This is a genomic window from Micromonospora sp. DT44 (assembly GCF_049841635.1).
In the GTDB taxonomy this organism is placed as follows: domain Bacteria; phylum Actinomycetota; class Actinomycetes; order Mycobacteriales; family Micromonosporaceae; genus Micromonospora.
Map to the genome: position 1 here is coordinate 1 of NZ_JBNCKS010000008.1, position 55,608 is coordinate 55,608.

Consider the following 55,608-nt stretch of genomic DNA (forward strand, 5'->3'; position numbering starts at 1 on the left):
ATAGGCGATCACGTGGAGCCCTCTCGAAGACTGGATTCTGTCGCAAGAACCTGTCTATCGATGGCTCCACGTCCATATCCAACGCCGTCCGGTATGGACGTTACGCCCGTGTCATCCCCACTCGGCCGCCGAATCTTGCTGAGATCACCTCATTCGACCCCAGCCGGTAGCCAGAGTCGTAGCCTCCCCCGCCTAGCAGGCGGGCAAAGGTGTTGATGTCGAAGTCGCCGGCAACCCGCCCCGCACCGACACAGCAGCCAAGCGATTCAGTCACGCCGTCAGGCGAGGATCTGCTCGCCGAGGCCGTGGAACGCGAATCCGCACGAAAGAACGTCGCTTCCTTCCTGAGTACGATGACCAGGAAGACCGAGGATCTTCAGGACAACACCCAGAAGTCCGTGACTGTGGTCAGGGAAGCATTTGAGATTGTTCGCGGTCCACAAGGGCCGGCAGGGGCTCAGCAAGCCGGCACCACAACGCCAGCGGTCGGGCCTACCGTTAGTCAGCGCCTGCTCAACGAGGCACCCGACGCGGCGGGGCATCTCGTCGTGGTGGGGCTGGTGGCGAGCGTCGCCCTCCACGACTCTGTTCACTCGATCCGCAAGGGGATAGCGAGGTTACGAGATCGTGAGCGTACGGACCGAGTTCGGCGACCTGATCCGCGCGATGGCACGGCGTAACTGGGGCACGGTGGACCAACTCCTGGACGGGCTGGAGACGTCCGGCTGGCAGGGCGGTAACCAGGTGATCGGCGCGGCGTTCGCCATCGCGGTCAACGACCGCTTCGCCGCCGGCCACTCCTCCACCGCCGTCGCCCGGTTCGTGGCCGAGACTCGCTACCAGTTCCCCGGCGCGGAGTCGCTGCCCACGCTGGAGATGGAAGGTCTCGTCCGCGCGGCCCTCGGCGAGGTCAGCCTCATCGACAACCTCAGCCCGGAGACGGCCCTCCAGATGCAGATCGTCTTCCTCGGCAAGTTGCTGCAGGACCGCGATCCCACCGAGGCGCAGTTGGAGGAGTTCATCCGCGACGTGGAGCGGACGGCCGCCGAATACCTCTAGCCGGGGCTGCATGCCAGCTCCCCTGTCCGATAGTGTCCGTCCGACCACGCAAACGTGAACTCGTTGGCGCGATCGGCAGACGGAGGCGGCATGGCCAGCATCGAGGAAGTCAAGGCGGCGCTGATGCAGGCCGCCGAGCAGGGCAACGTCACGGTCAACCAAGTCCGGGCCGCCGCCGAGAACACCGAGCAGATGCTGGCCCGGCTACGCGCCATCGCCGCCGGCACCGGACACCCGACAATCGCCGAAGCCATCGCCCGGGGCGAGCAGAGCAAACAGCGTCTGGCCGAGGCCATGACCCTGGTGCAGGGCAGCGCGGAAGCGGCACGCCGCTACATCGGCGTGCTCGGCTGAACACCCAACCGCCACGATGAGCGTCGGCGAGGTCAAGGTAGGCCTACGTGCGGCCACCGAAGCGGCCCTCCACGGGAGGGACACTTTAGATCGGGCATCCGCCGGGGCGAAGGCAGCGAGCGCGGCGGCAGAGGCCATCCTGAACGACAGCCAAAACGAGGACGTGAAAACCGTCCAGCAGGCACTCCTCGCTGCGGATGCCGAGGTTGAGCCGACCCGCCGCCGATTTGTCACCATTGCGGAACGCGCAACTCGATACCTCAATCAACTCGGATGAGCGGCAGCATCGGCGAACTCGTCGCGCAGCTTCTCGCCGTACGAGGACAGCTCGACGCCGCCACCGTCAGGGCCTTACGCGCTCGCGCGGACGCGGAGCATGCCCTGGCCCTTCTGAAAGATGTCCGTCGGGGTAGCAGCGACCCACAGTTGCGGGAGGCCACCGCCGACGCCGAGGTGGCCCGTGACAAATCCGAGCGCTATGCCCGCCTCCTGGCCAAAGCCGCTCGACACATCACCCTTTACATCAACACCATCGCCCCCGGCGCCGCGTCTTCCGGGCCAGACGATGCCGCATCGCCGTCGGGCGATCGACTGGTGGAGGAAGCCGAGGGCCGCAGCAGCAAAGCAGAGGCGTTCCTCCGCCGTCACGTCAAGAAGGCGGACGACTCCGAGGACACTCTCAAGCAGACCGAGCAGTCGGTCACCGCTGGCCTTCGCGCGCTACAGAAGAGTCTGAAGGGCTCGGGGTCGACTGGCAGCACGACGTCGACTCCCGCCAACCCCGGCACGCCGGCTGATCGTCCCCAGTTGGAGCACCCTGTCACATCAGTCATCATAGCTGCTGGCGCGGTCGTCGTAGGACTTCGGGGTGTCTGGACCATGGCAAAGAAGCGCCGCGAAAGGAAGCGATCTGATGAGCAGCCCTGAGATGGTCGACTACATCCGGACGATGATCAGAGGTGACCACGAGGCCAACGATCGGGTCGAGGCCCGCCTTGATGAGCTTGGATGGGATGGTTTTCCGACCCTGCTAGGTGCTGTCTTCTACTTCGCGGTCAACCGGCGCTTCGACGAGCAGACCAGCCCGGGTGAGATCGTTCGGTTCGTGGCCGACATGCGAGCGAGCACACCGGCCGGCACACCAGAGATCGACGCTAACGCGGCCGAGCGGTTGATCCGCGCCGCAGTGAACCCGGACATCGAGACGGACATCGACCCTGAGATGGCCGGAAGGGTCCAGGGTCTGGTGATCTTGCGGATTCTGGGGCATGGTGCCACTTCAGACGAAGATCTGGACGCTCTCCTCGCCGCGGCGGCAGACCTTGCCAGCCAAGTGTGAACTGGCACCGTACTCATAGAGGTTGGATTGTCCCGCTGGCCGGGCTCGTCGCGATCATGACAGTCGGCAAGGGCTGACGGAGTGGCAGTTGGCCCGACAGAATGATCCCCATGAAGGCCTATGTCGGGGTGACCGACGGGGACTGGTCGCGGTTCCTGGCGGCTCGCCCGCACCTCACCGAGGTCAACTTCTGGCGGCCCGCCGGTTCACGTGTCTTCCGCGCGTTGTCACCCGGCGAGCCCTTCTTCTTCAAGAGCCACCACCCGCACAACAGCGTGGTGGGCGGCGGCTTCTTCAGCGGTTTCGCGCAACTGAAAATCTCCGAGGCGTGGGATTTCTTCCGGGAGGGGAACGGGGTCCCGGACCTCGCCGCGATGCGGCGGATCGTCGGACGCTACCGGTCTGAGCCAATCGCCGCCTCCGAGGACCCGCTGATCGGCTGCGTCCTTATCCGTGACACCGTCTTCTTCCCCGCTGCGGAGCCATCCGAGCCGCCGCCCTTGTTTGCCCCGAACGTCGTGCAGGGCAAGGGCTACGACGTCGCCGACAACGCGACGTCCGGATACTTCGAGATATTGATGGGACGACTGCTCGGTGCCTCCGTAGAGATCGACCTCAGTCAGCCCTGGCACCGACCCGGGCCGGTGTTCGGAGATCCCCGCCTGACGCCGAACCGGTTGGGGCAACAGTCGTTCAAGGCTGTGGTGCTCGACGCGTACGGCCGGCGGTGCGCGATCACGGGTGACCGGGTTCAGCCGGTGCTCCAGGCAGCGCACATCAAACCGCTCCCGGCGGGAGGCGAGCACAGGTTGGACAACGGACTGCTGCTCCGGTCCGATGTGCACACTCTCTTTGACCATGGCTACCTGGGCGTCGACCCCAAGTACCGATTGATGGTCAGTCCGCGCCTACGGGCCGAGTTCGGCAACGGAGAACAGTTCTATGCCCGCGCCGGCACCTCGATCGCCGTTCCGGCCGCCGCTCGCGACCGCCCGCATCGCCAGTACCTGGAATGGCACCTCGACGAGGTGTACCAGGCGACCTGACCGACGGCGTCTGAAGCCTGAGCGTCGGTGAAAGCGCGGATAATCGTGTCGAACCTGGAAGTAGTGGCCTGCCTGCGCTGCGAAGGCCACTACTTCCAGGTTCGAGGGTGATCATGGAGGTGGGGCCGCCTCCGACCGAGGTGATTGAGGGTGGCGGCCGCAGAGCAGGCGACCAAGCGCTCAGCGGAGGGTGAGGTCGTTCACGCAGCGCAGCACCGGCCGGGCCGTCAGCGCGTCGGCGTCCAGCAGGCCCTTGGACCGCATCATGAACGTGGCCGACTCTCCCGGCAACAGTGTGACCAGGGCCTTGTCGACGGACGCCGACCCGTCCAGACGGTCCGGGTACAGCGTCAGGTCGCGCAGCACCGTTCGCGCCGTCACCCGGACCCGCTGACCGCCGTCGACCGGCTCGACCGTCGCGTCCCAGGCCGCCGCCGGCCAGTCGACGTCCCGGTCCTCGGCGAAGAACCACAGCGCACGCTCCGCCGTGTCGCCGGTATCCGCGACCAGCAGTTCACGACGGCTCTCGTCCGGCCGCGCCAGCTCCGCCGGCAGCGCCAGCGTCTTCGAGGAGTACGCCGGAACGTCCGCCTGAACCGTCGTCTTCGCCCGAGGTTCGCCGCTCAGAGTCAGCCGGGTCACCGAGACAGACGGCCGCCACGGCTCGCCGGTCTCGTTGACGGCGACAAGAGCCAGCCCGCCGTCGCGGGGTTGCACGGTCAGCAGCCGGTCGGCGTACGCGTGGCGTAGCGCGTACCACAGGGGTTTGCGGCGGCCGTCGCCGTCGACGGCCGACCAGGAGGTCACCGGCCAGCAGTCGTTGAGCTGCCAGACGATCGTGCCGGCGCAGACGTCGCGGTGGGAGCGGAAGTGCTCCACCCCGAGCTGGATGGCCCGCGCCTGGTTGAGCTGCGTGAGGTAGTGCCAGTCGTCGAAGTCGGCCGGAGCGGGCAGGTGGGCGTCCAGGCCCCGCTGGAGCTTGGCGTCACCGCCGGCCGCCTTCTGGTGGTGGGCCATGCCCGGCGAGTCGGGGGCGAGGGGTTCGTCGCTGAGCGCCCGCCGCAGCGTGGCGTACGTGGGTGGCGCCTGGTAGCCGAACTCGGCCACGAAGCGCGGCACGTACTCGCGGTACTTCGTGTAGTCGTCGGTGTTCCACACGTCCCAGATGTGGGTGGTGCCGTGCGCCGGGTCGTTGGGGTGGATGGTCTCGCTTCCCGACCAGGGGCTGCCCGGCCAGTACGGGCGGGTCGGGTCCAGCTCGCCGACGATGCGCGGCAGTACGTCGAGGTAGTAGCCGCGTCCCCAGGTGCGCCCGGCCAGGGCTTCCTGCCAGTCCCAGTCGTGCCAGCCCCAGATGTTCTCGTTGTTGCCGGTCCAGAGCACCAGCGACGGGTGCGGCGTCAGGCGGGTCACCTGCTCGGCGGCCTCGGCGGCCACTTCGCTGGCGAAGGGTTCCTCCTCGGGGTACGCGGCGCAGGCGAAGAGGAAGTCCTGTTGAACGAGCAGGCCGCGTTCGTCGGCGAGGTCGTAGAAGTCCTCCGACTCGTACCGGCCGCCGCCCCAGACGCGCAGCAGGTTGACGTTGGCGGCGGCGGCCTGGTCGAACCGCTCGGCGAGCCGGTCGCGGGTGATCCGGGTGGGGAACGCGTCGTCGGGGATCCAGTTGACGCCCCGGACGAAGACGGGCACGTCGTTGACCGAGAGCGCGAACGGGGTGCCGTGCTCGTCGGGCGTGGTGTCCAGGCGGACGGAGCGGAAGCCGATCCGCCGGGACCAGGTGTCCAGGGTGTCGCCGTCCGGCGCGTGCAGGGTCACGTCCAGCAGGTGGCGGGCCTGTTCGCCGTACCCCCGGGGCCACCAGAGCGTGGGCTCGCGGACGGCGAGGGTCATCACGGCCGTGCGCTGGCCGGCCTCGACGACGGCCTCGGCGTGGACGCCGCCGACGGCGGCCCGGACGGTCAGCGGGACGTCCGCGACCTGCTCGACCTCGACGTGCACCTCGACGCGACCGTCGCGGCCGTCGAGGGTGACCAGCGGACGGACGGTGTCCAGCCGGGCGGTGGACCAGGCGTGCAGGCCGATGTCCTGCCAGATGCCGGCGGTGACAAGTGTCGGCCCCCAGTCCCAGCCGAAGTTGCAGGCCATCTTGCGGACGAACTGGAAGGGCTCCGGGTACGCGTTGGGTCGGTCGCCGAGTCGGTCGCGCTGCGCCTCGGCGTAGCGGTACGCGGAGTCGAACGCGACGGTCAGCTCGTTGTCGCCGGCGCGCAGCAGCGCGCGGACGTCGAACCGGTAACCGCGGTGCATGTTCTCGGTGCGGCCGACCTCGACGCCGTTGACGCTGACGGTGGCGACGGTGTCCAGGCCACCGCACACCAGGTCGACCCGGTCGTGGTCGCCGGCCGGCGGACGGAAGGTCGTCCGGTAGCGCCAGTCGGCGCGGCCGATCCAGGCCAGCGACGACTCGTTGTCGTCGAGGTACGGGTCGGGGATCAGCCCGGCGTCGAGCAGGTCGGTGTGGACACACCCGGGCACGGTCGCCGGTACGGTCCGGTCGGCGATCTCCGCGGGCACGTCCACGTCGGACATCGCCCGCAGCGTCCAGCCGTCGTGCAGGGCCTGTCGGCTCACGATTCACCGCACCTTCGTGATCGAGACGTTAGCTGAACCGGATAAGCTCAGCCACCGTACGGTCCGACCTCCGGGCTGTCAACGAGCGGTTGACGGGCCCCTCAGCGGCTAAGGAGCACGCGGTGAAGCGGCCGACAATCGCGGACGTCGCCCGACGGGCGGGGGTGTCCAAGGGCGCCGTGTCGTACGCGTTGAACGGGCAGCCCGGCGTCTCCGAGGCCACCCGGCAGCGCATCCTCGCCATCGCCACCGAGATCGGGTTCAGTCCGAGCAGCGCCGCGCGGGCACTCTCCGCCGCCACCGCACGGGCCGTCGGCCTGGCCCTGTGCCGCCCCGCGCGCACGCTGGGCGTCGAACCGTTCTTCATGGCGCTGATCAGTGGCGTGGAGGCCGAACTGTCGGCCCGCGCGTACGCGCTGACGTTGCAGGTGGTGGCCGATCACGACGCCGAGATCGCCGTCTACCGGCGGTGGTGGGGCGAGCGCCGGGTGGACGGTGTCCTCGTCTGCGACCTGCGCACCGACGACGAGCGCATCCCCGCCCTGGAACAGCTGCGCCTGCCGGCCGTGGTCATCGGCGGGCCGGGCGGCACCGGGGAGTTGGCCAGCCTCTTCTCGGACGACGCGGCGGCGCTGACCGAGGCCGTGGAGTACCTGGTCGCGCTCGGGCACCGCCGGATCGCCCGGGTCGGTGGCCTGCCCGACCTGCGGCACACCGAGATCCGTACCGACGCCTTCGCGGCGGTGTGCCGGCGTCTCGGCCTCTCTGACACGGTCACCGTCTTCTCCGACTACACCGGCGAGGAGGGCGGCCGGGCCACGCGACGACTGCTCAGCGCCACCTCCCGGCCCACCGCGGTCATCTACGACAACGACGTGATGGCCATCGCGGGACTCTCGGTGGCCCAGGAGATGGGCCTGACCGTGCCGGCCGACCTGTCCATCGTGGCCTGGGACGACTCGCCGCTGTGCCGGCTGGTGCACCCGCCGTTGACGGCCCTGGGCCGCGACATCTCCGCGTACGGCGCGCACGCGGCCCGCCACCTGCTCGGCGTCATCGCGGGCGAGCCGGCGACCCGGTTGCGGGACGAGACACCGCAGTTGACCCCGCGTGGCAGTACGGCGCCGCCCCGGGAGAGGTGAACCGGTTCATCACCGGTACGCCGAGGGAAACTCCTCGAAGTACGCCTCGACGCGTTCGGCGGTCGCCGGACGGGACAGGGCGAAACCCTGCCCGTAACGGCAGCCGGCCCGATGGGCGCCCTCGACCTGGGTGGGCGACTCCAACCCCTCCGCGACGATTTCCACACCCAACCGTTCACCGACGTTGACCACCACGTCGATCAGCGGCGGCTGTCCCGTGGGCTCGGCCCCGACCAGGTCGGGCCCCACCTTCAGCAGGTCGATCGGCAGCCGGCGCAGGTGGGCCAGCGAGGCGTGTTCGGGCCGGAAGTCGTCGAGCGCGGTGCGCACGCCCAACGACCGGAGACCCGCGAGCCGGGCCACCACCGTCGACAGGTCGGCGGCGACCCTCGGCTCGGCCACCTCCACCACCAGACGCTCGGGCGGCACTCCGTACGCGGCCAGGACCGCCGCGGCGCGCTGCACGAAGTCGGGCGTGGTCAGTTCGCGGGTGGTCACGTTGACGGCCATCCACAGCTCCCGGGGGCCCGCCGACCAGGCCGCCAACTGCCGACAGGCCCGGTCCAGCACCCACCACTCCAGTTCGCCGACCAGATCCAGGTCCTCGGCGACCGGCAGCAGCTCGGCCGGGAGCACCGTGCCGAGGACCGGGCTACGCCACCGCAGCAGCGCCTCGGCGCCCACCGGCTGACGGTCGGTCAGGTCGAGCACCGGTTGGTAGACCAGGTCCAGTTCGCCCCGGGCGACCGCGCCCGGCAGCTCGCGTTCCAGGTCGAGCCGACGAACCAGCTGCTCCTCCAGGAACGCGTCGTACCACTCGACCCGGTCCCGGCCCAGCTGCACCGCCCGCCGCCGGGCCAGCTCGGCCTGACGGAGCACGTCGGCCGGCCCCGCGCCACTGACCTCGGCCAGCCCGATGCTCGCCTGGACGCGCAACACCGACCCGGCCAACCGGTAGGGCGACGTGAGCGTACTCAGCAGCCGGGTGCCCAGCGCGTACGCCAGCACGGGCCCCGCGCCGGTGACCACCGCGAAACCGTGGCCGGCGCAGGCGGTTACCAGATCGCCGGGCGCGACGACCGCCCGTGCCCGCAGGGCGGCCTCGGCAAGCGCGTCCTCGCGGGCCACCGGGCCGAGCCCTTCGATGCCGTGCAGCTCCACCAGCAGCAGCGCACCGGCCGGGGCGGGCACGTCGCCGATCGAGGCGAGGGCGGCGAGCAGGGCCGCCCGGTCCCCCGATCCCTCGCCGGCCGGGCCGAACCCATGGCGCGACCAGGAGACACCCGTGTCGGGCCACGTCGCGTCGACGTCGGCCGCCGGAGTCCACGAATCGGCTGTCGGGGCCTGCCACGGCGGTTGCGGCTCCCGGCGGCGGACCGTGTGGTCGGCGTCCCGGCGGTGCGCGGCGGGCCGCTCGGGGACGCCCCCGTCACCGCCGCGCAGCAGCTCCCGCAGGACCAGGGGTGGCACCGCCGCCAGGGCGAGCAACAGACTCGTCCGGTCCGGAGTGCGACCGGAACCGAGGTGCAGGCCCGCCGCGAGCAGCAGGACCGACGCCGGGAGGACCGCCCGTGGCCAGGTCGTGACCGGTGAACCGGACGGCGGCGTCGAGCTGGCCGACGCTAGCGCCGAGGTCGCGCCCAGGGCCGTCAGCAGCATGCCGAGCACCAGCGGCGGCACCGCGAGGAGTGGCGCGCGCCCCGACGACGCGGGCGGCAGGATCGTCAAGAGCGCCAGACCGACCAGGGTGAGCAGGAGGCCTCCCCGGCAGATCGCGTGGCCCGAGCGTCGCCCGGCGCCCGTGAACGCGCTGAGTGCGGCGATGCCCAACCCGGCCAGCACCAGCGCCGCGACCAGCCGGGCCGGTGCGGGGAGAGCGTCCACGGGTAGGAGCAACCACCCGGCAAGGGTCAGACCGACCGTCGGTCCCGTCGCCTCGACCACCTCCCGCAGTCGGGTCGGCGAGGGTGTCCGTGCCGGGAGCCCGCGCAGCCCGGCCACGGACAGGGCCGCGACGGTGAGCCACCCGAGCAGCGCGACCGCGCGTTGCTCGGTGTCGACCAGCGGCAGGGCGGCCGCGACCCAGCCGGCCGCCACCACCGCCGCGTCGAGCAGGACCAGCCCCACCCGCCCCGGGGAGTCGCTCGACGGCGGTGCGGGCCGACCGGCGGCCAGCCGGGAGAGTCGTACGCCAGCCAGGGTGGCGCCCGCGCCACCGGCCAACGCGATCACCATCGGGGTCGGGACCATACCCGCCACCCCGGCGAGGACCAGCAGCGCCACGGCCGTGGACACGGCGGCCTCCGGGGCCGCCCGGCGGGGGACGAGGAGACGGAACGGGTACGCGAGGAGCACGGCGGTCGCCTTCGTGAGGGGGCACGGGGCGGTGCGGCGGTGCGGGTGGTGCGGGTGGTGCGGGTGGTGCGGTGGTGCTGCGGTGACACGGGCGGCGGATGTTGCGAGTCCGCTGCCCAACACTGGGAAACGACCGGCGACCGGATTGGTTACGCGTCGGTCATCGGCACGAAGCAGTGACCCGTGTCACTGTACGCGTGCGGGCAACCGTGACACCGCCCGCCGCGACCCCGGCCGACCAGGGGTGGGATCATCGCGGGGTGAGTACGCCCGACACGGTCCGCTTCCGTTTCAACCAAGCCATCCTGGTCGCCTCGGTCATCGCCTTCATCGGCGCCCTGCCCCTGGCGAACGCCCGGGCGTACCTGCTGCCGGTGCTGCTCGTCCCGCTGGGCGTCGGGGTGTGGGCCTGGCGGGCCGGCACCGACGCCGACTCCCGGGAGCTGCGCCTGCGGGCGCTGTTCGGGCAACGCCGGATCGGCTGGGACCATGTCGTCGAGTTCGCCACCGACGCACGCGGACGGGCCGTCGCCCGACTCGACGACGGCCAGCAGGTCGTCCTGCCGGCGGTACGCGGCACCGACCTGCCCCGCCTGGTCTCGGCCACCGGCCAGAGGATGCCGGACGAATCCGCCGAGACGCCCGGCGCGTAAGCGGCCGCTCCCGCCCGCCGGCTCTCAGTAGCCGTCGACCACCCTGTTGACGAGCGGTTCACCGGCGGCGAACCGCCGTACCTGCTCGCCGACCAGCCGGTACGCACGCGGCAGCAGCCCCCGCACCGACCCCGCCACGTGCGGTGTGAGCAGCACGTTCGGCATCGTCCACAGAGGAGATTCGGCGGGCAACGGCTCCGGGTCGGTGACGTCCAGCGCGGCCGAGATCCGGCCGGTGGCCAGTTCGGCGACGAGCGCGTCGGTACGGGCCACCGGACCTCGGGCCGCGTTGACCAGCAGCGCCCCGTCGGGCATCGCGGCCAGGAAGTCCTTGTCGATCAGACCTCGGGTCTGGTCGGTGAGCGGCACCAGCACCACCACCACGTCGGCGTCGGGCAGCAGTCGCGGCAGCTCCGCGACGGCGTGCACCGACTGCTCCGGCCGGGCGCTGCGCGCGACCAGGGTGAAGCTCACCCCGAACGGCGCGAGCCGGTCGCGCACCGCAGTGCCGATCGAGCCGGCCCCGACGATCAGCACCCGCTTGCCGGTCAGCTCGTCGGTCGGCGCGTTGCCGTCGTACGCCCACCGCCGCTGCCCCTGCGCGCGGGCAAAGGCGGGAAACGCCCGAAGCTGGGCCAGGATCGCGGTGACCACCCACTCGGCGGTGGACGGATCGTGCACCCCCCGGGCGTCGCAGAGCGTGACCCCGTTGGGCATCCGGCCGACCCAGGCGTCCGCCCCGGCGGAGAGCAGTTGCACCACCTCCAGGTCGGGCAACCCGCCCAGCGGAGCGGTGGCGTCCGAGCCGCTCAGGAACGGCGGCACCCAGAAGCGGACGTCGGCCACGGCGGACGGCAGGCGGTCGGCGCGCTCGGCGACCTCCACCGTCACGCCCGGCGGCAGCTCGCCAACGAGGTCCAGGCCAGCCTGGTGCGGAATCCATACCTTCACGACCGCCGACGATAGCCGTCGCCACGGTGGCCGGCGCGGGCACGGCGGAAACCGCGCACCAGGCGAGACGCGACACACCGGTGTCCGGTCCGCCCGTGACAAGGTATAACCGAGAGTCGGAGGGCAGGTCCGCCTCCACCCCGGCAGACAGGCGCTCGATGACCGACGGCTCCCCCGCCCGCGCGCGACGTTCGAGCACCCCACCTCCGGCGCTCGCCGACGCGGCGCGGCTGCGCGCGCTCGCCGACACGGGGCTGGACGCGGCTCCGGACGAGGCGTTCGACCGGTTCGCCCGACTGGTCAGCGACCTGCTGGAGGTGCCGGTCGCGCTCGTCTCGCTGGTCTCCGCCGACCGGCAGTTCTTCCCGGGCGCGGTCGGTCTGCCGGAGCCGTGGTCGCAGCGGCGGCAGACCCCGTTGAGCCACTCGTTCTGCCAGCACGTGGTGGACATCGAGGTACCCATGGTGCTGCCGGACGCCCGGCTCTACCCCCGCGTACGGGACAACCTGGCCATCGACGATCTCGGCGTCGTCGCGTACGCCGGGATGCCGTTGACCGACCTCTCCGGCCGGGTGCTCGGGTCGCTGTGCGCCATCGACAACAAGCCCCGGGCGTGGAGCGCCCGACAACTGCGGACCCTGTCCGACCTCGCCGCCGCCTGCTCGTCGGAGTTGCGCCTGCGGATCGCGCTGGACGGGGCCCAGGAGGCGCGTCGTCGGGTCGTCCGCGCGCACGAACGGCTGGAGCTGCTGGCCGGCGTGAGCGAGACGCTCGCCGGCACGCTGGACGTGGGGACATCGCTGCGCCGGCTCGCCGCCGCCATGGTGCCGCTGCTCGCCGACTGGTGCCTGCTCACCCTCGTCGGGCCGACGGGCCAGCCCCGCGAGGTCGTCGCCGTGCACCGCGACCAGGCCCGGATGCCGGACATCGACCGCTTCGCGGAACTGCTGCGTACCGGCCTGAGCCAGGAGTCCATCATCCGGACGGTGCTGCGCACCGGTCAGCCCCGGCTCGGCGGCGCGGCGTCGCTGGGCGACGTGGCCCGGGGCACCACCGATCCGGAGATGTCGACGATCGCCGAGCGGCTGGGCATCGCCTCGTACCTCAGCGTGCCGGTACAGGCCGTCGGCGGCACCGTGCTGGGCGCCATCACCCTGGTCAACACCCCGGGCCGCCAACAGTTCGACGACCGCGACCTGCTCACCGCCGTGGACATCGGCCGCCGCGCGGGGCAGGCCATCGGCAACAGCTCGATGTACGGGGAGCAACGGCACGTCGCGGAGGTCCTGCAACACAGCATGCTGCCACGACTGCCGCTGGTGCCGGAGCTGGAGCTGGCGGCCCGCTACCAGCCGGCCGCCGACCGGGTGGAGGTGGGCGGCGACTGGTACGACGCCTTCGTGCAGCCCGACGGCGACCTGATCGCGGCGATCGGGGACGTGGCCGGGCACGACATCGAGGCCGCCGCGACCATGGGTCAGCTCCGCAACCTGGTACGCGGCAACGCGTTCGGCCGGCGCGACGAGGTCGGGGCGCTGGTGAGCCACCTGGACGACGCGATCCGCGGTCTGCGGCTACCCATCGCGGCCACCGCCACGCTGGTGCGGATCGGCCCCGAACGCTCCGGTGTCCGCGAACTGACGTGGTGCAACGCCGGGCACCCACCGGCCCTGATGGTCCGCGCCGGCGGTGCGGTGGAAGTCCTCGACGCGACGCCCGAGCCGTTGCTCGGCCTGGCCCGGCCCACGCCGCGTACCAGCCACTCGACCGGTCTGACCACCGGAGACACGCTGCTGCTCTACACCGACGGGCTGATCGAGCGTCGGGACCGGTCCATCGACGACGGGCTCGCCGAGCTGGTGGGCCGGCTGACCGGCACCGACACGATGCCCCTGGACGATCTGTGCGACCTGCTGCTCGCGTCGATCCACCGTCGCGAGGACGATACGGCACTGCTGGCGGTCCGAGCCCGCTGAGAGCGGTGGACCTCGGCCGGACCGTCCGGCGGGCTACCCTGGGCCGGGTGAGAGCCCGTCCCCCGTACCCTCGCGTCCGCCGCCTCCGGGCGGTCCTCGCGGCGTCCTGCGCGGCGCTGCTGTTCGCCTCGGGTTGCAGCCTCGGCGAGCCGGAACCCGATCCGGCGGGCGAGCCACCCAACCTGCCGACCCCGTCGGCGTCGGCGAACGCCGGCGGCGCGGGCCAGCAGGCGGTGACCACCGTGCTGGCCAAGGGACTGCGGGTGCCGTGGGCCATCGCGTTCCTGCCCGACGGCGGCGCGCTGGTCACCGAGCGGGACACCGGCCGGATTCTTCAGGTGGGCCCGGAGTCCGGTCCGGACGGGCTGCGGGTCCGGGTCGTGCAGACGATCAACGACGTGGCGGCGGCGGGTGAGGGCGGCCTGCTCGGCATCGCCGTGTCCCCCGGCTACGCCCAGGACCGGACGGTCTTCGTCTACTACACCGCCGAGCAGGACAACCGGGTCGCCCGCCTGCAGATCGGCGGGCAGCCCACCCCGATCCTCACCGGTATCCCGAAGGCGAACGTGCACAACGGCGGCGGGCTGGGGTTCGGGCCGGACGGGCAGCTCTACGTCAGCACCGGTGACGCGGGAGAGCGGCCCAACGCGCAGGACACCAAGAGCCTCGGCGGCAAGATCCTGCGGATCACCGCCGACGGCAAGCCCGCGCCGGGCAACCCGTTCCCCGGCTCGCCGGTGTGGTCGTTCGGCCACCGCAACGTGCAGGGTTTCGCCTGGGATGCGGCCAAGCGCATGTACGCCGTCGAGTTCGGCCAGAACACCTGGGACGAGATCAACCAGATCACCAAGGGCGGCAACTACGGCTGGCCGGAGGTCGAGGGGCGGGCCGGCGACAAGCGCTACACCGACCCGATCACGCAGTGGGCGACGTCCGACGCGTCCTGCTCCGGGTTGGCCGCGACGGACCGGCTGCTCGTCACCGGCTGCCTGCGCGGAAAGCGACTGTGGGTGATGGAGCTGACCGACACCGGCACACTGCTCGGGCAGCCGAGCGAACTGCTGACCAACCGGTACGGGCGGCTACGCGCCGTGGCCGCCGCGCCCGACGGCTCACTCTGGGTGAGCACCTCCAACCACGACGGGCGGGGTGACCCGGCCGCCGACGACGACCGCCTCCTGCGGGTGGTCTTCGCCGGCGGCGACGGCGGCCGCAGCTGACCTGCGTCACCTTCCGCCCAGGTTTGCCAAGATCCTTCGACGGGCAGGTCAGAATCTCAGCATGGACGGGCAACGCGACGAGCAGCACGGCGACGCCGAGGGCCGGGACGACCCGGCGACCGGCGGCGAGCCGTCGCGCCCGGCCCGCCGACGGATCGGCCGCCCCGGCGGGCCGGTGCGGCGCACGGGCATGATCCTCGCCGTGCTGGTGGTGGCCCTGGCCGGGGCGGTACTCGGCGTGCTGGCCGGCGGTCGGGTGAACACCGACATCGGGCCGTTCCGGGCCAACCTCACCCTCTCGCCGGCCAGCGACGGCGGGACGACCATCGACGTGCCGCCGCTGGGCGCGCTGCTGATCGACAGCCACAGCGGGCCGACGCACCTCACCGTACGACTCGGCGCGCTCGACCAGGGGCGCACCGAGGCGCTGCTCGACGACCCCGCGAGCATCAGTCGGGCGAGCCAGAGCGCCGTGGAGGACGTGCGCTCCGGGGTGATGCGGCTCGGTCTGCGTACCCTCGCCTCGGCGGTGCTGGTCACCCTCATCCTGGCCGCGTTGGTCTTCCGGGACGTGCGCCGTACGGCCTGGGCCGGCGGGTTGGCGCTGCTGGTCACCGCCGGCAGCCTCGGCACGGCCGCCGCGACGCTGCGCCCGCAGGCGATCGAGGAGCCGCGCTACGAGGGCCTGCTGGTCAACGCGCCGGCGATCGTCGGCGACGCCCGCCGCATCGCCAACGACTACACCAAGTACGCCGAGCAGTTGCAACGCATCGTCGGCAACGTCAGTCAGCTCTACACGACGGTGTCCGCGTTGCCGGTGCTGGATCCCGCGCCGGGCACCACCCGGGTCCTGCACGTCTCCGACATGCACCTCAACCCGACGGGCTGGCAGCTGATCCGGACGGTGGTGGAGCAGTTCGGCATCGACGTGGTCATCGACACCGGCGACATCACCGACTGGGGCAGCGAACCGGAGGCCTCGTTCGTCGGCTCGATCAGCCTGCTCAAGAAGCCGTACGTGTTCATCCGGGGCAACCACGACTCGGGCAAGACCGGCGCGGCGGTGGCACGTCAGCCGAACGCGATCGTGCTGAACAACTCGACGACCACGGTCGCGGGCCTGACCATCGCCGGCATCGGCGACCCGCGCTTCACCCCGGACAAGAACACCTCACCGGCCGGCAGCGGGCTGACCCAGGAGGTGGCCGACCAGGTGATCGGCGCGGGTGACCAACTCGCCGCGACGATCCGCAACTCGCCGCGGCCGGTCAACATCGCCCTCGTGCACGACCCGGCCTCGGCCGGGCCGCTCGCCGGCACCTGCCCGCTGGTGCTGGCCGGGCACACGCACGCCCGGCAGGTCTCCAAGTTGCCGCAGGCCCCCGGCCAGCAGCCGACCGCCCTGTTCGTGGAGGGCTCCACGGGCGGGGCCGGGCTGCGCGGCCTGGAGGGCGAGAAGCCCACCCCGCTGTCGATGACGGTGCTCTACTTCGACCAGCAGAAGATGCTCCAGGCGTACGACGACATCACCGTCGGCGGCACCGGTCAGGCCCAGGTCAACCTGGAACGCCACATCGTGCAGGACCCGAGCGCCGGCGCGCCCGCCTCGGTCACCCCCACGCCGACCCGCTGAGACCGGTCAGCGCAGGGCGAGGGCGGCCAGGGCGGCGTTGACGATGCTGCCGGGCAGCAGGTCGTGCAGCTCGTACAGGTCGGCCACGCTGCCGGACTGGCCGAACTCGTCCACCCCGAGCGGCACCGCCGGCGCGCCGAGCGCCGACCCGAGCCACGCCATGGCGTGCGAGGCCGCGTCGTGCACGGTCACCACCGGCACCTGGTCGGCGAACGCGGACCGCAGCGCGCCGGGCACGCTGGGCACGGTGGCGGTGCGCACGCCCTGCCGCAGGGTGCGCTGCCAGGCCCGGTAGAGCCGGTCCAGGCTGGTCACGTCCACCACGTGCGCGGCGATGCCCTCCTCGGCCAGTTCGGCGGCGGCGGCCAGCACCTCGGGCAGCACCGCGCCGGAGCCGGCGAGCTGCACCACCGGCGCGTCGGCCAGGTGTGGGTACGCCTGGTGCGCGTCGACGAGCCGGTACGCCCCGGCGACCACCTGCCGGCGCAGCACCGCGTCACCGAGCCGGGCCCGGGCCGCCTCGAACGGCGCCTGGTCCAGCGGACGGGTGCTGAGGCGAAAGTAGTACGCGCCGTCCTCGGCCGGGGCGGCGGTCGCGGCCGGGGTCGCCCCGCCGGCGATCTGCCCGAGCGCGTCGCAGAGCAGCCAGTCGAGGCTGCCCGCGTACGCCGGCTCGACGAACGTCACCCCGGGCAGCTCCAAGCCGACCGACGCGGTGATCGTGGACTGGTGGGCGCCGCCCTCGGGGGCCAGGGTGATACCCGACGGCGTGCCGGCCACCACGAACCGCGAACCGGAGTACGTGCCGTAGAGGAACGCGTCGAGGCCCCGCAGCACGAACGGGTCGTAGACCGTGCCCACCGGCAGCAGCGGCTGCCCGGACAGGTCCCAGGAGAGGCCGAGCTGACCGAGCAGCAGGAACAGGTTCATCTCCGAGATGCCCAGCTCGATGTGCTGCCCGGTGGGGCTCTCGGTCCAGCGCAGCATCCGGTCCTCGGTCCAGGAACGCTGCTCGGTCGGGGCGAACACGCCGGTCTTGTTGATGAATCCGGCGAGGTTGGTGGAGGTGGCCACGTCCGGGGCGGTGGTGACCAGGTAACGGCCGACCTCCCGGTCCCGCGCCAGGTCCACCAGCACCCGGCCGAACACCTCCTGGGTGGAGATGGGCTTGTTGGCGCGTACTCCCGTGCTCTCCGGAACGGTGACCCCCAGCGCGCGCTCGCGCGGCGCGCGGGACAGCGCCTCCCGGCGGGCGCCGGCCCGGACGCCGGCCGGGGACGCCGGGTCGAGGCGGTCCCACTCGGTCTCGGCGGTCAACCCGTGCGCGGCACGCAGCGTGTCGACCTGCTCGGTGCTGAGCAGCGCCGAATGGTTACGCGGATTGCCGGCGATGGGCAACCCCCAACCCTTGACGGTGTACGCGAAGACGACGCTGGGCCGGTCGGTCACCGCGTCGCACTGCGCGTAGGCGTCGAGCATCGCCTGGAGGTCGTGCCCGCCCAGGTCGGTGACGAGCGGGCCGAGGTCCTCGTCGGTGATGCCCTCGATCAGCTCGGCGATGCCGGCCGGCGCGCCGTCCAGGAACTGCTTGCGCAACGTGTCGCCGGCCAGCCCGAACAGCGACTGGTACTGCTCGTTGGGCATCGCGTCGATCCAGTCGCGCAGCGCCCCGCCGCCCGGCCGGGCGTACGCCTCGGCGAGCCGACGGCCGTACTTGACCTCCACGACGTGCCAGCCGGCGGCCTCGAACTGGCCGCGCCACTGGTTGATCCGGATGCCGGGCACCACCCGGTCCAGCGACTGCCGGTTGAAGTCGACGAGCCACATCACGTTGCCCAGGCCGGTGGTGGCGGGATCGGCCACCGCCTCCCAGATGTTGCCCTCGTCCAGCTCGGCGTCGCCGATCAGCGCCACGAACCGGGAGTGCGGCCGGGCACCGAAGTGCGCGTCGACGTACCGGCGGGTGGCGGCGGCGAAGAGCGGCGCCGCCGCGCCCAGACCGACCGACCCGGTGGAGAAGTCCACCTCGTCCGGGTCCTTGGTGCGCGACGGGTACGACTGGAGGCCACCCCGCGCCCGCAACCGGGGCAGGTAGGAGCGGTCCAGGTTGCCCAGCAGGTACTGAATGGCGTGGAACACCGGGGAGGCGTGCGGCTTGACGGCCACCCGGTCCTCGGCGTCCAGGTGCGCGAACCAGAGCGCGGTCATCGCCGTGACGAGCGAGGCGCTGGACGCCTGGTGACCACCGACCTTCACCCCGTCGCCGGTGGCCCGGTCGTGGTTGGCGGCATCCACGATCCGGGTGGCGAGCCAGAGCACCCGCCGCTGGATCTCGTCGAGGACGTCAAGGTCGTGCTGGGTCACGATGGCTCCATTCGGGCGTCGCCGTTGACGCCCTCGACGAGGGGTGCGGGGTGGCCGCGTGGTCGACAGGGGTGAGGAGAAGGCCGCCGCCGGGTCGCGGCGGCGGCCTGTCCGGACGGGGTCTCAGCCCTGGACGCCGAGGCGCTCCAGGATCAGCGTGCGGACGGCGGCGGCGTCGGCCTGACCACGGGTCGACTTCATCACCGCGCCGACCAGCGCACCGGCCGCCGCGACCTTGCCGCTGCGGATCTTGTCGGCGATACCCGGGTTGGCGGCGATGGCCTCGTCCACGGCGGCGGTGAGCGCGCCGGTGTCCGAGACGACCTCCAGGCCCCGGCTGGTCATGATCTCGGTGGGCGAGCCCTCACCGTCGACCACGCCCTCCAGCACCGTACGGGCCATCTTGTCGTTGAGCTTGCCGGCGTCGACCAGGCCCTGCAACTCGGCGACCTGCGCGGGGGTGGCGCCGATGTCGGTCAGCTCCACGCCGGTCTCGTTGGCGCGGCGGGACAGCTCACCCAGCCACCACTTGCGGGCCGCCGCCGGGGTGGCGCCGGCGGCCACGGTGGCCTCGATCAACTCGACCGCTCCGGCGTTGAGCACCGACTGCATGTCCAGGTCGGACAGGCCCCACTGCTGCTGAAGCCGACGCCGGTGCACCCGGGGCAGCTCCGGCAGGGCGGCCTTCAGCTCGGCGACCCAGGCCGGGTCCGGGGCGACCGGCACCAGGTCCGGCTCCGGGAAGTAGCGGTAGTCGGTGGCCGTCTCCTTCGAGCGCCCCGACGTGGTGTCGCCGCTGTCCTCGTGGAAGTGCCGGGTCTCCTGGGTGATCCGGCCGCCCGCGTCGAGCACCGCCGCCTGCCGCAGCATCTCCGAGCGGACCGCCCGCTCCACCGACCGCAGCGAGTTGACGTTCTTGGTCTCGGTGCGCGTGCCCCACTCCTGCCCCGGCAGGTTGAGCGAGGTGTTCACGTCGCAGCGCAGCGAACCCTCCTCCATCCGCACGTCCGAGACGCCGAGGGTACGGATCACGTCGCGCAGCTCGGCGACGTACGCCCGGGCCACGTCGGGGGCGAGCGCGGCGGTGCCCACGACGGGCTTCGTGACGATCTCGACCAGCGGGATGCCGGCACGGTTGTAGTCGACGAGCGACTCCGTCGCGCCGTGGATCCGCCCGGTGGCGCCGCCGACGTGCAGCGTCTTGCCGGTGTCCTCCTCCAGGTGCACCCGCTCGATCTCGATCCGGACCGTCTCGCCGTTCACCTCGACGTCCAGGTAACCGTCGACGCAGATCGGCTCGTCGTACTGGCTGATCTGGAAGTTCTTCGGCATGTCCGGATAGAAGTAGTTCTTCCGGGCGAACCGGCACCACTCGGCGATCGAGCAGTTCAACGCCAGGCCGATCCGGATGATCGCCTCGATGGCGGCCTTGTTGGCCACCGGCAGCGACCCGGGCAGGCCCAGGCACACCGGGCAGACCCGGGTGTTCGGCTCGCCACCGAAGTCGGTCGGGCAGCCGCACCACATCTTGGTGTTCGTGCCCAACTCGACGTGGGTCTCCAGGCCGATCACCGGTTCGTAGCGCGCGACGACCTCGTCGTACGCGGGAAGCGTCGTCGTCATCTGGGCTCCTGCCTCACAGTGCCGGTGGGGTGAACGTGCCGACCGCGGACTCCAACGCGGCGGCGACCCGGTACATCCGGTCGTCGGCCATCGTCGGGGCCATCACCTGCAGGCCCACGGGCAGCCCCTCGGAGAGACCGCAGGGCACCGAGATGCCCGGGCCGCCGTACAGGTTGGTCGGAATGGTGAACAGGTCGGCCAGGTACATCTGGTACGGGTCGGCGGTGCGCGCGCCGATCGGGAAGGCCGTGAACGGGGTGGTCGGCGAAATCAGCGCGTCGACCTGCTCGAACGCGGCGTTGAAGTCCCGCGTGATCAGCGTACGGACCTTCTGCGCCTGCCCGTAGTACGCGTCGTAGTAGCCCGACGACAGCGCGTACGTGCCGATCATGATCCGGCGCTTGACCTCGGGGCCGAAGCCGGCCTCGCGGGTCAGCGACATGACCTCCTCCAGCGACCGGTTGCCGTCGTCGCCGACCCGCAGGCCGAACCGGACGCCGTCGAACCGGGCCAGGTTGGAGGAGCACTCGCTCGGGGCGATCAGGTAGTACGCCGGCAGCGCGTACGCGAACGTCGGGCAGGACACCTCGACGATCTCGGCGCCCATCTTCGCGAGCGCGTCCACCGACTCGCGGAACGCCGTCATCACGCCCGGCTCGGTGCCCTCGCCGACGAACTCGCTGACGATGCCGAGCCGTACGCCGGTCAGGTCGCCGGTCGCGCCGAGCTTCGCCGCCGCCACCACGTCCGGTACGGGCTGCGGGATCGAGGTCGAGTCGCGCGGGTCGTGCCCGCCGATCACCTGGTGCAGCAGGGCGGCGTCGAGCACGTTACGGGCGCACGGGCCGGGGGTGTCCAGCGACGAGGAGAACGCCACCAGGCCGTACCGGGAGGTGCCGCCGTAGGTGGGCTTCGCCCCGACGGTGCCGGTGACCGCTCCGGGCTGGCGGATCGAGCCACCGGTGTCCGAGCCGATCGCCAGCGGCGCCTCGTACGCGGCCAGCGCGGCAGCGCTGCCACCACCCGAACCACCCGGGATGCGGCTCAGGTCCCACGGGTTGTGCGTCGGGCCGTACGCCGAGTACTCGGTGGAGGAGCCCATCGCGAACTCGTCCATGTTCGTCTTGCCCAGCATCACCGTGCCGGCGTCGCGCAGCCGCTGCACGATCGTCGCGTCGTACGGCGGGCGCCAGCCCTCGAGGATCTTCGAGCCGACGGTGGTCGGCACGCCACGGGTGGCGAGCACGTCCTTCACCGCGACCGGCACGCCCGCGAGCGGGCCCAACTCCTCACCGGCGGTCCGGCGCTCGTCCACGGCCCGGGCGGCGGCGAGCGCGCCCTCGCTGTCCACGTGCAGGAACGCGTGCACCCGGTCGTCGACCGCGGCGATCCGGTCCAGGTGCGCCTGGGTCACCTCGACGGCGGAGGTCTCCCCGCCGGCGACCAGGGCGGCGATCTCCGTCGCGGTCATTCTGGTCAAATCACTCATGACGCCACTCCGCTTCGCTCCGTGCCGCCACGAGGCACCACCGCACCGCACTGCTGATTCGCTCGCTGGCGCTCGCTCATGACGCCACGTCCTCGCTCAGAATCCGGGGTACGCGGAACCGCTGCTCCTCGGCATCGGGCGCACCGGACAGCACCTCCTCGGGGGTCAGGCACGGCGTGACGACGTCCTCGCGGAAGACGTTTGTCAGCGGCACCGAGTGTGAGGTCGGCGGGATGTCCGCGGCGGCGACCTCACCGACCTGGGCGACCGCCTGGAGGATCACGTCGAGCTGGCCGGCGAACGTGTCCAGCTCCTCCTCGGTGACGGCGAGCCGCGACAGGCGCGCCAGGTGCGCGACCTCCTCGCGGGAGATGGCGGCCATCCGTGCCCCCTTCTGATGTCCTGCTGATCGGGCGGTGTGCCGGCCGCGCGGCGGGTGCAGCGTGACGCGCGGTGACCGGAGCGAGTCTATTGCTCCGCGCCCCGCGCCGGCTGCTCGGGTGGGTCAGCGCGTCAGCCGGCGGCCGGCGTCCGTCTCCGGGCCGCCGCTGGGGCGCACCGGCCGGTAGCGGGCCAGCCAGGTGACCAGCTCCTCGGCGGGCATCGGACGCGCGTAGAACCACCCCTGGGCCGCGTCGCAGCCGGCCGCGTACAGCATCCGCCAGGTCCGCTCGTTCTCCACACCCTCCGCGACCACCCGCAGGCCCAACGCGCCCGCCAGCTCGATCGTCGAGCGGACGATCGCCGCGTCGTCGGCGTCCTCGGCCATTCCCAGCACGAACGAGCGATCCACCTTCACCTCGGACAGCGGCAGCCGGCGCAGATGCTGCAAGGACGAGTAGCCGGTGCCGAAGTCGTCAAGCGCGATGGCCACCCCGATCTTGTGCAACCGGGTGATCGTCGCCAGCACCCGACGCGGATCGGCCATCAGGGCGCCCTCGGTGATCTCCAGTTGCAGCCGCTCGGCCGGCACCCCGTAGCGGGCCAGCCGGTCGGCGATCTGGTCGGCGATCTCGCCGGTGTGCAGGTCGCGCACGCTCACGTTGAGCGCCGCGCGCAGCCCGATGCCGGCCGCCGACCACTTGGCGAGCTGCTCCACCACGTCGTCCACGACCCGGCGGGTGAGCAGCCGCATCACCGCGCTCTGCTCGGCGACCCGGATCAGCTCCTCCGGGTCGACCATGCCCCGGCGGGGATGCCGCCAGCGCAGCAGAGCCTCGACGCCGACCACCTCGCCCGTCGCGATGGCGATCTGCGGTTGGTAGTACATGGTGATCTCACCGGCGTCGTCGACCGGCTCACCGTCGCGTGCCCACCCGGTCGGCCCGATCGTCGACCCGATCGCCCGTCCGCCCGTAGCGGACCCGCCGTCGCGCACCGGACGGCGGTCGCCCGCCGTCGACAGCGCGCCACCGTTCGGCGAGCGCCGCCCGTGACCGCCGGCACGCCGATCCCGGCTCGGACCGGGCCGGGTACCGGGAATCGTCGCGCGGCTGTTGCGGCCCCGGATCGGATCTGCCCCGGTGGCGATCCGATTGATCAACTCATCGGCGTGCGCCACCTCGTCGCCGGCACGCCGACGGCGACCCCACCACCGCCCGCCGGCCACCGGCGGCGCGGCGATCACCGGCGCGGCCCCGGCCGGCAGCGCGGCGCCGTCACCGCCGCGAACCTCGGCCTCCACCGCGAGGGGTACGTCTACCGTCCGCTCCGACCCACCCCGCTCGGTGTGCCGGGCCGGCGCGGCCTCGCCCGCTGGTACGGCCCGCGCGGCGTCCACGGCGTGCCCCGCCTCGTCGGCGTGATCCGCCTCGACAGCGTGATCCGCCTCGACGGCGTGGTCCGCCCTGTCGGCGTGACCTGCTTCGGCCGCGTGATTCGCCCGGTCGGCGTGATCTGCCTCGGCCGCGTGGCCGGCCTCGACGGCGTGGCTCGCCCCTTCGGCGTGGCCCGCCTTGGCCACGTGGCTCGCCTCGGCCACGTGGTCTGCCTTGGCCACGTGGTCTGCTGCGACGGCGTCGCTCGCGTCGGCCGCGTGATATGCCTCGACGGCGGGTGAGCCGGATTCGAGCACCCGTCGGAGGTCGGCGAGGAGCCCGAGACGCTCGGCCGAGTTGTGGTCGGACTCCGGGGCGTACACGGCGACCGTGTCGTTGCGATGCTTGGCGTCGTACATCGCCACGTCGGCGTGCCGCATCAGGGTGGCGAAGTCCTCACCGTGCTCGGGGAAGAGGGCGATCCCGATGGAGCCGCCGACGTCGAGCGGCAACCCGTCCAAGGGCACCGGCTCGGCCAACGCCCCGACCACCCGGTCGGCCAGCTCACGCGCCTGACCTACGTCGGACAGCCCGGTCATCACGATGGCGAACTCGTCCCCACCCAGCCGGGCGATCATCTGCGGTCGGGGTTCCACGTCCGCGAGTCGGGCACTGACCTCGACCAGCAGCCGGTCCCCCACCGCGTGCCCGAGCGCGTCGTTGACGTTCTTGAAGCGGTCCAGGTCGATGAGCAGCAGCGCCAGATGTCCGCCGGGCTCGCCCCGGGCGGTCCGCTCGGCGTGCAGGTGGACCTGCTCCGCCACCTCGGCCAGCAGCGCCTTTCGGTTCGGCAGACCGGTCAGCGGGTCGGCGGCGGCGAGGTGCTGCTGCTCGACGGTCAACCGGGCCATCCGGTACACGGCGAACAGCGGCACCAACACCAGTGGGATCAGCGCCGCACTGAGCCGGGCGGCGGCGACGAGCACCGGTGCGAGCAGCAGCAGCGAGCCGGTGGAGAGCAGTTCGAAACCGACGCCCTGGCGGACGGTGGGCCACCAGCGGCCGCCGAAGCGCAGTCGTACGGCCCAGCTCACCAGCGCGTAGTTCACCGAGAACCAGGCGAGCGTCGCGCCGCCGACGGCGACCACGTCGGTCCAGTGCAGGCGTCCCCCGGAGAAGATGGTGCCTGGCCCAAGCTGGACGACCCCGTAAGCGGCGGCGAGCGCGCAGGCGTACTGGCCGACGTTGAACGCCGTCCGCCAGGCGGCGTTGCCCATCCGCCAGCCGGAGACGATCACCCCGAGGGCCTGCACCGCCACCGCCGGGCCGGGCCCCCAACCGAGCAGGATCGCGAAGGTGAAACAGGTGGACGGGAAGACCGCCGAGGTCTGCCGTCGCCCGGGCGGGACGAACGGGCGCGCGTCGCAGATCACCGCGAGCGCGGCCATCGTCCAGAACGCCACCGGCAGCCGGGACAGCTCCCCGGGAAGCGTCGTGAGTGGACCAGCGATGGTCAGCGCCGCCACCACCAGGATGCCGACGACGAAGGTGGCGAACGGCGCCACCCGCCCAGGTGGGAGGGAGTTGCGCGGGTCAGCGACCTCCATCACACCTCCCGAGGAACTGTCGACGTGTCGGTGAGAACGTCGTCACCCAATGAAACGCCCTCAGCCCCGAGTTTCCCGGTATGACAGTCACGAATCGGTAGTAGTCGTAATTAAGTTGGTATACGCGGCGGCCACCCCGGGAACGCGGCGGCGTCAGCCCTCGACGCGGGCGACCTCCCGCGCGGCGTCCGGCCCCGCGTCCAGCAGCAGCCGGAACCCGTCCTCGTCCAGCACCGGCACCTTGAGGCTGGCGGCCTTGTCGGCCTTGGACCCCGGGTTGTCCCCCACGACGACGAAGCTCGTCTTCTTGGAGACCGACCCGCTGACCTTGCCGCCCCGGGTCTGCACGGCCTCGGCGGCCTGGTCCCGGGAGAAGCCGGCGAGGGTGCCGGTCACCACGACGGTCAACCCCTCCAGCGGACGCGGGCCCTCGTCGACCGCCTCCTCGGCCATTCGTACGCCCGCGTCGGCCCACTTGCGGACCACCTCGCGGTGCCAGTCCACGGCGAACCACTCCCGGATGCTGGCCGCGATGGTCGGCCCGACGCCGTCTACCGAGGACAGCTCCTCCTCGCTGGCCGCGTCGATGGCCTCCATGGATCGGAAGTGCCGGGCCAGCGCCTGGGCGGCGGTGGGGCCGACGTGCCGGATGGAGAGGGCCACCAGCACCCGCCACAGGTCACGTTCCCGGGCGACGGCCAGGTTGTCGAGCAGCTTGACCGCGTTGGTGCCGAGGCTGCCGTCCTTGTTGACGAAGAACGGCGACCGGGACAGTTGGTCGGCGTCGAGCTGGAAGAGGTCACCCTCGTCGGCGACGATCTCCGCGTCCAGCAGCGCCCCCGCGCTCTTGTAGCCGAGCACCTCAATGTCGAACGCGCCGCGGCCGGCAAGGTGGAACACCCGCTCGCGGAGCTGGGCCGGGCAGCTGCGGGTGTTGGGGCAGCGGATGTCGATGTCGCCCTCCTTGGAGGGCGCGAGCGGGGTGCCGCAGGACGGACAGGTGGTCGGCATGACGAACGGGCGGGCGTCGGCGGGCCGCAGGTCGACCACCGGACCGAGCACCTCGGGGATCACGTCGCCGGCCTTGCGCAGCACCACCGTGTCGCCGATCAGCACGCCCTTGCGTTCCACCTCGCGGGCGTTGTGCAGGGTGGCGAGCGCGACCGTGGAGCCGGCCACCCGCACCGGCTCGAGCACGGCGAACGGGGTGACCCGACCGGTACGCCCCACGTTGACATCGATGTCGAGGAGCTTGGTGGTGACCTCCTCCGGCGGGTACTTGAAGGCGATCGCCCAGCGCGGGGCTCGACTGGTCGAGCCCAGACGGCCCTGGATGGAGACCGGGTCGACCTTGACCACGACACCGTCGATCTCGTGCTCGACGTCATGCCGGTGCTCGGCGTAGTAGGCGATGTATTCCGCGACACCGGACAGGTCCGGCACGACCCGCCACCGGTCACTGGTCGGCAGCCCCCACGCCTTCAGCGCCGCGTACGACTCGGACTGCGCGGCGGGCTGGAACCCCCGACGCGCGCCGATGCCGTGCACCACGAGACGCAGCGGCCGGGAGGCGGTGACCCGCGGATCCTTCTGCCGCAGGCTGCCGGCGGCGGCGTTGCGCGGGTTGGCGAACGGCGCGCGCCCCTGCTCGACCAGGCCCGCGTTGAGGTCGGCGAACGCGGCGACCGGGAAGTAGATCTCGCCCCGGACCTCCAGCAGCTCGGGGATCGTCGGGAACTCGGCGGACTGCGTGAGCTGGCCGGGCACGTCCCGGATGCTGCGCACGTTGGCGGTGACGTCCTCGCCGGTGCGGCCGTCGCCCCGGGTGGCCGCCTTGACCAGCCGACCGGCCTCGTAGGTCAGGTTGATCGCCAGACCGTCGACCTTCAACTCGCAGAGGTAGGGCACCGGCCCGCCGGCGTCCCGTTCGACCCGCTCGGCCCAGGCCGCTAGCTCCTCGTCGGCGAAGGCGTTGTCGAGCGAGAGCATCCGCTCGGCGTGCGTGACCGGGGTGAAGTCGGTGGAGAACGTGCCGCCCACCCGTTGGGTCGGCGAATCCGGCGTACGCAGCGCGGGAAACTCCTGCTCCAACGCCTCCAGCTCGCGCAGCTGCTTGTCGAACTCGGCGTCGGTGACGATCGGCGAATCCAGCACGTAGTAGCGGTACTGATGCTCGGTCAGCTCGCCACTCAGCGTGGCGTGCCGCTCCCGCGCCTGCGGCGTCGGCTCCGCGCCGGCCGCCGCCTCCTGAGCCGGGCTGACCTGCTGACCGATCTGCTCCTCGGACACCCCGCCACCTTCGGACACGCCTGCGACCTCCCTGATCACGCTACTAAGGCACGGTATCGGTCCGGGCTGACAATCCGCCGCCCACCCGCACCGACGGCGACGCCCCGCGCTCCCGGTCCCGGGGCCCCGCCGCGCGCAGCCACCGAACCCGCCGATCTTGATCAACTCCAGATCGCCGACGCCGGGGTGTCCTGATGCCCCGGATGCCCCAACATCCGCGACATGGAGTGGATCAAGGCCGCCGTACCCGCGCGGACCCAGCAGGACCGTCCGTGCGAGCCGGGCGGAGGTACCGCCAGCGGAGTGAACGCCGGCCTCGCGGCGACCTCGGCAACCCCGGCGGCGGTGCCCCGAAGGGCAGAGGCGGGCCCGTCGCCAACCTCCCGGCGATCTTGCAGTTTCGGTCGTCGATAGGGGTGGGATGCCCAAAATGTCGCAGCAGAAAGTGCAAGATCGGCGCGGGTGAGGGGTGGGCCGGCGCGGGTGCGGGTGGGCCGACGCGGGTGGGCCGACGTGGGATGGCTGCTGACCGTGGCGGTTCCGAACCGTCCTGGACCGCGGGGACGCTGACGGCACGAGCGGCGGTGGCGTCGACGGGCGGCGGGGGCGGTGGCGGTGGCGTGCGAGGATCGCCGCACGAAGCGGCCGGCGTGCCGCGTGGGCGCGGAGGTGGCGATGAACGAGACGCTGCTCTGGGCGGCGGCGATCCTGCTCGCGGTGGCAGCCGGTTGGGCGTGGAACAGTTGGCGGCACCGGGCGGCCACGCGACGACCGACCGACCGAACCGGTCCGGGTGCCACGACCCGCGCGGGTGGGCGTCGTCCCGCGCCTCCGAGGCCGCGCGGCACCGATCGGCCGGGCGCGACGCCCCACTCCCGTGACACTGATCGGGCGGCCGACGCTCCGGCGGCGGGCGAGATCTGGTGGGCCGACGTCCCGTACGCCGACGGCAGCGGCTCGAAGATCCGCCCCTGCCTGGTGCTACGCGCCGACTCGCGGGGCGCCGACGTCCTGAAGATCACGAGTCAGGACAAGAGCGACCGCGACGACCACGTCCGGATTCCCACCCGGGACTGGGATCCCGGCGCCGAGCACGACAGCTACCTCAGCCTGACCGAGCCGGTCCGGATCAGCTCGGCCGACTTCGCCGACCGCGCCGGCCGCTGCGATGCCGACCTGTGGCGCAAGGTCCGCAGCCTGCGTCACCTGCCCACCAGCTGAGGCCGGCGGAGCCGAAGGCACCCCCACCCCACGCCATGATCCACTCGACTTCCAGTAAACCGACCTGTCTACCTGTCAGTAACACCCCGACTTCCAGGAAATCGAGTCGATCTCGGCACTCCGGCCGCGCCAGGCCGGGCCAGGCCAGGCCAGGCCGCGCGGTCAGTCCCAGCTCTCGCCGAGGGTGGCGAGCTGATCGGCGTACTCGATGCGCTCGGCCCATTCGGACGGCCAGGCGGCCATGCCCGTCGCCGCGCCCACGAAGGCGCCGGCCAGGGCGGCGATCGAGTCGGAGTCACCGGCGGTCCTCGCGCCCCGGGCCAGCGCCGCGACCGGATCGTCGGCATGCCGTACGGCGCAGTACAGCGCGGTGGCCAGCGCCTCCTCGGCCACCCAACCCTGCCCGGTGGCCCGGCACGGGTCGCCGCCGTCGTCCGGCGCGCGCAGGGCGGTCGTCAGCCGGCGCAGCGCCGCCAGGCACTCGTCCCAACCGTGGGCGATGAACTCCTCCGGCGTGTCGACCCCCGGGCGTCGCCAGAGGTCGCCCAGCCAGTCCTGCCGGTAGACCTGGCGTTGGGAATGCGCCCGCTCGGTGAGGATCGCGGGCAGCTCGGGCAGCGTGAGGCCACCGCGCAGGGCGACGACCGCGTACGCGGTGAGTTCGCTGGCGGCCAGACCGGTCGCGTGGCCGTGGGTCAGCCCGGCCTGCAACTGGGCCAGACCGGCCATCGTGTCGAGGTCGACGTCCAACAGCCCCACCGGCGTGACGCGCATGTTCGCGCCGCAGCCCTTCGAACCGGCGACCGTCGCCTGCTGCCAGCGCAGCCCTCGATCCAGGTCGGCGCAGGCGCGTAGGCAGGTCATCCCGGGGGCACGGTTGTTGTCCGGGCTGACCGACCAGGCCACGAAGCGGCGTCGCAGCAGCGGCTCCACCGCGTCCGGTGTGAACGTCGGGGCCTCGTGCAGCGCCCAGCCCACCGCCAGCGCCATCTGCGTGTCGTCCGTGACCAGCGCCGGGTCGCCGGTCAACTCACGTGGGCCGGTCGGACCGTAGCGGCGTTGGATGTCGGCGACGGTCAGGAACTCGGTGGGCTTGCCCAGCGCGTCGCCGTAGGCGAGACCGAAGAGCGAACCGGAGGCGCGCAGCACGGCGGTGGAGGTCACGGCGGCCATCATGCCCGGCCGCCGCAACCGCCCTCAGGCGCGGTCAGTCCGAGCAGAGGCTAGAAGCGGTCAGTCCCAGCAGAGGCAGAACGGATGGCCGACCGGATCCGCGTAGACTCGGAAACCCTCGCCTTCGCCGGGCAGCCGCCGCGCGCCGAGCGCTAGCGCCGCCTTCTCCGCGCTCTCGATGTCGTCCACGGTCACGTCCAGATGGAACTGCTGCGGGCGGTCCGGGTCCGGCCAGGACGGCGTACGCAGGTTGAGCGCCCGCTGGAAGGCCAGTCGCGGCTGGTGACCGGGCAGGCCACCGAGCACCACCCAGTCGCCGTCCTCGGAGGCGGCCTCGGCGAAGGGGATGCCGAGCAGCTCGGAGTAGAACGCGGCCAGCGCCTGCGGGTCGGGGCAGTCGATCACCACTGAACGTAGCTGTCCAATCATGACGGTCATCCTGCCCAGCGGGTACGACAGAAAAACCTCACTCCTCGGCGAACCGGCGGCCGGCGTCCCGGCAGGCCGCGAGCACCGCCCGGGCGTACTGCGGGGTGGCGCCGGCCAGGCCACACGCCGGGGTGACGACCACCTGCTGGGCGAGCTGCCGGCGGGGGAAGCCGAGGCGGTCCCAGATGTGACGTACCCGATCGGCGATCTGCCCGGAGGTCGGCGCGCCACCGGCCGACGGCGGCCGGGTCGGCGCGGCGCCGGCCAACAGCCCGAGGCCGGCGTCGATCGCTTCGCCCAGCGGATCCAGGTCGGTGACGAGATCGAGGTCGAGGGCGACCGCGACGGCCCCGGTGGAGCGGATCAGCTCCAACGGCACGTCCGGGGCGCAGCAGTGCACGACCGTGGGTACGGCCACCGCGTCGACGACCGTGCGCAGCAGCGCTGCCGCGTCGACCGAATCCACCGCCCGGTACGCGCCGAGCCCGCTCTCGGTCGGCACCCGTCCGGCCAGCACTGTCGGCAGCGACGGCTCGTCGAGTTGCAACAGCACCGATGCCTGGGGCAGCCGTCGCGCGACCGCCGCCACGTGCTCGCGCAGCCCTTCGGCGAGCGAGCCGGTGAGGTCGCGCACGGCACCGGGGTCGCGCAGCAGCCGACCACCGATCGGCAGCTCCAGCGCGGCGGCCAGGGTGAACGGACCGCCGGCCTGCACCTTGATCGGGCCGGCGTACCCCTCGGCCTGCTCGGCGAGCTGGTCCAGGTCACGCTCCATCAGGTCCCGGGCCCGGCGCAGGTCACGGCCGGCGCGGGGAGCGACCCGCCAACGCCCGGTGTACAGCTCGACGGGCAGCTCGACCAGCAGCCCGGCGCTGCGCCCGATCAGGTCGGCTCCGGGGCCTCGGGCCGGCAGCTCGGGCAGGTGCGGCAGGTCGGGAAGTTCGCCGAGGACCACCCGCTGGGCCTCGGCGATGTCGGTGCCGGGCAGCGAACCGATGCCGGTCGCCGCGCCCGCCGGCCAGGGCCACGCCTGATCTGTCACGGCCGAAGGCTATCCCGGTGGGCGCGGCGACGATGCGGCGACCAGCCGACGTCCACGCTGCGCGAGCCACCACCTGGTGTGCGCGCCGGCCTGGAGCCGCCCGCTCAGCCGGCGATCGTGGCCGAGCCGAGGACGATGTCGCCGGCCGGGTCCGGTCGGTAGGCCACCAGGGCCTGGCCGGCGGCGACGCCGCGGACCGGCCGGCGCAGCTCGGCGTGCAGCGCGTCGCCGTCGAGGTCGACGGTCGCCGGCACCACGTCGCCGTGCGCGCGGAGCTGCACCTCGCACTCGACCGGCGCGTCCGGGCGCGGACCGCCGGTCCAGACCGGGCGGACGGCTCGGACCCGGGACACCTCCAGCGCCTCGGCCGGACCGACCGTCACGGTGTTGGTCTTGGGCGTGATGGAGAGCACGTAACGTGGCCGACCGTCGGGGGCGGGCCGGTCCAGGTGCAGGCCGCGACGCTGGCCCACCGTGTACGCGTACGCCCCGGTGTGGCTGCCGACGACCGCGCCGGTGCTCGCGTCGACGACGTCGCCGGGCGTCTCGCCGAGCCGGTCGGCGAGGAAGCCACGGGTGTCACCGTCGGCGATGAAGCAGATGTCGTGGGAGTCCGGCTTGTCGGCCACCGCCAGGCCGCGCTCGGCGGCCTCCGCGCGGACCTGCGCCTTGGTCGAGTCGCCGAGCGGGAACATCGAGCGGTCCAACTGCTCGCGGGTGAGGACCGCCAGCACGTACGACTGGTCCTTGGCGATGTCGACGCTGCGGCGCAACAGCCCGTCCGGGCCGAGCCGGGCGTGGTGACCGGTGACCACCGCGTCGAAGCCCAGCGCGATCGCCCGGTCCAGCACCGCCGCGAACTTGATCTTCTCGTTGCAACGGAGACACGGATTCGGCGTACGACCTGCGGCGTACTCGGCGACGAAGTCGTCCACCACGTCCTCGTGGAACCGGTCCGCCATGTCCCACACGTAGAACGGAATGCCGATGACGTCGGCGGCCCGGCGGGCGTCTCGGGAGTCCTCCAGCGTGCAGCAGCCGCGCGCCCCGGTCCGGTACGTCTGCGGGTTACGGGCCAACGCCAGGTGCACGCCGGTCACGTCGTGCCCGGCCGCCACCGCCCGCGCCGCCGCCACGGCCGAGTCAACCCCGCCCGACATCGCCGCCAGAACTCTCACCAGCAAACCCCCTTCCCCACCAACCCTAACCACCACCCCGAACCAACCCCCACCCCCACCCCCAACCCCGCCCCGCCCGCGTCCACACCGACCCACCCACCCAGGTTGATCATGAAGTTATTGCCCCGACACGCCGATCCGCACGGCAATAACTTCATGATCAACGGGGACAGAAGCGGGGAAGGGGGCGGGCGCGGGGGTTAGCGGGGGGTTCGGGGGGCGGCGGCTCGGCGGGCCCGCTCCACCGCTGCGGGGAGGGCCGACACCAGGGCGTCGATCTCGGCCTGGGTGCTGGTGTGGCCGAGGGTGAGACGCAGCGACGATCGGGCGCGGTCGTCGTCGGCGCCCATCGCCAGCAGCACGTGCGACGGCTGGGCGACGCCGGCCGAGCAGGCCGAGCCCGTCGAGCAGGCGATGCCCTGGGCGTCGAGCAGAAGCAGCAGGGCGTCGCCCTCGCAACCCGGGAAGGAGAAGTGCGCGTTGCCGGGGAGCCGGTCGGTCGGGTCGCCGTTGTAGATCACCTCGGGCACCGCCCGGCGGACCCGCTCGATCAGGTCGTCGCGCAGCGCGGCCACCCGGGCCGCGTACTCCTGCTGGCCCTTGACCGCCGTCTCGACGGCGACCGCGAAGGCGACGATGCCGGCGGTGTCCAGCGTGCCGGAACGGACGTCGCGCTCCTGACCGCCGCCGTGCAGCAGCGGTACGGCGGCCACGTCCCGGCCGAGCAGCAGGGCGCCCACCCCGATCGGGCCGCCCAGCTTGTGACCGGTGACGGTCAGCGCGGAGGCCCCGCTGGCGGCGAAGTCGACCGGCACCTGGCCGACGGCCTGGATGGCGTCGGTGTGGAACGGCACACCGTACTCGGCGGCGACGGCGGCCAGCTCGGCCACCGGCTGCACGGTACCGACCTCGTTGTTGGCCCACATCGCGGTGACCAGGGCCACCCGGTCGGCGTGCGCGCTGAGCTCGGCGCGCAGGTTCTCCGGGTCGAGCCGGCCGGTGGAGTCCACCGGCAGCGAGCAGACCTCGGCGTTCTCGTGCTCGGCCAGCCAGTCGACCGAGTAGAGCACGGCGTGGTGTTCGACGGCGCTGGAGACCACCCGCCGACGGTCGGCGACCGCGTCCCGGCGGGCCCAGAAGAGGCCCTTGACCGCCAGGTTGTCGCTCTCCGTGCCACCGCCTGTGAAGATCACTTCGGACGGCCGGGCGCCCAGCACGGCGGCCACCCGTTCGCGCGACTCCTCGACCCGGCGACGGGCACGACGACCGGCCGCGTGCAGGGAGGACGCGTTGCCGACCTCGCGGGCGGTGGCGACGTACGCCTCCAGTGCCTCGTCGAGCATGGGGGTGGTAGCCGCGTGATCCAGGTAAGCCATCACCCTTCAGCGTACGGCCGACCGGCCAGCGACCTCAGGGCGGAGTGGCCTGCGCGCGACGTGCCGGGGTGTGACGGCCACCCCGGCACGAAGCGGACACGGCCTGGTCAGGCGGGCACCGCCGTGACGACGATGTTGTCGCGGTACCTGCGGGCCTTGGCGTCGAACGGCCCCCCGCAGGTGATCAGGGTCAACCGCGGCTTGCCGTCCCGGGCGAAGTAGCGGTCCAACGGAATCTTGGTCTTGGCGTACTCCTCCCGGGCGACGACCCGGTACCGCCGCGCCGCGCCGTCGCTGCCGGTCGCGGTCAGCATGTCGCCCTGGTCCAGCTCGCGCAGCCGGTAGAACGCGCCCTTGCCCTGTCTCGCGCTGTCCACGTGCCCGGCGATGACCACCGATCCGGCGTCGGCCTCCAGGCCGGGGCCGTAGCGGTACCAGCCGATCTCGTCGACGCTCGGCGGCACCTCGAACTCGTTGGTGCGCTCGTTGATGCCGACCGCGTTGACGGTGGCGGTGACACCGATCTCCGGGATGACCAGCCAGACCGGCGGGACGGTCTCCGCATCGCCCGGCAGGTCACCGACGGTCACCGGCACCGACGGGACGGCCGCGGTCGGGGTGGGGCTCGCCAGCGCGGTCGCCTCCTCGGCGCCGACGTTTCCGGCCGGCTGCGAGTTGCACGCCACCAGGGTGGCGACGGTGAGCGCGGCAGCGCCGGCGGCCAGGGCCGCCAGCGCGCCGCGGTTGCGCACCGTCACTTGCGGCCGGTCCGCGCGGTCGCCATCCGCGCCCCACCACCGACCAGCAGGAGTACGCCGGCACCGGTGAGCGCGTACCACCAGGCGCCCACGCCGGTACCCGCCTGACCACCGTCACCGCTCGGCACTCCGCCCGGTGCGGAGTGCAGGCCGGTGATCGTCTGGGCCACCACGTCGAGGTTCTTGCCCTCGGCGGAGCCGATGGCGTAAACGATCGTCGCGGTGCCCTCCTTGAGATTCAGGTCCGCCGGGCCGATGGCCACGGTGTCGGTGCCCGCCAGCACCACGTCCGCCTTCACCTCGCCGGCGTCGACGTCGCCCTTGGCCTCGTTCGGGTTGGTCAGGCCCTTGAAGACCGGAGTGCCGCCGGCCCGTACGTCGACCGCCGGGGCGGCCGCCGTGTGCCGGACGATCAGGCGGGCCTTGCCGGCGTCGACCTTGGAGACGTCGTTGACGAACGGCGTGATCTTCGGCTTGCCGGCGGCGTCGAGGTGTGCGGCGATGCTGATGTTCGCCCCGCCCGGCACCTTGGCGTTGTCAGCCTTGAGGATCGCGCTGCCGACCGGCTCGCCGGGCTTGGTGAGGGCGATGTCGTACTCCCCCTCGGCCAGGTTCAGTGGACCGGCGACGTCGCCGGGCTTGAAGTTGTCCAGCGTCTTCTTGCCGTTGACGTAGACGTCGACCGGGGTGTCCGGGATGCCGTGGACGACGGAGACCTTCGACGTGGCGGCGTACGCGGGCGTGGCGGTGAACGCGCCGACACCGGCGAAGGCGAGCGCGGCGACCGCGCCGCCCGCGGCGACCCGACGGAAGTACGAGAGCTGCATGTCTGCCTCCTGGTGATTGGTGCTGATTCGTCAGGCCTGGCTTGCAGAACGGGTTACGCCGGCTCCGCGACGGGCAGATGCGCTCTCGACGCGTTTCTTTTTCTCGGTCTCGACCGCATCCAGATGACCATCGGCGGCCGAAGAGCAGGTGAGATGACTTTGACCGGGAGAGTGGGGCGAGGGCTGTGGCGGCTACAGTCGGGCATGCCCCATCGAAGGCGGGCCGCCCCGTGACGGCGCTGCCACCGCAACCGGACCCACCGGCGGACGACCTCGCGGCCCGGTTCCGAGCCGGCGACGAGGCGGCGCTGCGTGCGGCGTACGAGCGTTACGGCCGCGCCGTCCTGCACCTGGCGACCACCATGCTGGCCAACCGGGCCGACGCCGAGGACGTGACCCAGGCGACGTTCGTGGGCGCGTGGCTGGGCCGGGAGACCTTCGACCCGGCCAAGGGCTCGTTGGTCGGCTGGCTGCTCGGCATCGGCCGACGCAAGGTGATCGACCGCTTGCGCGCCTCGGCGCGGGAAACCCGGGTGGTGGAGACGGTCCGGCAACTGCCCGAGCCGGCGCAGACCGGACCGGACCCGGACCGGGTGGTGGATCGGCTGGTGATCGCCGACGAGCTGGCACGCCTCCCGGACGACCAGCGGCGGATGCTGGAGTTGGCCTTCTACGACGACCTGACACACCAGCAGATCGCCGCGGTGACCGGGGTGCCGCTGGGCACCGTGAAAAGTCACATCCGGCGCGGCATGGCGAGCTTGAAACGCAGATGGGAGGTGGATGGTGCAGCACCTGGAGCACGAGCGGCTGGTCTTTCTGGCGCTCGGTGAGAGCGAGGCGGACGACGGGGAGCGCACCCACCTCGACACCTGCGCGCACTGCCGGACGGAGCTGACGACCCTGCAGGAGGTGGCCGGGCTCGGCGCCGAGACGCAGGGCCTCGGCGACCTGCCCGACCCGCCGGAGCACATCTGGCAGGGCATCCAAGCCGACATCCGGGCGGCCGAGGGCACTGCGGTCCCCGCGCCCGTGGCGGTGCTGACCGGTGGCGATCGGCAGCAGGTGCCGGGGCAGCCCCGCGCGACGGCGACCGAGGCGGTCACCCGGCTGGACCCCACGCGCCGGCCCCACCGGGGTCGCGGCTGGTCCCGTTGGGCGGCCACGGCGGTGACCGCCGTCGCGGCGGCGGCGATCGGTGTGGTGGGCACGGTCACGGTGCTGCGGCCGACGGATCCGACGCCTGCGCAGACGCCGACGGTGCTGGCCAGCGCGCCACTGGCGGCCTTCGGCTCGACGCCGAAGTCGGCCCAGGGCGATGCGCGCGTTCTGCAGAGCGGTCAACTACATCTGCATGTGGCGAATCTCCCGCGCGTGCCGGGGTACTACGAGGTCTGGCTCATCAACCCGACGACCATGGAGATGTTCTCGATCGGCACCCTCGGTGGCGACGCGGACGCTCTACTGCCCCTGCCCCCGAACGTCGATCTCAAGAGCTATTCGGTGGTCGACGTGTCCGCCGAGCAGTACGACAACAACACCCGCCACTCCGGCGACAGCCTGTTGAGGGGCACCCTGACGGGCTGATCGGCGGGCCGGCTCAGCTCCCCGGCCCGCCGATCAGCTCCCCAACGAAAAAGTGGCCGCCCGTCACGACGGGCGGCCACTTTCTGCGTCACATGCTCACTTGCGCTTGCGGATCTCCTCGGCGGCCTGCGGAACGATCTTGAACAGGTCGCCCACCACGCCGAAGTCGGCCAGCTCGAAGATCGGCGCCTCGCCGTCCTTGTTGACGGCGACGATCGTCTTCGAGGTCTGCATGCCGGCCCGGTGCTGGATCGCGCCGGAGATGCCCAGCGCCACGTAGAGCTGCGGGGAGACGGTCTTGCCGGTCTGACCCACCTGGAACTGGTGCGGGTAGAAGCCGGAGTCGACGGCCGCGCGGGACGCGCCGACGGCGCCACCGAGCAGGTCGGCCAGCTCCTCGACCAGCTTGAAGTTGTCGGCGTTGCCGACGCCACGACCGCCGGAGACGACGATGCCGGCCTCGGTCAGCTCGGGCCGCGAGCCCTTCTGCTCGGCGACCCGCTCGACGACCCTGGCCAGCTTGTCGGTATCGGTGACCGACACCGTGAGCTGCTCGATCGTCGGGGTGGCCGCCGCCGGGGCGGGGGTGACCGAGTTCGGCCGCACGGTGACCAGCGGCAGGCCCTTGGTGACCTTGGACTTGACGATGGTGGAGCCGGCGAAGGCGACCTGGGTGGCGGTGCCGTCGGCGTCCAGGCCGACCACGTCGGTCAGGATGCCGTTGTCGAGCTTGACGGCGAGCCGGGCGGCGATCTCCTTGCCCTCCTGGGCCGACGCCAGCAGCACGGCGGCCGGCTGTACCCGCTGGACCAGCTCGGCCAGCACGCTCGCCTTGGGGGCGACCAGGTAGCCGTCGATGTCGTCACCCTCGGCGGCGTAGATCTTCTGGGCGCCGTACTCGCCCAGCTTGGCGCTCAGCGCCTCGGCGGCCCCGGGGCCACCGAGCACCACGGCGCTCGGAGTGCCCAGCTCACGGGCGAGGGTGAGCATCTCGAGGGTGACCTTCTTGACGCCGAATTCCTTGGTGGCTTCGACGACGACGAGAACCTCAGACATGTCTCAAAGCCCCTCTCACACGAACTTCTCGGTGGCGAGGAACTCGACCAGCTTGACGCCGCCCTCGCCCTCGTCGGTGATCTTGGCGCCGCCGGAACGCGCCGGGCGCTTGGCGTGCTCGACGACGGCGCTGGTCGCGCCGTCGAAGCCCACCTCGGTCGGCGCGACACCCAGGTCGGCCAGGGAGTACGTCTGCACCGGCTTCTTCTTCGCGGCCATGATGCCCTTGAAGGAGGGGTAGCGCGGCTCGTTGATGGTGTCCCAGACGGAGACCACGGCCGGGGTGGCGGCCGTGACGACCTCGTACCCCTCCTCGGTCTGCCGCTCGACGGTCAGCGTCGCGCCGTCGACGGTGAGCTTGCGCGCGCCGGTGAGCGCCGCGACGCCGAGCCGCTCGGCGATCATGTGCGGCAGGACCTGGACCCGGCCGTCGGTGGACTCCGCGCCGCAGATGACCAGGTCGGCATTGAGCTGACCGAGCGCGGCGGCGAGCACCTTCGAGGTGGCGACGGCGCAGGAGCCGTGCAGGGCGTCGTCCACCACGTGCACGGCCTTGTCCGGGCCCATGGAGAGCGCCTTGCGGATCGACTCGGTCGCCCGGTCCGGACCCATGGTCAGGATGGTGACCTCGCCGCCGTGCGCCTCCTTGATCTTCAGCGCCTCCTCGATGGCGTACTCGTCCATCTCGTTGATCACGTTGTTCGCCGAACCGCGGTCGACGGTGTTGTCGTCACTGCGCAGGTTGCGGTCCGCGCCCGAATCAGGCACCTGCTTGACGAGTACGACGATATTCATCGCGCTTCGACGACCCTCCTGTGTGGTGTTGCGAATGGCTCGCCCGGTCTGGGCCGCAGCCTCGCGTGTCGGTCGACGCCCGGTCAACCGAGGGCTGCTGTGCAGTTGCCCACGCGGCAATGTTACCTGCCAGTAGGTTACCGCCGGCAGCCACGCAGAGTGACACAGGTCACCGGCGCGGCGCAGGTCAGACGGACTCGGCCAGCGCGCCCCGGATCTGCTCGATGGCGGCGGCCTCGGCGGGGGCCACCCCGTCGTGTGCGCGGGCCACCCGATCCGCGGCGGACAGCACCACCGACCGGTACGCCTCGACGTCGGCCGGCGACTTCTCCCGCAGGATCCGTACCGCCCGGCCGAGCGCCGGCAGCACCACCGACTCGATCTCCAACTGGGAGTCCCGGGGCAGGCGGGGCAGCGGGCCGGTGGTCAGCGCGTCCTTGACCACGCCGCTCGCGTCGGCCAGCGCACCGGAGGCGGCCACACTCTCCCGGATCACGCCCAGCATCCCCGGGTCGGCGTTCGAGACCAGGAAGACCGCGCCGAACGCGCCCGTCTTGAGGGTCAGGCGCTCCTCGTCCGTCAACCGCTGCTCCATGATCACGGAGTGTAGACGTACGGCGTGGTGGTGGTGACGGCTACGAGTCCGAGTCGCTGGAGGATCGGCCGACTGTCCTCGGAACAGTCGACCTGCACGAGCGTCCGACCCCGCTGCTCGGCCAGCCGCGCCCGGTAGTTGACCAACGCCCGGTAGATGCCCTTGCGCCGCCACTGCGGCAGAGTCGAGCCGCCCCAGAGGGTGGCGAAGCCGGTGTTCGCCGGGAACCGCACCCAGCCGGCGCTCACCACCGTCCCGCCCGCCTCGGCCACCACGATGATGATCGAATGCGGGTCGGCGTCGATCTCCTTCTCCAGACCCCACACCAGGTGCGAGCGGTCCTCCTGCCAGACCTCCTCCTCCATGGCGGCGATCCGCTCCAGGTCTTCTCGGGACGTCACCTCACGCAGGCGCACTCCCTCGGGGGTCACCGGCAGCGCGGCGGCGAGCGGCGCGACCGGCCCGACCACGACGGTCTCCCGGTCCTCCGGGACGAAGCCGGCGGCCGACAGGCGGTCCGTCAGGTCCGCGGGCTCGTCGTGCGCGTAGGTCTTCCACTCGACCGACTGGCCGCGCTCGCGGAACACCCGCACCTGCCGGGCGATCAGCTCGTCCAGCGCGTCGCCGGTCAGCCCACCCAGGTCGCGGTAGGTGAGGAATCCGCCGGCGTCGAGTCCGGTGATCCGCACGAGGGGGCCGTCCCGTTCGACGGTCACGCCGGTCGGTACCGGCTCGGGGATGTCCGGGCGGAGTTGGTTGTCGTAGGCGGCGCGCAGCGTGTTCACATCAAGATCGGTCACCTGACCAGGCTAAGCGGCGGGGGAAGCGGATAATCTCCCAGCGTGTGGGAAGCGATCAGGCGATGGTTCGACCCGGCGGAGGCGCGCACCGTCGGTGAGAGACCGGACTACCGGTTCTCCCTCGCCAACGAGCGGACCTTCCTCGCCTGGCTGCGCACCGGTCTCGCGCTGGTCGGCGGCGGGCTGGCCGCCGCCCAGTTCCTGCCGCCGCTGCCGATGAGCCACCTGCGGGAGGTCATCGCGGTCGCGCTGCTGCTGCTCGGTGGCACCGTCGCCATCCGCGCCGTGGACCACTGGGCGCGTACCGAACGGGCCATCCGGCTCGGTCAGGAGCTGCCCGCCTCCCGCTTCCCCGCCATCCTCGCCCTCGCGGTGGGCGCGGGGGCGATCCTGCTGGTGCTCGCGGTCCTGGCCCGGGCGATCGGGGAACGGTGAGCGCCGTACGCGACCCGGGGTTGCAACCGGAGCGGACCCGGCTGGCCTGGCGGCGCACCCTGCTGACGCTGACCGTGGTGACCGCGCTGGCCGTCCGGCTGGCGTCGAACGGCAGCCTGTTCGGCGCGCTCGTCGTCGGCGCGGCCGTGCTCGTCTGGGGCGGCCTGCTCGTGCTCTGCTGGCCGCGCGCCACCGGCGTCGGCGCGGCCCGTACCGGCGGCCGGACGCTGCCGCTGGTCGCGCTGGGCACGGTCGGGCTCGCGCTGCTCGGCGTGCTGCTGACAGTTCGCGGACTACGCTGACGGGACGCCGTGCGCCATGATGGGTGCATGGCCCGGCTGTACGTACTCCTCTTCCTGGCGCAGATCGTCCTCGCCGTCTGCGCGCTGATCAGTTGCCTGTCCGCCGAGGAGGGTCAGATCCGTGCCCTGCCCCGGATCGTCTGGGTGCTGATCATCCTGTTCTTCCCGCTGATCGGGTCGATCGCCTGGTTCGTCGCCGGGCGGGAGCCCGGCACCGCGAACCGCACGGTGTGGCCGGGTGGCACGAGCGCCCCCGAGCGGCAACCGCGCCGCCCACTCGCTCCCGACGACGACCCGGAGTTCCTCCGCTCGGTGCAGGACCGCGCCAAGCAGCAGGACCAGGAGCTCTTCCGCCGCTGGGAAGAGGACCTGCGGCGGCGGGAGGACGACCTGCGCCGGCGCGACGGAGAGCCGCCCCGCGAGGGCGACCGACCGGAGGTGTGAGCACACCGCCGTCGCCCCGCGCGGGACGACGGCGGCTCTCGGCGCGACTCAGGCCAGGTTCGACGAGCGGGGGTACGCGTCGGTCGGGTCGGTGAGCACGTTGACCAGGTACGGCACGCCGGAGTCGAAGGCCCGTTGCAGTGCCGGCGCAAGGTCGGCGGCCTTCGCGACCGTCTCCCCCGCACCGCCCAGCGCGCTGACCACCGCGTCGTAGCGCAGCTCGGGCTGGAGGTCGGCGGCCACGTCGTAGCCGTACATGGCCCGCATCGGGTGCTTCTCCAACCCCCAGATGCCGTTGTTGCCGACCACGATCACCACCGGCAGCTTCTGCCGGACCAGCGACTCGACGTCCATCAGCGAGAAGCCGGCCGCGCCGTCGCCCATCAGCACGCAGATCTGTCGGTCCGGGTGACTGACCCGGGCCCCCATCGCGTAGCCCATGCCGGTGCCCAGGCAGCCGTACGGGCCCGGGTCCAGCCAGGTGCCGGGCTGCGACGGCTCCAGGTAGCGCCCGGCGTACGAGACGAAGTCACCGCCGTCACCGATGGTGATGGCGTCCGGGGCGAGCGCCCGGCGCAGCTCGCCGTAGATCCGGGCCGGCCGGATCGGGTCGGTCTCGGCGGTCATCTCGGCGGCGTCCCGGGCCTTCGCCGCGTCCTCGGCGACCCGCAGGTCGGCGATCCAGTCGGCGTGGTCGGCCCGGTCACCGGCGTGGTCGGCCAGCGCCGAGAGGATCAGGCGCAGGTCGCCGGCGGGGGCCACGGCCGGCTGCACGTGCGTCGCGCGCTGGCTCGGCGCGTCGACGATGTGCACCACCTTGGCGTCACCGAAGTCGCCGAAGCTGAGCCGGAAGTCCAGGGGGGTGCCGACGACCACGACGACGTCGGCGCCGGAGAGCGCGGCGCGGCGGGCCTTGGCGAAGGCGAGCGGGTGCTCCGGCGGCAGCGAGCCACGGCCCATCCCGTTGGTGAACACCGGCACCTGCAACGCCTCGGCAGCCTCGCGCAGCGCGGCCACCGCGTCACCGGCGTACACGTCCGATCCGGCGATGATGGCCGGTCGCTGCGCGCCGGCGATCAGTGTGACGGCACGGCTGACCACGTCCGGATCCGGCTCGATGACGTCGACGCCGGTCGGCGCGGGCAGGTCCGCGTCGGCGACCGAGAAGACCGTCTCCAACGGGAAGTCGAGGAAGACCGGGCCGCGGTGCGGGGTGAGCGCGGCGGTGAGGGCGGCCCCGACCGCGCGCGGGATGTCGTCGGTGCTGAACACCGTCTCGGCGTGCTTGGTGACTGGGGCGACCAGCGGCAGGTGGTCCATCTCCTGGAGGCTGCCCGAGCCCCACCGGAAGGCGGGCGCGCGACCACCGAGCACCAGCACCGGGGAGGCGTTGAAGTACGCGCTGGTCATGCCCGAGATGCCGTTGGTGACACCGGGGCCGGCGGTGAGCACGGCGAGGCCGGGTCGGCGCTGGAGCTTCGCCACCGCCTCGGCCGCGAAGACCGCCGACTGCTCGTGCCGGACGTCGTAGATCGGGAAGTCGGTCTTGTGCGCGGCGTCGTAGAGCGGAAAGACGTGCCCGCCGGAGAGGGTGAACATCTCCCGTACGCCGTGCGCGCGCAGTGCCGCCAGCGCCAACTCGCCGCCGTGACCTTCGATCCGCTCCGTCATCGCCGCTCCTCTGGTCGCACATGGCCGGCGTCACACGTTACTGGCCGGTAGGCAGAATGTGAACCGTTCTCGGTTCGCCGTCGGCCCGGCCGTCAGCGGCCGGTGAAGTCCGGCTCGCGCTTTTCGACGAACGCGGTCATCCCCTCGCGCCGGTCGTCGGTCGCGAACAGCGCCGCGAAGAGCTGACTCTCCCAGGCCAGGCCCGAGTTGAGGTCCATGTCCAGGCCGGCGTCGACCGCCAGCTTCGCGGCGCGCAGGGCCTGCACCGGCCCCTTGAGGTACGGCGTGACGAGCGCGACGGCCGCGTCGTACACCTCCGCGGCCGGTACGACCCGGTCGGCGAGACCGATCCGCAGCGCCTCCTCGGCGTCCACCATCCGCCCGGACATGATCAGATCCTTCGCCCGCGCCGGACCCACGAGACGGGCCAGCCGCTGCGTACCGCCCGCGCCGGGAATGACGCCCAGCTTGATCTCCGGCTGGCCGAGCTTGGCGTCCTCGGCGACCACCCGCCAATCACACGCCAACGCCAGCTCACAGCCGCCGCCGAGGGCGTACCCGGTGATCGCGGCCACCACGGGCTTCGGGATGCGGGCGATCGCGCCGAGCGCGCTGGACAGGGCTGCGGCCCGGTCGGCCATGTCCACGTAGGACATCTCGGCCATCTGCTTGATGTCCGCCCCGGCGGCGAAGACCTTCTCCCCGCCGTACACGATGACGGCACGGACCTCGGGATCGGCGGTGGCCGCCGTGGCGGCGGCGCGCAACTCCTCCTGCACCTGCGTGTTGAGCGCGTTCATCGGCGGCCGCTCCAGCCGGATGGTGCCGATGCCGTCCCTGGTCTCCAGCCGAACGAACTCGCCCACGCTGCCCTCACTTCCTCGTCGAAGTCGCGTGCCAACCTTACGACCCGGGTCGTTGGGGTAAGTAGTGTGGTGTCAGCCCTGCGGGCGGGAGTCCAGCCATGATCACTTTTTACGACGACAGGTCGGTACGGGTCACCACCACCGCCGTCCAGGTCGACGGGCGCAGCTACCCCCTGCCCGAGATCACCATGGTCTGGCACCGCCGTGGCAGCCGCTCCTGGCGGGTGCTCGCCGGGCGGGGCGCGATCGGTGCCGCCCTGGCCGGCCCGCTGGTCGCTGCGGTGATCGGCATCGGCGTGGCCGTCTGGCTGCACCGCTCACCCACCGTCACGATCGCGATCGTGGGCGCCTCGGTGCTAGCCGGACTGGCCGTCGGCCCGGTCGCCGACGTCCTCTTCGAGCACCTGGACCGTTCGTACGCCAGAGGCAGCCGCCAACTGGAGATCTGGGCGCGCTGGCGGGGCCAGCCGGTGCGCTTACTGCACACCCGCGACGCGCTGCGCTTCGGCCAGATCTACCGGGCGGTCCAGCGGGCCATGGAGGCGACGCAACCCGCCCGCCCCGCCGCCCGCCGCTAGCCCGCCCCGCGCCGCGCGGGCACCCTCCGCCCCGCGGCAGGGAGCGCGGGGTTGCCTGGCGGTGGTTAGGCTTAGTGATGACCCTCTATTACCGGGACGACGCGGTGCAGGTGACATCCGAGTCGATCCGGGCGGGCGGTCAGGTGATCGCCCTGCCCGACGTGACGTTCGTCTGGCACCAACGGGGGCCGAAGACCCTCGCCGTACGCGGCCGGGTGCTGGGTCGCGGCGTGCTGGTCCTGCTGCTGTCGCTGCCGCCCCTCGTCGCGCTGGTCTGCGTGGTGTCGCTGGCGTGGTCGGCCCAGGACCGGGGCAACTGGCAGTTGGCGCTGATCATCCTCGCCGCCTGCGCGGTGGGGGCGCTGGCGTTGGCGCCCTTCCTGGAGATCCCCCTCGGCTGGCTGGACCGCTCCTACGAGCGCGGCAGCCACGTGCACGAACTGTGGGTGCAACACCACGGTCAGGAGCACATGCTCCTGCGCACGCCGGACGCGCTACGGTTCGGACAGATCTACCGGGCCGTGCAGCGTGCCGTCGAACAGCAAGGGGACCATCGATGACCAGCCGACGCGGCGAGGCCGTCGCCCTGGCCGGGCTGCTCGCCGCGGCGGGCGTCACCCATCTGCTCCGCCCCCGCTACTACGACCCGATCGTGCCTCGTACGCTGCCCGGTCCGGCCCGCCTCTGGACGTACGCGAGCGGGGTCGCCGAACTTGCGGTGGCAGCGGCGGTAGCGCGCCCGGCCAGCCGGCGGGCCGGCGGTCGAGCCGCCGCCGCGCTGTTCGTCGCCGTCCTGCCGGCCAACGTGAAGATGGCGGTGGACTGGCGACACCGTCGGCCGACGAGGCGCGCGATCGCCTACGGTCGGCTGCCCCTACAGGTGCCACTGATCTGGTGGGCGCTGCGCGTCGCACGCGCCAACCGGTAGAACCGCCGCCGGTCAGGTCAGCGGCAGGGTGGTGGCGATCGGCCAGCCCAGCAGGGCCGCGCCGACGACGGCCGACAGCCAACGCGGTGGCGCGTACCGGCGCAGGACGGCGGCCCACAGCACGTGCCAGCCGAGCAGCACGGCGAACAGCGGCACCACCAGCAGCACGAACCCTGGTGCCAGGCCCACCACCGCCGCCGCGCTCAGGACGACCACGGTGACCGCGACGACGAGCAGCCGATGCCACGTCCGGCCGGACGCGACCAGTTCCACGCCCAGCAGGAACAGCAGGCACGCAGCCAGCACCAGCGGAAGCAGCCACCAGCGGGCGCCGACCGGGCGCGCCGAGGTCAGCCCGAGGTGGATCGGAAGCGCCACCGCCAGGATCGCGTACGCCGTCAGCGCCAGCGCCGCGCCGATGGTCCGTGCCGGTGTCCGCCTGCCGGCCGGCTCGTCGGCCCTGCCCGGCACACGGGTCGCGGCGGGCAGCCAGCGGTGACCGCCCATCGTCAGGAGGCCGGTGACCAGCAGGAAACCGGTGACGTAGCCACCGACCGCGAGCGGGAGGTGGTTGGTCGGCAGGATCGCCGCGACGGCCGTGGCGAGACCGCTCGCGAGGACGACCAACCCGAGCAGGACGGCACCCCGCAGCGACGGCTCCGCGCCAGCCCGTCGGCGAGCAGCCGGCGCAACGGCGGCCCGCCGGCCCAGGAGCAGCGCCGCCAGCGGGACCAGTCCGACGGCGAACGCGACCACGAGCAGCGCCGCGCCGACGAGACGGGCGAACGGACGGGGCGCGGCGTCCCCGTCCACGCTGGGCAGCCAGCGGGCGATCTCCTCGTGGGTACGCGGGGCGAAGAGCACCGAGATGTGCTCCACCCCCGGCACCACGACGGCCGGCCGGCGACCCACCGTCGCGCCCCGCCGTACGGCGTCGTCGGCTGCTCGCCGGAACCCGGGGAACTCCGCGCCGCCCACGATCAGCAGCAGTTCGGTCGGCCGCCCGGGGGGCAGCTCGCCGGCCTCGGGCAGCGATATCGCCACCGTCCGGGCGATCTCGGGATGCCCGGCCGCGTAACGGGTGACCGCGCCCGCGCCCATCGAGTGGCCGACCAGCATGATCTGGGTCGGGTCCACGTCCGGCTGGGCACGCAGGTGTCCGACGGCGATGTCCAGGTCGGCGGCGAGCCTCGGAGACGACGTGCCGGCGCCGAGTCCGGCCGGGTTCGCGCCGTGCCCCGCGAAGTCGAACAGCAGCGCGACCGCTCCGCGACGGGCGACGGTGTCGGCGATCGGACGCATCAGCCGTGCCGAGCCGGCGAAGCCGTGTGCGATCACCACGCCGGGTCGCCGGGCGTCCGGGGTCGGCGGGCCGGCGCGCACCTCGGTCATCGGCACTCCGCCGACGGTGACGTGCCGCACGCTGAGGCCGGCTTCGGCGCGTACCAGGACCGCAGCGCCGAGCGCGGCGGTGACCGCCGCGAGGACGGCGAGCAGGACGGCGATCCGGGTGCCCGGTGGGTGGCGCGGCGGTGCGGCCGACATGCCGGCACCCTACCGCCGAGCGCCCCACCCCGGACCGGGCCGACGGTCGCGAACGAGCGGTTGTGGCAGGACCGACGCACACTTGACCGCATGGCGCTTCCCCTCCCCACACCAACCGCGGTGGTCGGCCTGACCCGCTCCGCCCTCGACCAGGCGCTCGGCTCGGCCGCCTCGTTCGCCGCCGTTCCCGCCCGCGCGTTCGCGGTGTTGGACGGGGTGGAAGCGCTGCTGGCCAGGATCAACGGCGTGGTCGATCGGATCGAGACGACCCTGGACCGGACCGACGAGGTGCTCACCGACGCCGAGACGGCAGTCCGTGAGGTGGCGGTGATCAGCGCTGCCGCGACCACCGCCGTCGACACGGCCACCGAGGTCGCCGCAGCCGCCGCCGTGGTGGTGAACGAGGCCGACAAGGTCGCGCGCCTCGCCGGCACGGTGGTCACCGAGGCCGACGCGGTGGCCGGCAGCGCCGCCGTCACCCTGGACACGGCCGCGCAGGCCGCGACCACGGCGGCCGAACTGCTGGCGGGGTACGAGCCGGCGCTGCGGCGGGCCGCGCCGATGACCGGCAGGTTCGTGGAGGAGTTGAGCCACGAGGAGATCACGGCGGCGATCCACCTGATCGACGAGTTGCCCAAGCTCAAGGAGCACCTGACCGCCGACATCCTGCCGATCCTTGCGACCCTGGACCGGGTGGGACCCGACCTGCACGACCTGCTCGACGTCACCCGGGACCTCAAGCTGGCCGTGGCCGGCATCCCCGGCCTCGGCATGCTGCGACGGCGGGGCGAGAAGCTGAGCGACGAACAGGTCGACTGACCACGCGCGCAGACGGCCGGATCAGCAGTCGCAGGTTGCCGTCGTCGGCGGCGGTCCCGGTACCAAAGCGCCGCCCACCAGGCGGAGAGAACCCGCAACGACGAAGGCCCCCCAGCACGCTGAGAGGCCTTCTCTGCGTTCCGTCAGGACTGCTTGGCGAAGCTGACGAACGCCTTCCAGGCTTGCGGGTCGAACGTGAGTGCCGGGCCGGACTGGTCCTTGCTATCCCGCACACCGACGATGCCGGAGAGGTTGTCGGCCACCTCCACGCACTGCCCGCCGTTGCCCCCACTGCGGCTACTCTTGCGCCACACGGCTCCGGTTAGGTTACTCATTGCTACATCTCCTTGGCGATCGTGGCTAATAGGTCGGCCGATCGGTCCGCATCGAGCGACAGACCTTCGAGCGCTCTCCACCTCACAGAGTAAGCCGCAACCTCTGCTGGCTTGTCGAGATACAAAGCGCCAGTGAGTGACTCGCTGTATACCGTCGTGGGCTCCGGTGTTCGGATTCCGATAGATGGAAATTCCAGCATGACGAAACCACCGCCGGTCAAGGCGTAATTGGGCGGCGCGACCCGGGGCACGATGCGGATCGTCGCGATCTCGGCGGCTACCTGGTTGTGAAGGTGGCTGAGCTGGTCCGCCATGGCAGGGAACGGCCGGCGCAACACGCTCTCGTCCACAATGACCTCCAGGCGTGGAGGCTCCGGGTGCCTCCGCTTGAGGATCTTCTGGCGCTCCATGCGAAGCTCGACCAGGCGTCCGACTTCCTGCTCCTTCAGCTCCGGGTGCGACCGAAGCAGGTGTTCGGCGTAGGCCCGCGTCTGAAGTAGCCCAGGAAGCGAGTCCGGCTCCCAGTGCCGCAGGCGCGACGCTGCTGATTCCATCCCGACGTACAGCTCAAACCAGGTCGGCAAGGTGTCGCCGTAGGCGTGCCACCAGCCGTTCGCCTTGGTCTCAGCGGCCAGCGCGATCAGCGCCGATGTCATCTCGGCGGACATGCCATACAGCACGCACATGGCCATCACGTCGCGTGCCTTGACCGCTGAGCCGCCGCCTTCGATCCGGTACATGGTGGACCGGGACCACTCCAGCGCCTCGCCGGCAACTTCCAGGGAAAGTCCGGCCTCTTCGCGGCCCTGCTTCAGATACCGCCCGAGTTGTCTGCGCGGTATGGAAGACCCCGCATGGGTCATGCGGCCCCCTTGTCTCAGATTGGAGCAAGCCATCCATCGATCCTGCGACTGGTTCTCGCTGGTTCGCGGGAGTGGGACAACCAGAATGACATGTGTCATCGTAAACCATTGCCCGATCACGCTCGGCGACGGACAGTGTCCTCAAGCGAGCTCGCTCCACAGTGAATCGGCTACTGCGGGTTCGCCGGGGCCGCTCCACCTCCCCCGTGGTGGAGCGGCCCGCACAGAGGATTCGGGGTCCAGGTCGTGGAGGGGATGAGTAGGTCGCGGCCTGGGCTCCCTCAGCAGGCAGGAGGGGCGCGATGCTCAGCGATGACGACGCCGACCTGGTTCTTCCACGGCACAGACCGCATCGATCGAAACGCTTCCCCGGTGGTCGGAAGTGTGCGTGCCCCTCCTGCCGCACCGGCCGCAAGCCGAAGCAGGCAGCGAGCGCACCTGAGCAGCCAATAGGTGGCCATGGCACGCCACCTATTGCCGGTTCCATACCGACCTTCAAGCCCTTGTGGAACGCCCCGACACAGATCAATTGGACGCTGGCCGCCGAGCTGGTGACCCACAGGCAGGAGATGACGCATGAGCACCCTCACGACGCAGATGTATCCACCGCTCGCTGGCCCGAAAGCAGACCGCCCCCGGGCGCATGGCGAGGAGAAGCCGCATACCCCACTGCGCCCGATGTGGTTCTGCCGGGCTGATGGTCAGCAGTGGCCCTGCCCGGAGGCCAGGCTAAGGCTGAGGCGTGAATTCGAGGACAACGTCCCCGGCCTCACGATCTACCTGGCCGGCTTGTACTACGAGGCCACGAGAGATCTGTACCGCCTGAATCCACACGACGGCCCTAGCCCGAGCGAGCTGTTCACGCGCTTCGTGTCCTGGAGACCGTTCCGCGAGGACGCCGCCGAACGCACCAACGTGGCCAGCGGCGCATAGGTTCCCACCACCCCGAGACGCCCGGCCTGGCCGCCTCCCGTGGAAAGCAGACGACCAGACCGGGGTGAAGGTGCGCCACCGGCGCGGGGACCGAATCCCCGCATGGCAGTACACCGAAAGGAGATCGTCTCATGGCGATCGAACAGCCGCTCGACCTGTACGAGGTCGACGCCTCCGGCGTGAACCTGCGCAAGCTCTGCGGAGGCGGCATCACGAACACGATGGAGAGCTGCGTCGCAGCCGCCATCCTGCCGGGCAGCGAGGACGCCATCATCCTGGGTGACTCGAAGCTCGGTGCCGACACGCCGACCCTGCGGTTCACCCGCGACGAGCTGGACAGCTTCTTCGCCGCGTACCGGGCCGGCGAGATCGTCTGATCGACCAGGGCTGGCCGCGTGCGCTACGCGGCCAGCCCGCACTCAGGGGGAACAATGACGCTGGTGACGCAGCATTGGCACGGTTACGGGCCGTGGACCGGTCCACACCAGTTCTTCGGCCGGGAGCACGATCATGAACGTCGACCCGAAATCGCCGGCACCACTGTGGGCGACACGTTCCTCCGGTCCACGGTGCCACCGCTGGAGACCGGCCATTACCTTCTGCGCCGCGCTCAGACGGCGCAGGAGCGGACCTGGACCGAAGTGCAGGGAGCCCTGGGCTGGCTGACCAGACTCTACGCCCAGCAGCCACCCGACTCGACGCTCAGCTATGTGGATGAGGCCGCCCGCATCGAGCACACCCATTCAGGTCTGGAGGGTGGAGCCGATGCAATCTGGCAGTACACGCTCAGCTTGAGCGGTAACAAGACCATCGAGTACGCGGTCATCTGCTGCCCGCACCGCCACCACACCAGGACGCCTTGCCCCCTCCCACCGAACTGACCTTCGCTCATGGGAGAAGCACATGTCCCTCGAAATGATCCTCGGCCACGAGGCCGCCAATGCCGTTCTCAGCGAGTGGCCCGAGCACCCGTACACGCTGAAGCTGCCGAACGGCAGCCCGATCCGACCAGCGGTCAACGCGCAGACGATCCGAGGCTTCCTCGACGCCGGCTGCGCGCCGAGCAGCTACGTGAACGTGTTCCATCGGGGCGAAGGGCTGCACCCGGCCCGCTTCACCGCCGATGACCGGGTTGCACCAGCCTCCGTCCAACTCCTGCTCGACCAGGGTTGCACCATCCAGCTTCGCGAGTTGAATCGGTGGTTCCCGCCTCTGAGCGCAGTCTGTGCGGGCATCCAGGCAGAGACCGGCTGCCCGGGATACGTCACGGCCTTCATCACACCGCCGACGAAGCAGGGCCTCGACTACCACTGGGACCAGTACCTCGGGATCGTGGTGCAACTCCAGGGGACGAAGACCTGGGAGCTGTTCAAGCCCAAGGTCGACTTGCCCTACCGCGACCACTTGATGTCGACGAACCTGTGGCAGGACGACTGGGTCAAGCAGTGGCAGGAGGATGGCCCGTACCAAACGGTCGAGTTGATCCCCGGTGACATCCTCGTGCTGCCGCGAGGCTGGGTGCACAACCCGCACTCACGGAATGCCGTCGAGACCAGCGTGCACCTGACCTTCGTGCTGAAGGAGCGCGTGCCGCTGTGGGTCGCCGAACGGTTGGTTGGCAGCGCGATCAACGACCCCCGCTTCCGCGCCGTCATCCCGCCTTCAGGGCTCGCCCCTGCGACCATGCCCACGACAGTCGAGCAGACGCGGTCACTCCTGATCGACTACCTCTCCGGGCTGAACGTTGAGGAGATGTCGAGGGCGCTGCGGCGCGCTGCTCAGCAGGAAACCAGCCACGCCATGCTGTGAGCCGAAGTGAAGCGGGCCAGCCTGATCGAGGCTGGCCCGCCTGCCTGCATACCCCGTACGGCCTGGCGGAGCTGGAGGATGCGCGGACGGTAATACGGCGCTCGACGACGGGTCAGCCCGGCGCGTACAACGCGTCGATCTCGGCCCGCTGCGGCAGCGCCACCGAGGCGCCGAGCTTGCGTACGCAGGCCGCGCCGGCCGCCGCCGCCCAGCGTACGGCGTCGACGACGTCCCGCCCCTCGCCCCAGCCGACCGCCAGCGCGGCGGTGAACGCGTCGCCGGCCGCCGTGGAGTCGACAACGTCGACTCCGACGGCGGGCACGTGCACCTCGACGCCCTCCCGGTCGACGTACCAGGCCCCCGCGTCACCGAGGGTGAGTACCGCGCGGGGCGCCAGGTCGAGCAGTGCCCTCGGGTCGTCCCGACCCCGGCCGGTGAACGCCTGCGCCTCACCCTCGTTGACGACGAGCAGGTCCACGGCTTCGAACAGTTCCGGAGGAAGGTCCCGGGCCGGTGCGGCGTTGAGGACGACCCGGGTGCCGGCGGCGCGGGCGGCCAGCGCCGCGGCGGTCACCGTGCGCACCGGGATCTCCAACTGGGCGACCAGGACGTCCGCCTCGCGTACCGTGGCCAACTCCTCGTCGGTGAGGCCGACCAGCGCGTCGTTCGCGCCGGGGGTGACGACGATGGCGTTCTCCCCCTGGCCGTTCACCATCACGAGCGCCACGCCGGACGTGCCGTACACCACCCGCAGGTGACCGGTGTCCACGCCGGCCGCCGTGATGCGGGCGCGGAGCGTCACGCCGAACGCGTCGGAGCCGATCGCGCCCAGGAAGGTGCAGGAGGCGCCGGCCCGGACGGCGGCGATGGCCTGGTTGGCGCCCTTGCCGCCGGGCACCATCACGAAGTCGGTGCCGAGCATGGTCTGGCCCGGCCGGGGCAGCGAGGGGGCCATCGCGACCAGGTCCATGTTGGCGCTGCCCACCACCACCACCCGCGTCGGCGACATGGTCACCCGCTCAGGCGGCGCGCGCGGTGTAGCGGTCGCCGGAGCGCTCGACCACCAACGGCAGACCGAAGGTCTTGGAGAGGTTGTCGCCGGTCAACGTCTCGGCCAGGAGGCCCTGGGCGACGACCGCGCCCTCGCGCAGCAGCAGCGCGTGGGTGAACCCGGGCGGGATCTCCTCCACATGGTGGGTGACGAGCACCATGGCGGGGGCGTCCGGGTCGTACGCCAGCTCGGCCAGCCGGCCGACCAGGTCCTCACGGCCACCGAGGTCGAGCCCGGCGGTGGGCTCGTCGAGCAGCAGCAGCTCCGGGTCGGTCATCAGCGCCCGGGCGATCTGGACGCGCTTGCGTTCGCCATCGGAGAGGGTGCCGTAGCGGCGCTCGGCGAGGTTGCCGACGCCGAGCTGGCTGAGCAGCGCCCTGGCCCGCGCCACGTCGCCGTGCTCGTAGCTCTCCCGCCAGCGTCCGACCACCGACCAGGCTGCGGTGACCACCACGTCGCTGACCTGCTCGTCGGCGGGCACCCGCGCGGCGAGCGCGGCCGTGGTGAGCCCGATGCGGGTCTGCAGCTCGTTGATGTCGGTGCGGCCGATCCGCTCACCGAGGACGTACGCGACGCCGGTGGTGGGGTGCAGCCGGCCGGCGGCCAGGTTGAGCAGGGTGGTCTTGCCCGCGCCGTTGGGGCCGAGCACCACCCAGCGCTCGTCCAGCTCGACGCGCCAGGTCAGGTCCTGCAACAGGGCGTTGTCGGAGCGGCGTACGCCCACGCTGTCGAGGCTGACCACCAGATCCGGGTCCACGGGTGCGGCGGCAGGCGCGGCGCCGGCAGCGCCGGGGATCAGGTCACCAGTCACCCGCCCATCCAACCACGCAGGAGTGGCGTGCCCCCCACGGGCGGCGCTCTGGCCATAGGGTGAGGCACCGTGTCGTTGATCACCACACCCCAGGGACGGCCCATGCCCGGTCGAGGTTTGGCGCCGCGCGGATGAGCGCGGTCATCGAGATCGAGGGTCTGCGCAAGACCTTCCGCAGTGTGCGCACCGGCAGGAGGGTGGCGGTCGACGGGTTCGACCTGCTGGTCGAGGCCGGCCAGATCCACGGTTTCCTGGGGCCCAACGGCTCGGGCAAGACCACCACGTTGCGCGCCCTGCTCGGGCTGGTCCGCGCCGACAGCGGCCGGATGACGGTGTTCGGCGAGCCGTCGCCGGAGCTGCTGCCCCGGGTGGCGGGGCAGGTCGGCGCCATCGTGGAGAGTCCGCAGTTCTTCGGCAACTTCACCGGCCGTCGTACGCTGCGACTGCTGGCCCGCGCCGGCGGGGTGCCGATCTCGCGGGTGGACGAGACGCTGGAGCTGGTGGGCCTGCGCGACCGGGGCGACGAGCGGGTGAAGGGCTACTCGCTGGGCATGAAGCAGCGCCTCGCGGTGGCGTCGGCGCTGCTGAAGGATCCGCGTCTGCTCATTCTCGACGAGCCGGCGAACGGCCTCGATCCGGCGGGCATCCGCGAGATGCGCGACCTGATGCGGTCACTCGCCGCGGCGGGGGTGACCGTGCTGGTGTCGAGCCACATCCTGGGCGAGATCCAACTGATCTGCGACCACGTCACGATCATCTCGCGGGGACGGCGGGTGGCGGCCGGCCGGGTGGACGAGGTGCTGGCGGGTCACGACCGGCACGAGTTCCTGGTCCGGGTGGCCGAGCCGGAGCGTGCCGCCGACGTGCTGCGCGCGGCGGAGCTGACGGCCGCCGTCGAGGGCGAGACGCTGGTGGTGAGCGGGGCGACCGACCCGACGATCATCAGCCGCGTCCTCGGTGAACAGGATCTGTGGGTCGCCGAGCTGACGCCGCTGCGACCCGACCTGGAGAGCGTCTTCCTGGAGCTGACGGGGGCCGGGGAGCACCCCTCGGTGCCCCGTCAGGTCGACGAGGCGGCACGACCGATCGACGCCGACGGCGCGCCGGTGATCGATCTCGACGTACGGGGAGTGGACGCGTGAACCTGGTCCGGGCCGAGTTGGAGCGGCTCTCCGCACGCCGCTTCGTGCAGCTCATGATCGTCCTGCTGGTGCTGGCGTTCGGCGTCACGGCCGCTACCACGCTGGCCGGGTCGCATCGGCCGAGCGCCGACGAACTCTCCTCGGCGCGGCAGCAGGCCATCGAGGCGCGGCGGAGCATGGAGGTCAGCTACCAGCAGTGCCTGGCCCGGCGGGACGGGATCTCGATCCCGGACACTCAGGAGTACCTGCCCGCCGACTGTTCGGACATGGACCCGGCCCAGCAGGACCGGTTGCCGATCGCGTCCGACTACCTGTCGGGGGTGTTCAACTTCGCCGAGCAGGCCAAACCGCTGCTGTTCTTCCTCATCGCGTTCCTGGTGCTGTTCGGTTTCCTTGTCGGCGCCTCGTACATCGGGGCGGACCTGAACTCCGGTGGGGTGGTGAACCTGCTGCTGTGGCGGCCACGCCGGTTGACGGTGCTGGGCACGAAGCTGGGCACCCTGCTGGCTGCCATGTTGGCGCTGGCGGTGGTGGCCTCGGTGGCCTACCTGGCCACCTTCTGGGTGATCGGGCAGACCGCCGGGCTTGCCGGTCAGCTCGGCGGCGACTTCTGGAGTTCGCTGGGCGCCATCCACGGCCGTGGTCTGGTGCTGGTGCTGCTGGCCACCGCGTCGGGTTTCGCCATCGCGACGCTGGGCCGGCACACGTCGGCGGCGCTCGGAGTGGTCGCCGCGTACGCGGTGGTGTGGGA

At 71.9% G+C, this 55,608-nt stretch carries 54 protein-coding genes (1 of these 54 only partly in view); 27 read left to right on the forward strand and 27 right to left on the reverse strand.

The features are described from left to right. Positions 1 to 627: 627 nt before the first annotated feature. The 6 genes from ACLQ25_RS06440 to ACLQ25_RS06465 all read left to right on the forward strand — a co-directional run bounded on the left by ACLQ25_RS06440 (position 628) and on the right by ACLQ25_RS06465 (position 3,798). Complete coding sequence (locus tag ACLQ25_RS06440) at positions 628 to 1,059, forward strand: hypothetical protein (protein WP_425729978.1); 432 nt, start codon at positions 628 to 630, stop codon at positions 1,057 to 1,059. Positions 1,060 to 1,149: 90 nt separating this feature from the next. Next, positions 1,150 to 1,413, forward strand: a complete 264-nt coding sequence (locus ACLQ25_RS06445; protein WP_425729979.1) for a hypothetical protein — start codon at positions 1,150 to 1,152, stop codon at positions 1,411 to 1,413. A gap of 16 nt (positions 1,414 to 1,429) precedes the next feature. Continuing rightward, entirely contained in the window at positions 1,430 to 1,690 is a 261-nt protein-coding gene (locus ACLQ25_RS06450) for a hypothetical protein (RefSeq protein ID WP_425729980.1), read from the forward strand. Continuing rightward, positions 1,687 to 2,340: a hypothetical protein gene (locus ACLQ25_RS06455; RefSeq protein WP_425729981.1), complete on the forward strand. Its 654-nt coding sequence runs from the start codon at positions 1,687 to 1,689 to the stop codon at positions 2,338 to 2,340. Before ACLQ25_RS06450 ends, ACLQ25_RS06455 begins: the two co-directional genes overlap by 4 nt. Next, positions 2,327 to 2,752, forward strand: a complete 426-nt coding sequence (locus ACLQ25_RS06460) for a hypothetical protein (protein WP_425729982.1) — start codon at positions 2,327 to 2,329, stop codon at positions 2,750 to 2,752. The genes ACLQ25_RS06455 and ACLQ25_RS06460 overlap by 14 nt, the downstream gene beginning before the upstream one ends. 110 nt (positions 2,753 to 2,862) lie before the next feature. Further along, entirely contained in the window at positions 2,863 to 3,798 is a 936-nt protein-coding gene (locus tag ACLQ25_RS06465) for an HNH endonuclease (protein ID WP_425729983.1), read from the forward strand. A gap of 180 nt (positions 3,799 to 3,978) precedes the next feature. On the opposite strand, the gene ACLQ25_RS06470 is transcribed toward ACLQ25_RS06465, so the two are convergent. Beyond that, entirely contained in the window at positions 3,979 to 6,387 is a 2,409-nt protein-coding gene (locus ACLQ25_RS06470) for a glycoside hydrolase family 2 protein (protein WP_425730098.1), read from the reverse strand. 164 nt (positions 6,388 to 6,551) lie between these two features. Here ACLQ25_RS06470 and ACLQ25_RS06475 point away from each other — a divergent pair, with 164 nt between their 5' ends. Beyond that, entirely contained in the window at positions 6,552 to 7,571 is a 1,020-nt protein-coding gene (locus ACLQ25_RS06475; protein WP_425729984.1) for a LacI family DNA-binding transcriptional regulator, read from the forward strand. 9 nt (positions 7,572 to 7,580) lie between these two features. On the opposite strand, the gene ACLQ25_RS06480 is transcribed toward ACLQ25_RS06475, so the two are convergent. Next, on the reverse strand, positions 7,581 to 9,926 hold the full coding sequence (locus ACLQ25_RS06480; protein ID WP_425729985.1) for an EAL domain-containing protein: 2,346 nt from the start codon (positions 9,924 to 9,926) through the stop codon (positions 7,581 to 7,583). 260 nt (positions 9,927 to 10,186) lie between these two features. On the opposite strand from ACLQ25_RS06480, the gene ACLQ25_RS06485 reads away from it, so the two are divergent. Continuing rightward, positions 10,187 to 10,579, forward strand: coding sequence for a PH domain-containing protein (locus ACLQ25_RS06485; protein WP_425729986.1), 393 nt, complete (start codon positions 10,187 to 10,189; stop codon positions 10,577 to 10,579). Between the two features lie 24 nt (positions 10,580 to 10,603). Here ACLQ25_RS06485 and ACLQ25_RS06490 read toward each other — a convergent pair whose 3' ends face one another. Continuing rightward, entirely contained in the window at positions 10,604 to 11,530 is a 927-nt protein-coding gene (locus tag ACLQ25_RS06490) for a 2-hydroxyacid dehydrogenase (protein WP_425729987.1), read from the reverse strand. A gap of 158 nt (positions 11,531 to 11,688) precedes the next feature. On the opposite strand from ACLQ25_RS06490, the gene ACLQ25_RS06495 reads away from it, so the two are divergent. From ACLQ25_RS06495 to ACLQ25_RS06505, 3 genes are all read left to right on the forward strand, one after another. Continuing rightward, positions 11,689 to 13,506: a SpoIIE family protein phosphatase gene (locus tag ACLQ25_RS06495; protein ID WP_425729988.1), complete on the forward strand. Its 1,818-nt coding sequence runs from the start codon at positions 11,689 to 11,691 to the stop codon at positions 13,504 to 13,506. Positions 13,507 to 13,553: 47 nt separating this feature from the next. Next, on the forward strand, positions 13,554 to 14,726 hold the full coding sequence (locus tag ACLQ25_RS06500) for a PQQ-dependent sugar dehydrogenase (RefSeq protein ID WP_425729989.1): 1,173 nt from the start codon (positions 13,554 to 13,556) through the stop codon (positions 14,724 to 14,726). A gap of 61 nt (positions 14,727 to 14,787) precedes the next feature. Beyond that, the gene (locus tag ACLQ25_RS06505; RefSeq protein WP_425729990.1) at positions 14,788 to 16,359 is read left to right on the forward strand and encodes a metallophosphoesterase; all 1,572 of its coding nucleotides are present in this window, start codon (positions 14,788 to 14,790) and stop codon (positions 16,357 to 16,359) included. A gap of 6 nt (positions 16,360 to 16,365) precedes the next feature. Here ACLQ25_RS06505 and ACLQ25_RS06510 read toward each other — a convergent pair whose 3' ends face one another. The 6 genes from ACLQ25_RS06510 to ligA form a co-directional block, all read right to left on the reverse strand. After that, positions 16,366 to 18,723, reverse strand: a complete 2,358-nt coding sequence (locus ACLQ25_RS06510; RefSeq protein WP_425729991.1) for a transketolase-like TK C-terminal-containing protein — start codon at positions 18,721 to 18,723, stop codon at positions 16,366 to 16,368. A gap of 123 nt (positions 18,724 to 18,846) precedes the next feature. Then, positions 18,847 to 20,346: an Asp-tRNA(Asn)/Glu-tRNA(Gln) amidotransferase subunit GatB gene (gatB, locus tag ACLQ25_RS06515; RefSeq protein WP_425729992.1), complete on the reverse strand. Its 1,500-nt coding sequence runs from the start codon at positions 20,344 to 20,346 to the stop codon at positions 18,847 to 18,849. A gap of 13 nt (positions 20,347 to 20,359) precedes the next feature. Then, positions 20,360 to 21,835 (reverse strand): Asp-tRNA(Asn)/Glu-tRNA(Gln) amidotransferase subunit GatA, encoded by a 1,476-nt coding sequence (gene gatA / locus ACLQ25_RS06520; RefSeq protein WP_425729993.1) that lies wholly within the window; start codon positions 21,833 to 21,835, stop codon positions 20,360 to 20,362. A 76-nt stretch (positions 21,836 to 21,911) separates the two neighbouring features. Further along, complete coding sequence (gene gatC / locus ACLQ25_RS06525) at positions 21,912 to 22,217, reverse strand: Asp-tRNA(Asn)/Glu-tRNA(Gln) amidotransferase subunit GatC (RefSeq protein WP_355052147.1); 306 nt, start codon at positions 22,215 to 22,217, stop codon at positions 21,912 to 21,914. A gap of 123 nt (positions 22,218 to 22,340) precedes the next feature. Continuing rightward, positions 22,341 to 25,199: an EAL domain-containing protein gene (locus tag ACLQ25_RS06530; RefSeq protein WP_425729994.1), complete on the reverse strand. Its 2,859-nt coding sequence runs from the start codon at positions 25,197 to 25,199 to the stop codon at positions 22,341 to 22,343. 153 nt (positions 25,200 to 25,352) lie between these two features. Then, positions 25,353 to 27,488, reverse strand: coding sequence for an NAD-dependent DNA ligase LigA (gene ligA / locus ACLQ25_RS06535; RefSeq protein ID WP_425729995.1), 2,136 nt, complete (start codon positions 27,486 to 27,488; stop codon positions 25,353 to 25,355). Positions 27,489 to 28,163: 675 nt separating this feature from the next. Here ligA and ACLQ25_RS06540 point away from each other — a divergent pair. Next, on the forward strand, positions 28,164 to 28,709 hold the full coding sequence (locus tag ACLQ25_RS06540) for a type II toxin-antitoxin system PemK/MazF family toxin (protein ID WP_425729996.1): 546 nt from the start codon (positions 28,164 to 28,166) through the stop codon (positions 28,707 to 28,709). A gap of 162 nt (positions 28,710 to 28,871) precedes the next feature. Here the strand turns inward: ACLQ25_RS06540 and ACLQ25_RS06545 are convergent, their stop codons facing one another. From ACLQ25_RS06545 to ACLQ25_RS06575, 7 genes are all read right to left on the reverse strand, one after another. Beyond that, complete coding sequence (locus ACLQ25_RS06545; protein ID WP_425729997.1) at positions 28,872 to 29,885, reverse strand: ADP-ribosylglycohydrolase family protein; 1,014 nt, start codon at positions 29,883 to 29,885, stop codon at positions 28,872 to 28,874. 57 nt (positions 29,886 to 29,942) lie between these two features. Then, positions 29,943 to 30,311: a VOC family protein gene (locus ACLQ25_RS06550; protein WP_425729998.1), complete on the reverse strand. Its 369-nt coding sequence runs from the start codon at positions 30,309 to 30,311 to the stop codon at positions 29,943 to 29,945. 37 nt (positions 30,312 to 30,348) lie between these two features. Then, complete coding sequence (locus ACLQ25_RS06555) at positions 30,349 to 31,353, reverse strand: methionine synthase (protein WP_425729999.1); 1,005 nt, start codon at positions 31,351 to 31,353, stop codon at positions 30,349 to 30,351. A 104-nt stretch (positions 31,354 to 31,457) separates the two neighbouring features. Continuing rightward, the gene (gene mnmA, locus ACLQ25_RS06560; protein WP_425730000.1) at positions 31,458 to 32,531 is read right to left on the reverse strand and encodes a tRNA 2-thiouridine(34) synthase MnmA; all 1,074 of its coding nucleotides are present in this window, start codon (positions 32,529 to 32,531) and stop codon (positions 31,458 to 31,460) included. A gap of 200 nt (positions 32,532 to 32,731) precedes the next feature. Then, on the reverse strand, positions 32,732 to 33,907 hold the full coding sequence (locus ACLQ25_RS06565; RefSeq protein ID WP_425730001.1) for a cysteine desulfurase family protein: 1,176 nt from the start codon (positions 33,905 to 33,907) through the stop codon (positions 32,732 to 32,734). A 107-nt stretch (positions 33,908 to 34,014) separates the two neighbouring features. Further along, positions 34,015 to 34,665, reverse strand: coding sequence for a class F sortase (locus ACLQ25_RS06570; protein ID WP_425730002.1), 651 nt, complete (start codon positions 34,663 to 34,665; stop codon positions 34,015 to 34,017). Then, positions 34,662 to 35,492: a DUF4397 domain-containing protein gene (locus ACLQ25_RS06575; RefSeq protein WP_425730003.1), complete on the reverse strand. Its 831-nt coding sequence runs from the start codon at positions 35,490 to 35,492 to the stop codon at positions 34,662 to 34,664. Before ACLQ25_RS06575 ends, ACLQ25_RS06570 begins: the two co-directional genes overlap by 4 nt. Positions 35,493 to 35,722: 230 nt before the next feature. Between ACLQ25_RS06575 and ACLQ25_RS06580 the strand changes: the two genes are divergently transcribed. Both ACLQ25_RS06580 and ACLQ25_RS06585 read left to right on the forward strand, forming a co-directional pair. Next, a complete protein-coding gene (locus tag ACLQ25_RS06580; protein ID WP_357173164.1) occupies positions 35,723 to 36,325 on the forward strand; it encodes an RNA polymerase sigma factor in 603 nt (200 codons plus the stop codon). Beyond that, complete coding sequence (locus ACLQ25_RS06585; protein WP_425730099.1) at positions 36,279 to 37,079, forward strand: anti-sigma factor; 801 nt, start codon at positions 36,279 to 36,281, stop codon at positions 37,077 to 37,079. The genes ACLQ25_RS06580 and ACLQ25_RS06585 overlap by 47 nt, the downstream gene beginning before the upstream one ends. Before the next feature lie 96 nt (positions 37,080 to 37,175). Here ACLQ25_RS06585 and ACLQ25_RS06590 read toward each other — a convergent pair whose 3' ends face one another. The 4 genes from ACLQ25_RS06590 to ACLQ25_RS06605 all read right to left on the reverse strand — a co-directional run bounded on the left by ACLQ25_RS06590 (position 37,176) and on the right by ACLQ25_RS06605 (position 40,325). Beyond that, positions 37,176 to 38,135, reverse strand: coding sequence for an electron transfer flavoprotein subunit alpha/FixB family protein (locus tag ACLQ25_RS06590; RefSeq protein WP_425730004.1), 960 nt, complete (start codon positions 38,133 to 38,135; stop codon positions 37,176 to 37,178). Between the two features lie 15 nt (positions 38,136 to 38,150). Next, complete coding sequence (locus tag ACLQ25_RS06595; RefSeq protein ID WP_425730005.1) at positions 38,151 to 38,930, reverse strand: electron transfer flavoprotein subunit beta/FixA family protein; 780 nt, start codon at positions 38,928 to 38,930, stop codon at positions 38,151 to 38,153. A gap of 187 nt (positions 38,931 to 39,117) precedes the next feature. After that, positions 39,118 to 39,525: a hypothetical protein gene (locus ACLQ25_RS06600; protein ID WP_425730006.1), complete on the reverse strand. Its 408-nt coding sequence runs from the start codon at positions 39,523 to 39,525 to the stop codon at positions 39,118 to 39,120. 2 nt (positions 39,526 to 39,527) lie between these two features. Beyond that, the gene (locus ACLQ25_RS06605; protein ID WP_425730007.1) at positions 39,528 to 40,325 is read right to left on the reverse strand and encodes a GNAT family N-acetyltransferase; all 798 of its coding nucleotides are present in this window, start codon (positions 40,323 to 40,325) and stop codon (positions 39,528 to 39,530) included. Positions 40,326 to 40,367: 42 nt separating this feature from the next. On the opposite strand from ACLQ25_RS06605, the gene ACLQ25_RS06610 reads away from it, so the two are divergent. Genes ACLQ25_RS06610 through ACLQ25_RS06620 form a run of 3 tightly spaced genes read left to right on the forward strand, consistent with a single transcriptional unit; the run spans position 40,368 to position 41,506 of the window. Further along, complete coding sequence (locus tag ACLQ25_RS06610; RefSeq protein ID WP_425730008.1) at positions 40,368 to 40,760, forward strand: YidH family protein; 393 nt, start codon at positions 40,368 to 40,370, stop codon at positions 40,758 to 40,760. Next, the gene (locus tag ACLQ25_RS06615; RefSeq protein ID WP_425730009.1) at positions 40,757 to 41,062 is read left to right on the forward strand and encodes a DUF202 domain-containing protein; all 306 of its coding nucleotides are present in this window, start codon (positions 40,757 to 40,759) and stop codon (positions 41,060 to 41,062) included. The genes ACLQ25_RS06610 and ACLQ25_RS06615 overlap by 4 nt, the downstream gene beginning before the upstream one ends. Positions 41,063 to 41,089: 27 nt before the next feature. Further along, entirely contained in the window at positions 41,090 to 41,506 is a 417-nt protein-coding gene (locus ACLQ25_RS06620) for a PLD nuclease N-terminal domain-containing protein (protein WP_425730010.1), read from the forward strand. 48 nt (positions 41,507 to 41,554) lie between these two features. On the opposite strand, the gene ACLQ25_RS06625 is transcribed toward ACLQ25_RS06620, so the two are convergent. Beyond that, on the reverse strand, positions 41,555 to 43,177 hold the full coding sequence (locus tag ACLQ25_RS06625) for an acetolactate synthase (protein WP_425730011.1): 1,623 nt from the start codon (positions 43,175 to 43,177) through the stop codon (positions 41,555 to 41,557). Positions 43,178 to 43,269: 92 nt separating this feature from the next. Continuing rightward, positions 43,270 to 44,043, reverse strand: a complete 774-nt coding sequence (locus ACLQ25_RS06630) for an enoyl-CoA hydratase/isomerase family protein (RefSeq protein ID WP_425730012.1) — start codon at positions 44,041 to 44,043, stop codon at positions 43,270 to 43,272. Between the two features lie 98 nt (positions 44,044 to 44,141). Here ACLQ25_RS06630 and ACLQ25_RS06635 point away from each other — a divergent pair, with 98 nt between their 5' ends. From ACLQ25_RS06635 to ACLQ25_RS06645, 3 genes are all read left to right on the forward strand, one after another. Further along, the gene (locus ACLQ25_RS06635) at positions 44,142 to 44,621 is read left to right on the forward strand and encodes a DUF6232 family protein (RefSeq protein ID WP_425730013.1); all 480 of its coding nucleotides are present in this window, start codon (positions 44,142 to 44,144) and stop codon (positions 44,619 to 44,621) included. A gap of 77 nt (positions 44,622 to 44,698) precedes the next feature. Further along, positions 44,699 to 45,181 (forward strand): DUF6232 family protein, encoded by a 483-nt coding sequence (locus ACLQ25_RS06640; RefSeq protein WP_355052125.1) that lies wholly within the window; start codon positions 44,699 to 44,701, stop codon positions 45,179 to 45,181. Next, on the forward strand, positions 45,178 to 45,549 hold the full coding sequence (locus ACLQ25_RS06645) for a hypothetical protein (protein WP_425730014.1): 372 nt from the start codon (positions 45,178 to 45,180) through the stop codon (positions 45,547 to 45,549). The genes ACLQ25_RS06640 and ACLQ25_RS06645 overlap by 4 nt, the downstream gene beginning before the upstream one ends. Positions 45,550 to 45,561: 12 nt before the next feature. Here ACLQ25_RS06645 and ACLQ25_RS06650 read toward each other — a convergent pair whose 3' ends face one another. Next, positions 45,562 to 47,094, reverse strand: a complete 1,533-nt coding sequence (locus ACLQ25_RS06650; protein ID WP_425730015.1) for a dienelactone hydrolase family protein — start codon at positions 47,092 to 47,094, stop codon at positions 45,562 to 45,564. Positions 47,095 to 47,184: 90 nt separating this feature from the next. Here ACLQ25_RS06650 and ACLQ25_RS06655 point away from each other — a divergent pair, with 90 nt between their 5' ends. Further along, positions 47,185 to 47,913 carry a hypothetical protein gene (locus tag ACLQ25_RS06655; RefSeq protein WP_425730016.1) on the forward strand — a complete coding sequence of 243 codons (729 nt, stop codon included), beginning with the start codon at positions 47,185 to 47,187 and terminating at the stop codon, positions 47,911 to 47,913. A 143-nt stretch (positions 47,914 to 48,056) separates the two neighbouring features. On the opposite strand, the gene ACLQ25_RS06660 is transcribed toward ACLQ25_RS06655, so the two are convergent. Together ACLQ25_RS06660 and ACLQ25_RS06665 are read right to left on the reverse strand one after the other, a co-directional pair. Continuing rightward, a complete protein-coding gene (locus tag ACLQ25_RS06660; RefSeq protein WP_355232909.1) occupies positions 48,057 to 48,248 on the reverse strand; it encodes a DUF397 domain-containing protein in 192 nt (63 codons plus the stop codon). Positions 48,249 to 48,250: 2 nt separating this feature from the next. After that, positions 48,251 to 49,111, reverse strand: a complete 861-nt coding sequence (locus ACLQ25_RS06665; protein ID WP_425730017.1) for a helix-turn-helix domain-containing protein — start codon at positions 49,109 to 49,111, stop codon at positions 48,251 to 48,253. Between the two features lie 576 nt (positions 49,112 to 49,687). Between ACLQ25_RS06665 and ACLQ25_RS06670 the strand changes: the two genes are divergently transcribed. The 4 genes from ACLQ25_RS06670 to ACLQ25_RS06685 all read left to right on the forward strand — a co-directional run bounded on the left by ACLQ25_RS06670 (position 49,688) and on the right by ACLQ25_RS06685 (position 51,853). After that, on the forward strand, positions 49,688 to 50,044 hold the full coding sequence (locus ACLQ25_RS06670; protein WP_425730018.1) for a hypothetical protein: 357 nt from the start codon (positions 49,688 to 49,690) through the stop codon (positions 50,042 to 50,044). A gap of 131 nt (positions 50,045 to 50,175) precedes the next feature. After that, positions 50,176 to 50,421 carry a DUF397 domain-containing protein gene (locus ACLQ25_RS06675; protein WP_425730019.1) on the forward strand — a complete coding sequence of 82 codons (246 nt, stop codon included), beginning with the start codon at positions 50,176 to 50,178 and terminating at the stop codon, positions 50,419 to 50,421. 54 nt (positions 50,422 to 50,475) lie between these two features. Continuing rightward, positions 50,476 to 50,925, forward strand: a complete 450-nt coding sequence (locus ACLQ25_RS06680; protein WP_425730020.1) for a hypothetical protein — start codon at positions 50,476 to 50,478, stop codon at positions 50,923 to 50,925. A 22-nt stretch (positions 50,926 to 50,947) separates the two neighbouring features. Next, a complete protein-coding gene (locus tag ACLQ25_RS06685; protein ID WP_425730021.1) occupies positions 50,948 to 51,853 on the forward strand; it encodes a JmjC domain-containing protein in 906 nt (301 codons plus the stop codon). 112 nt (positions 51,854 to 51,965) lie between these two features. Here the strand turns inward: ACLQ25_RS06685 and ACLQ25_RS06690 are convergent, their stop codons facing one another. Both ACLQ25_RS06690 and ACLQ25_RS06695 read right to left on the reverse strand, forming a co-directional pair. Next, positions 51,966 to 52,862: a ribokinase gene (locus ACLQ25_RS06690; RefSeq protein ID WP_425730100.1), complete on the reverse strand. Its 897-nt coding sequence runs from the start codon at positions 52,860 to 52,862 to the stop codon at positions 51,966 to 51,968. Positions 52,863 to 52,872: 10 nt separating this feature from the next. Beyond that, positions 52,873 to 53,715 (reverse strand): ABC transporter ATP-binding protein, encoded by an 843-nt coding sequence (locus tag ACLQ25_RS06695; RefSeq protein ID WP_355052121.1) that lies wholly within the window; start codon positions 53,713 to 53,715, stop codon positions 52,873 to 52,875. A gap of 131 nt (positions 53,716 to 53,846) precedes the next feature. Here ACLQ25_RS06695 and ACLQ25_RS06700 point away from each other — a divergent pair, with 131 nt between their 5' ends. Continuing rightward, positions 53,847 to 54,857: an ABC transporter ATP-binding protein gene (locus ACLQ25_RS06700; protein ID WP_425730022.1), complete on the forward strand. Its 1,011-nt coding sequence runs from the start codon at positions 53,847 to 53,849 to the stop codon at positions 54,855 to 54,857. Further along, positions 54,854 to 55,608, forward strand: the 5' portion of a protein-coding gene (locus ACLQ25_RS06705) for an ABC transporter permease subunit (protein ID WP_425730023.1). The gene runs 259 nt beyond the window's last position; the window shows 755 of its 1,014 coding nt (coding positions 1-755); its start codon is at positions 54,854 to 54,856; its stop codon lies off the right edge, out of view. Before ACLQ25_RS06700 ends, ACLQ25_RS06705 begins: the two co-directional genes overlap by 4 nt.

What these genes read in the sequence shown, in the direction of transcription:
- ACLQ25_RS06445 (WP_425729979.1), top strand. Translation starts at nt 1,150, where the DNA reads ATGGCCAGCATCGAGGAAGTCAAGGCGGCGCTGATGCAGGCCGCCGAG.
- ACLQ25_RS06450 (WP_425729980.1), top strand. Translation starts at nt 1,430, where the DNA reads ATGAGCGTCGGCGAGGTCAAGGTAGGCCTACGTGCGGCCACCGAAGCG.
- ACLQ25_RS06455 (WP_425729981.1), top strand. Translation starts at nt 1,687, where the DNA reads ATGAGCGGCAGCATCGGCGAACTCGTCGCGCAGCTTCTCGCCGTACGA.
- ACLQ25_RS06460 (WP_425729982.1), top strand. Translation starts at nt 2,327, where the DNA reads ATGAGCAGCCCTGAGATGGTCGACTACATCCGGACGATGATCAGAGGT.
- ACLQ25_RS06465 (WP_425729983.1), top strand. Translation starts at nt 2,863, where the DNA reads ATGAAGGCCTATGTCGGGGTGACCGACGGGGACTGGTCGCGGTTCCTG.
- ACLQ25_RS06470 (WP_425730098.1), bottom strand. Translation starts at nt 6,387, where the DNA reads ATGTCCGACGTGGACGTGCCCGCGGAGATCGCCGACCGGACCGTACCG.
- ACLQ25_RS06495 (WP_425729988.1), top strand. Translation starts at nt 11,689, where the DNA reads ATGACCGACGGCTCCCCCGCCCGCGCGCGACGTTCGAGCACCCCACCT.
- ACLQ25_RS06505 (WP_425729990.1), top strand. Translation starts at nt 14,788, where the DNA reads ATGGACGGGCAACGCGACGAGCAGCACGGCGACGCCGAGGGCCGGGAC.
- gatB (WP_425729992.1), bottom strand. Translation starts at nt 20,346, where the DNA reads ATGACGACGACGCTTCCCGCGTACGACGAGGTCGTCGCGCGCTACGAA.
- gatA (WP_425729993.1), bottom strand. Translation starts at nt 21,835, where the DNA reads ATGAGTGATTTGACCAGAATGACCGCGACGGAGATCGCCGCCCTGGTC.
- gatC (WP_355052147.1), bottom strand. Translation starts at nt 22,217, where the DNA reads ATGGCCGCCATCTCCCGCGAGGAGGTCGCGCACCTGGCGCGCCTGTCG.
- ACLQ25_RS06530 (WP_425729994.1), bottom strand. Translation starts at nt 25,199, where the DNA reads ATGGAGGTCGCTGACCCGCGCAACTCCCTCCCACCTGGGCGGGTGGCG.
- ACLQ25_RS06540 (WP_425729996.1), top strand. Translation starts at nt 28,164, where the DNA reads ATGAACGAGACGCTGCTCTGGGCGGCGGCGATCCTGCTCGCGGTGGCA.
- ACLQ25_RS06545 (WP_425729997.1), bottom strand. Translation starts at nt 29,885, where the DNA reads ATGATGGCCGCCGTGACCTCCACCGCCGTGCTGCGCGCCTCCGGTTCG.
- ACLQ25_RS06550 (WP_425729998.1), bottom strand. Translation starts at nt 30,311, where the DNA reads ATGATTGGACAGCTACGTTCAGTGGTGATCGACTGCCCCGACCCGCAG.
- ACLQ25_RS06565 (WP_425730001.1), bottom strand. Translation starts at nt 33,907, where the DNA reads ATGGCTTACCTGGATCACGCGGCTACCACCCCCATGCTCGACGAGGCA.
- ACLQ25_RS06575 (WP_425730003.1), bottom strand. Translation starts at nt 35,492, where the DNA reads ATGCAGCTCTCGTACTTCCGTCGGGTCGCCGCGGGCGGCGCGGTCGCC.
- ACLQ25_RS06590 (WP_425730004.1), bottom strand. Translation starts at nt 38,135, where the DNA reads ATGTCTGAGGTTCTCGTCGTCGTCGAAGCCACCAAGGAATTCGGCGTC.
- ACLQ25_RS06595 (WP_425730005.1), bottom strand. Translation starts at nt 38,930, where the DNA reads ATGAATATCGTCGTACTCGTCAAGCAGGTGCCTGATTCGGGCGCGGAC.
- ACLQ25_RS06600 (WP_425730006.1), bottom strand. Translation starts at nt 39,525, where the DNA reads ATGGAGCAGCGGTTGACGGACGAGGAGCGCCTGACCCTCAAGACGGGC.
- ACLQ25_RS06620 (WP_425730010.1), top strand. Translation starts at nt 41,090, where the DNA reads ATGGCCCGGCTGTACGTACTCCTCTTCCTGGCGCAGATCGTCCTCGCC.
- ACLQ25_RS06625 (WP_425730011.1), bottom strand. Translation starts at nt 43,177, where the DNA reads ATGACGGAGCGGATCGAAGGTCACGGCGGCGAGTTGGCGCTGGCGGCA.
- ACLQ25_RS06635 (WP_425730013.1), top strand. Translation starts at nt 44,142, where the DNA reads ATGATCACTTTTTACGACGACAGGTCGGTACGGGTCACCACCACCGCC.
- ACLQ25_RS06640 (WP_355052125.1), top strand. Translation starts at nt 44,699, where the DNA reads ATGACCCTCTATTACCGGGACGACGCGGTGCAGGTGACATCCGAGTCG.
- ACLQ25_RS06645 (WP_425730014.1), top strand. Translation starts at nt 45,178, where the DNA reads ATGACCAGCCGACGCGGCGAGGCCGTCGCCCTGGCCGGGCTGCTCGCC.
- ACLQ25_RS06650 (WP_425730015.1), bottom strand. Translation starts at nt 47,094, where the DNA reads ATGTCGGCCGCACCGCCGCGCCACCCACCGGGCACCCGGATCGCCGTC.
- ACLQ25_RS06655 (WP_425730016.1), top strand. Translation starts at nt 47,185, where the DNA reads ATGGCGCTTCCCCTCCCCACACCAACCGCGGTGGTCGGCCTGACCCGC.
- ACLQ25_RS06660 (WP_355232909.1), bottom strand. Translation starts at nt 48,248, where the DNA reads ATGAGTAACCTAACCGGAGCCGTGTGGCGCAAGAGTAGCCGCAGTGGG.
- ACLQ25_RS06665 (WP_425730017.1), bottom strand. Translation starts at nt 49,111, where the DNA reads ATGACCCATGCGGGGTCTTCCATACCGCGCAGACAACTCGGGCGGTAT.
- ACLQ25_RS06670 (WP_425730018.1), top strand. Translation starts at nt 49,688, where the DNA reads ATGAGCACCCTCACGACGCAGATGTATCCACCGCTCGCTGGCCCGAAA.
- ACLQ25_RS06675 (WP_425730019.1), top strand. Translation starts at nt 50,176, where the DNA reads ATGGCGATCGAACAGCCGCTCGACCTGTACGAGGTCGACGCCTCCGGC.
- ACLQ25_RS06680 (WP_425730020.1), top strand. Translation starts at nt 50,476, where the DNA reads ATGACGCTGGTGACGCAGCATTGGCACGGTTACGGGCCGTGGACCGGT.
- ACLQ25_RS06685 (WP_425730021.1), top strand. Translation starts at nt 50,948, where the DNA reads ATGTCCCTCGAAATGATCCTCGGCCACGAGGCCGCCAATGCCGTTCTC.
- ACLQ25_RS06690 (WP_425730100.1), bottom strand. Translation starts at nt 52,862, where the DNA reads ATGTCGCCGACGCGGGTGGTGGTGGTGGGCAGCGCCAACATGGACCTG.
- ACLQ25_RS06700 (WP_425730022.1), top strand. Translation starts at nt 53,847, where the DNA reads ATGAGCGCGGTCATCGAGATCGAGGGTCTGCGCAAGACCTTCCGCAGT.